This is a genomic window from Brachybacterium zhongshanense (genome assembly GCF_055385755.1).
On record NZ_AP043790.1, the window covers coordinates 1,467,726 to 1,525,241 of the forward strand.

The 57,516-nt window shown below is 70.3% G+C and carries 48 protein-coding genes, 2 tRNA genes and 2 pseudogenes (2 of these 52 running past the window's edge); 15 read left to right on the forward strand and 37 right to left on the reverse strand.

The window, feature by feature from the left end:
- The 4 genes in view from ACZ5AJ_RS06675 to ACZ5AJ_RS06690 are tightly spaced (at most 58 nt apart) and all read right to left on the reverse strand, a layout consistent with a single transcriptional unit that may run on beyond the window.
- A protein-coding gene (locus ACZ5AJ_RS06675; protein ID WP_464138218.1) for a DUF881 domain-containing protein crosses the window boundary here: on the reverse strand, positions 1 to 177 show its 5' end (the start). The gene continues 579 nt to the left of window position 1, outside the view; only the first 177 of its 756 coding nucleotides appear in the window; its start codon is at positions 175 to 177; its stop codon lies beyond the left edge, outside the window.
- Positions 174 to 506, reverse strand: coding sequence for a small basic family protein (locus tag ACZ5AJ_RS06680; RefSeq protein ID WP_464138220.1), 333 nt, complete (start codon positions 504 to 506; stop codon positions 174 to 176). The genes ACZ5AJ_RS06675 and ACZ5AJ_RS06680 overlap by 4 nt, the downstream gene beginning before the upstream one ends.
- Positions 503 to 1,606, reverse strand: coding sequence for a DUF881 domain-containing protein (locus tag ACZ5AJ_RS06685; RefSeq protein WP_464138221.1), 1,104 nt, complete (start codon positions 1,604 to 1,606; stop codon positions 503 to 505). The genes ACZ5AJ_RS06680 and ACZ5AJ_RS06685 overlap by 4 nt, the downstream gene beginning before the upstream one ends.
- Before the next feature lie 58 nt (positions 1,607 to 1,664).
- Entirely contained in the window at positions 1,665 to 2,750 is a 1,086-nt protein-coding gene (locus ACZ5AJ_RS06690) for an intradiol ring-cleavage dioxygenase (RefSeq protein WP_464138223.1), read from the reverse strand.
- Positions 2,751 to 3,022: 272 nt separating this feature from the next.
- Here ACZ5AJ_RS06690 and ACZ5AJ_RS06695 point away from each other — a divergent pair.
- Positions 3,023 to 3,096: transfer RNA gene (locus ACZ5AJ_RS06695), tRNA-Pro, on the forward strand.
- 152 nt (positions 3,097 to 3,248) lie between these two features.
- Positions 3,249 to 4,364: a helix-turn-helix domain-containing protein gene (locus tag ACZ5AJ_RS06700; protein ID WP_464138224.1), complete on the forward strand. Its 1,116-nt coding sequence runs from the start codon at positions 3,249 to 3,251 to the stop codon at positions 4,362 to 4,364.
- Here the strand turns inward: ACZ5AJ_RS06700 and ACZ5AJ_RS06705 are convergent.
- Entirely contained in the window at positions 4,358 to 4,960 is a 603-nt protein-coding gene (locus tag ACZ5AJ_RS06705; RefSeq protein WP_464138226.1) for a MarR family winged helix-turn-helix transcriptional regulator, read from the reverse strand. The genes ACZ5AJ_RS06700 and ACZ5AJ_RS06705 overlap by 7 nt on opposite strands.
- 169 nt (positions 4,961 to 5,129) lie before the next feature.
- Here ACZ5AJ_RS06705 and ACZ5AJ_RS06710 point away from each other — a divergent pair, with 169 nt between their 5' ends.
- Together ACZ5AJ_RS06710 and ACZ5AJ_RS06715 are read left to right on the forward strand one after the other, a co-directional pair.
- Positions 5,130 to 7,316, forward strand: coding sequence for an MMPL family transporter (locus ACZ5AJ_RS06710; RefSeq protein WP_464138227.1), 2,187 nt, complete (start codon positions 5,130 to 5,132; stop codon positions 7,314 to 7,316).
- A 20-nt stretch (positions 7,317 to 7,336) separates the two neighbouring features.
- Positions 7,337 to 8,230 carry a formyltetrahydrofolate deformylase gene (locus ACZ5AJ_RS06715; protein WP_464138228.1) on the forward strand — a complete coding sequence of 298 codons (894 nt, stop codon included), beginning with the start codon at positions 7,337 to 7,339 and terminating at the stop codon, positions 8,228 to 8,230.
- Between the two features lie 18 nt (positions 8,231 to 8,248).
- Here the strand turns inward: ACZ5AJ_RS06715 and ACZ5AJ_RS06720 are convergent, their stop codons facing one another.
- From ACZ5AJ_RS06720 to ACZ5AJ_RS06765, 10 genes are all read right to left on the reverse strand, one after another.
- Positions 8,249 to 8,875 (reverse strand): hypothetical protein, encoded by a 627-nt coding sequence (locus ACZ5AJ_RS06720; RefSeq protein ID WP_464138230.1) that lies wholly within the window; start codon positions 8,873 to 8,875, stop codon positions 8,249 to 8,251.
- Complete coding sequence (locus ACZ5AJ_RS06725) at positions 8,872 to 9,345, reverse strand: NUDIX domain-containing protein (RefSeq protein ID WP_464138231.1); 474 nt, start codon at positions 9,343 to 9,345, stop codon at positions 8,872 to 8,874. Before ACZ5AJ_RS06725 ends, ACZ5AJ_RS06720 begins: the two co-directional genes overlap by 4 nt.
- Positions 9,346 to 9,449: 104 nt before the next feature.
- Positions 9,450 to 9,746 (reverse strand): hypothetical protein, encoded by a 297-nt coding sequence (locus ACZ5AJ_RS06730; RefSeq protein ID WP_464138232.1) that lies wholly within the window; start codon positions 9,744 to 9,746, stop codon positions 9,450 to 9,452.
- A 27-nt stretch (positions 9,747 to 9,773) separates the two neighbouring features.
- Positions 9,774 to 10,487 (reverse strand): TM2 domain-containing protein, encoded by a 714-nt coding sequence (locus tag ACZ5AJ_RS06735; protein WP_464138234.1) that lies wholly within the window; start codon positions 10,485 to 10,487, stop codon positions 9,774 to 9,776.
- Between the two features lie 106 nt (positions 10,488 to 10,593).
- Positions 10,594 to 12,810, reverse strand: a complete 2,217-nt coding sequence (gene der, locus ACZ5AJ_RS06740; protein WP_464138235.1) for a bifunctional cytidylate kinase/GTPase Der — start codon at positions 12,808 to 12,810, stop codon at positions 10,594 to 10,596.
- Positions 12,811 to 12,830: 20 nt separating this feature from the next.
- Positions 12,831 to 13,925 (reverse strand): prephenate dehydrogenase, encoded by a 1,095-nt coding sequence (locus ACZ5AJ_RS06745; RefSeq protein ID WP_464138707.1) that lies wholly within the window; start codon positions 13,923 to 13,925, stop codon positions 12,831 to 12,833.
- A gap of 107 nt (positions 13,926 to 14,032) precedes the next feature.
- Complete coding sequence (locus ACZ5AJ_RS06750) at positions 14,033 to 14,911, reverse strand: pseudouridine synthase (protein WP_464138236.1); 879 nt, start codon at positions 14,909 to 14,911, stop codon at positions 14,033 to 14,035.
- Positions 14,911 to 15,783: a ParA family protein gene (locus ACZ5AJ_RS06755; protein WP_464138238.1), complete on the reverse strand. Its 873-nt coding sequence runs from the start codon at positions 15,781 to 15,783 to the stop codon at positions 14,911 to 14,913. The genes ACZ5AJ_RS06750 and ACZ5AJ_RS06755 overlap by 1 nt, the downstream gene beginning before the upstream one ends.
- A gap of 168 nt (positions 15,784 to 15,951) precedes the next feature.
- A complete protein-coding gene (locus ACZ5AJ_RS06760) occupies positions 15,952 to 16,908 on the reverse strand; it encodes a site-specific tyrosine recombinase XerD (RefSeq protein WP_464138239.1) in 957 nt (318 codons plus the stop codon).
- Positions 16,905 to 17,858, reverse strand: a complete 954-nt coding sequence (locus ACZ5AJ_RS06765) for a heme o synthase (RefSeq protein ID WP_464138241.1) — start codon at positions 17,856 to 17,858, stop codon at positions 16,905 to 16,907. Before ACZ5AJ_RS06765 ends, ACZ5AJ_RS06760 begins: the two co-directional genes overlap by 4 nt.
- Before the next feature lie 495 nt (positions 17,859 to 18,353).
- Here ACZ5AJ_RS06765 and tkt point away from each other — a divergent pair, with 495 nt between their 5' ends.
- The 4 genes from tkt to pgl all read left to right on the forward strand — a co-directional run bounded on the left by tkt (position 18,354) and on the right by pgl (position 25,033).
- Positions 18,354 to 20,453 (forward strand): transketolase, encoded by a 2,100-nt coding sequence (gene tkt / locus ACZ5AJ_RS06770; RefSeq protein WP_464138242.1) that lies wholly within the window; start codon positions 18,354 to 18,356, stop codon positions 20,451 to 20,453.
- A gap of 96 nt (positions 20,454 to 20,549) precedes the next feature.
- The gene (gene tal, locus ACZ5AJ_RS06775; protein ID WP_464138243.1) at positions 20,550 to 21,671 is read left to right on the forward strand and encodes a transaldolase; all 1,122 of its coding nucleotides are present in this window, start codon (positions 20,550 to 20,552) and stop codon (positions 21,669 to 21,671) included.
- A gap of 72 nt (positions 21,672 to 21,743) precedes the next feature.
- Positions 21,744 to 23,306 (forward strand): glucose-6-phosphate dehydrogenase, encoded by a 1,563-nt coding sequence (zwf, locus tag ACZ5AJ_RS06780; RefSeq protein ID WP_464138245.1) that lies wholly within the window; start codon positions 21,744 to 21,746, stop codon positions 23,304 to 23,306.
- Complete coding sequence (pgl, locus tag ACZ5AJ_RS06785) at positions 23,303 to 25,033, forward strand: 6-phosphogluconolactonase (protein WP_464138246.1); 1,731 nt, start codon at positions 23,303 to 23,305, stop codon at positions 25,031 to 25,033. The genes zwf and pgl overlap by 4 nt, the downstream gene beginning before the upstream one ends.
- Positions 25,034 to 25,731: 698 nt before the next feature.
- Here pgl and secG read toward each other — a convergent pair.
- From secG to uvrA, 9 genes are all read right to left on the reverse strand, one after another.
- The gene (secG, locus tag ACZ5AJ_RS06790) at positions 25,732 to 25,980 is read right to left on the reverse strand and encodes a preprotein translocase subunit SecG (protein WP_464138247.1); all 249 of its coding nucleotides are present in this window, start codon (positions 25,978 to 25,980) and stop codon (positions 25,732 to 25,734) included.
- A 138-nt stretch (positions 25,981 to 26,118) separates the two neighbouring features.
- On the reverse strand, positions 26,119 to 26,895 hold the full coding sequence (gene tpiA / locus ACZ5AJ_RS06795; protein WP_464138250.1) for a triose-phosphate isomerase: 777 nt from the start codon (positions 26,893 to 26,895) through the stop codon (positions 26,119 to 26,121).
- Positions 26,892 to 28,094: a phosphoglycerate kinase gene (locus ACZ5AJ_RS06800; protein WP_464138253.1), complete on the reverse strand. Its 1,203-nt coding sequence runs from the start codon at positions 28,092 to 28,094 to the stop codon at positions 26,892 to 26,894. Before ACZ5AJ_RS06800 ends, tpiA begins: the two co-directional genes overlap by 4 nt.
- A gap of 149 nt (positions 28,095 to 28,243) precedes the next feature.
- Positions 28,244 to 29,248, reverse strand: a complete 1,005-nt coding sequence (gene gap, locus ACZ5AJ_RS06805) for a type I glyceraldehyde-3-phosphate dehydrogenase (RefSeq protein WP_464138255.1) — start codon at positions 29,246 to 29,248, stop codon at positions 28,244 to 28,246.
- 242 nt (positions 29,249 to 29,490) lie between these two features.
- Complete coding sequence (gene whiA / locus ACZ5AJ_RS06810; RefSeq protein ID WP_464138256.1) at positions 29,491 to 30,462, reverse strand: DNA-binding protein WhiA; 972 nt, start codon at positions 30,460 to 30,462, stop codon at positions 29,491 to 29,493.
- Positions 30,446 to 31,567 (reverse strand): gluconeogenesis factor YvcK family protein, encoded by a 1,122-nt coding sequence (locus tag ACZ5AJ_RS06815; protein WP_464138257.1) that lies wholly within the window; start codon positions 31,565 to 31,567, stop codon positions 30,446 to 30,448. The genes whiA and ACZ5AJ_RS06815 overlap by 17 nt, the downstream gene beginning before the upstream one ends.
- Entirely contained in the window at positions 31,564 to 32,460 is an 897-nt protein-coding gene (gene rapZ, locus ACZ5AJ_RS06820) for an RNase adapter RapZ (protein ID WP_464138259.1), read from the reverse strand. Before rapZ ends, ACZ5AJ_RS06815 begins: the two co-directional genes overlap by 4 nt.
- A complete protein-coding gene (gene uvrC / locus ACZ5AJ_RS06825; RefSeq protein WP_464138260.1) occupies positions 32,457 to 34,421 on the reverse strand; it encodes an excinuclease ABC subunit UvrC in 1,965 nt (654 codons plus the stop codon). Before uvrC ends, rapZ begins: the two co-directional genes overlap by 4 nt.
- Positions 34,422 to 34,447: 26 nt before the next feature.
- Positions 34,448 to 37,327: an excinuclease ABC subunit UvrA gene (gene uvrA, locus ACZ5AJ_RS06830; protein WP_464138261.1), complete on the reverse strand. Its 2,880-nt coding sequence runs from the start codon at positions 37,325 to 37,327 to the stop codon at positions 34,448 to 34,450.
- A 96-nt stretch (positions 37,328 to 37,423) separates the two neighbouring features.
- Here uvrA and ACZ5AJ_RS06835 point away from each other — a divergent pair, with 96 nt between their 5' ends.
- Both ACZ5AJ_RS06835 and ACZ5AJ_RS06840 read left to right on the forward strand, forming a co-directional pair.
- Positions 37,424 to 38,146 (forward strand): MBL fold metallo-hydrolase, encoded by a 723-nt coding sequence (locus tag ACZ5AJ_RS06835; protein WP_464138263.1) that lies wholly within the window; start codon positions 37,424 to 37,426, stop codon positions 38,144 to 38,146.
- Positions 38,125 to 39,897, forward strand: coding sequence for a bifunctional 3'-5' exonuclease/DNA polymerase (locus tag ACZ5AJ_RS06840; protein ID WP_464138264.1), 1,773 nt, complete (start codon positions 38,125 to 38,127; stop codon positions 39,895 to 39,897). Before ACZ5AJ_RS06835 ends, ACZ5AJ_RS06840 begins: the two co-directional genes overlap by 22 nt.
- A gap of 74 nt (positions 39,898 to 39,971) precedes the next feature.
- On the opposite strand, the pseudogene ACZ5AJ_RS06845 reads toward ACZ5AJ_RS06840, so the two are convergent.
- Positions 39,972 to 40,118, reverse strand: a pseudogene (locus tag ACZ5AJ_RS06845) (IS256 family transposase); the annotation flags it as partial.
- Between ACZ5AJ_RS06845 and ACZ5AJ_RS06850 the strand changes: the two are divergent.
- Both ACZ5AJ_RS06850 and ACZ5AJ_RS06855 read left to right on the forward strand, forming a co-directional pair.
- Positions 40,089 to 40,313 (forward strand): helix-turn-helix domain-containing protein, encoded by a 225-nt coding sequence (locus tag ACZ5AJ_RS06850; RefSeq protein ID WP_464138265.1) that lies wholly within the window; start codon positions 40,089 to 40,091, stop codon positions 40,311 to 40,313. The pseudogene ACZ5AJ_RS06845 and the gene ACZ5AJ_RS06850 overlap by 30 nt on opposite strands.
- Positions 40,314 to 40,532: 219 nt before the next feature.
- Positions 40,533 to 40,631 (forward strand): annotated as a pseudogene (locus ACZ5AJ_RS06855) (hypothetical protein); the annotation flags it as partial.
- Positions 40,632 to 40,674: 43 nt separating this feature from the next.
- On the opposite strand, the gene uvrB reads toward ACZ5AJ_RS06855, so the two are convergent.
- Together uvrB and coaE are read right to left on the reverse strand one after the other, a co-directional pair.
- Positions 40,675 to 42,780, reverse strand: coding sequence for an excinuclease ABC subunit UvrB (gene uvrB, locus ACZ5AJ_RS06860; RefSeq protein ID WP_464138267.1), 2,106 nt, complete (start codon positions 42,778 to 42,780; stop codon positions 40,675 to 40,677).
- A 9-nt stretch (positions 42,781 to 42,789) separates the two neighbouring features.
- Complete coding sequence (gene coaE / locus ACZ5AJ_RS06865) at positions 42,790 to 43,434, reverse strand: dephospho-CoA kinase (RefSeq protein WP_464138268.1); 645 nt, start codon at positions 43,432 to 43,434, stop codon at positions 42,790 to 42,792.
- Positions 43,435 to 43,497: 63 nt separating this feature from the next.
- Here coaE and ACZ5AJ_RS06870 point away from each other — a divergent pair, with 63 nt between their 5' ends.
- A complete protein-coding gene (locus ACZ5AJ_RS06870) occupies positions 43,498 to 44,448 on the forward strand; it encodes a trimeric intracellular cation channel family protein (protein WP_464138270.1) in 951 nt (316 codons plus the stop codon).
- A 122-nt stretch (positions 44,449 to 44,570) separates the two neighbouring features.
- Here the strand turns inward: ACZ5AJ_RS06870 and aroD are convergent, their stop codons facing one another.
- From aroD to polA, 7 genes are all read right to left on the reverse strand, one after another.
- On the reverse strand, positions 44,571 to 45,395 hold the full coding sequence (gene aroD / locus ACZ5AJ_RS06875) for a type I 3-dehydroquinate dehydratase (protein ID WP_464138272.1): 825 nt from the start codon (positions 45,393 to 45,395) through the stop codon (positions 44,571 to 44,573).
- A 14-nt stretch (positions 45,396 to 45,409) separates the two neighbouring features.
- Complete coding sequence (aroB, locus tag ACZ5AJ_RS06880; protein WP_464138273.1) at positions 45,410 to 46,603, reverse strand: 3-dehydroquinate synthase; 1,194 nt, start codon at positions 46,601 to 46,603, stop codon at positions 45,410 to 45,412.
- The gene (locus ACZ5AJ_RS06885; RefSeq protein WP_464138275.1) at positions 46,600 to 47,136 is read right to left on the reverse strand and encodes a shikimate kinase; all 537 of its coding nucleotides are present in this window, start codon (positions 47,134 to 47,136) and stop codon (positions 46,600 to 46,602) included. The genes aroB and ACZ5AJ_RS06885 overlap by 4 nt, the downstream gene beginning before the upstream one ends.
- Entirely contained in the window at positions 47,133 to 48,365 is a 1,233-nt protein-coding gene (gene aroC, locus ACZ5AJ_RS06890) for a chorismate synthase (protein ID WP_464138276.1), read from the reverse strand. Before aroC ends, ACZ5AJ_RS06885 begins: the two co-directional genes overlap by 4 nt.
- A 95-nt stretch (positions 48,366 to 48,460) precedes the next feature.
- The gene (locus ACZ5AJ_RS06895; RefSeq protein WP_464138278.1) at positions 48,461 to 49,291 is read right to left on the reverse strand and encodes an HAD-IIA family hydrolase; all 831 of its coding nucleotides are present in this window, start codon (positions 49,289 to 49,291) and stop codon (positions 48,461 to 48,463) included.
- Positions 49,292 to 49,466: 175 nt separating this feature from the next.
- Positions 49,467 to 50,942, reverse strand: coding sequence for a 30S ribosomal protein S1 (gene rpsA, locus ACZ5AJ_RS06900; protein WP_464138279.1), 1,476 nt, complete (start codon positions 50,940 to 50,942; stop codon positions 49,467 to 49,469).
- Between the two features lie 176 nt (positions 50,943 to 51,118).
- Positions 51,119 to 53,812 (reverse strand): DNA polymerase I, encoded by a 2,694-nt coding sequence (polA, locus tag ACZ5AJ_RS06905; RefSeq protein ID WP_464138280.1) that lies wholly within the window; start codon positions 53,810 to 53,812, stop codon positions 51,119 to 51,121.
- A 54-nt stretch (positions 53,813 to 53,866) separates the two neighbouring features.
- Between polA and ACZ5AJ_RS06910 the strand changes: the two genes are divergently transcribed.
- Entirely contained in the window at positions 53,867 to 54,322 is a 456-nt protein-coding gene (locus tag ACZ5AJ_RS06910) for a hotdog fold thioesterase (RefSeq protein ID WP_464138282.1), read from the forward strand.
- A 53-nt stretch (positions 54,323 to 54,375) separates the two neighbouring features.
- Here ACZ5AJ_RS06910 and ACZ5AJ_RS06915 read toward each other — a convergent pair whose 3' ends face one another.
- Positions 54,376 to 55,743, reverse strand: a complete 1,368-nt coding sequence (locus ACZ5AJ_RS06915) for an ABC transporter substrate-binding protein (RefSeq protein WP_464138283.1) — start codon at positions 55,741 to 55,743, stop codon at positions 54,376 to 54,378.
- A 106-nt stretch (positions 55,744 to 55,849) separates the two neighbouring features.
- Positions 55,850 to 56,500: an ANTAR domain-containing response regulator gene (locus ACZ5AJ_RS06920; protein WP_464138284.1), complete on the reverse strand. Its 651-nt coding sequence runs from the start codon at positions 56,498 to 56,500 to the stop codon at positions 55,850 to 55,852.
- A gap of 121 nt (positions 56,501 to 56,621) precedes the next feature.
- On the opposite strand from ACZ5AJ_RS06920, the gene ACZ5AJ_RS06925 reads away from it, so the two are divergent.
- Positions 56,622 to 56,704 (forward strand) — tRNA-Leu (locus tag ACZ5AJ_RS06925).
- Positions 56,705 to 56,877: 173 nt separating this feature from the next.
- Here ACZ5AJ_RS06925 and pyk read toward each other — a convergent pair.
- Positions 56,878 to 57,516, reverse strand: the 3' portion of a protein-coding gene (gene pyk / locus ACZ5AJ_RS06930; RefSeq protein ID WP_464138286.1) for a pyruvate kinase. The gene runs 831 nt beyond the window's last position; the window shows 639 of its 1,470 coding nt (coding positions 832–1,470); the start codon falls outside the window, past its right edge; the stop codon is at positions 56,878 to 56,880.

Here is a 57,516-nt window from a genome sequence, read left to right on the forward strand (position 1 = left end):
GAGTGCGGACTCGTCATGCTGGCGCACCTGGGCGACGACGGAGACGCCCACCAGGAAGCAGAGCAGGCCGACGATCAGCTGCCGGCCGTTGGCCCGCGGGCGCAGCGACCGGCGCAGACGAGCCCAGACCTGCCGCTGCTGCTCGGGCGTCTCCGGGGTGCGGGTGCCGTCGATCATGAGCGCAGGAGGCTGCGGCGGATCGCAGCGGCGTTGGAGAAGATCCGGATGCCGAGCACGACGATCACGGCTGTGGAGAGCTGGGAGCCGACGCCCAGCTGATCGCCGAGGAACACGAGGAAGGCGGCGATCAGCACGTTGAAGAGGAAGGACGTGATGAACACATGGGCATCGAACTTCCCGTCGAGGGCGGCGCGCAGGCCGCCCGCGAGGGTGTCGAGCGCGGCCACCACAGCGATCGGGAGATAGGGCTGCAGGACGACGGGCACGTCGGGCTGGACGATCACTCCCACGACGATGCCGAGCATCAGTCCGATGATCGCGATCATGAGTCCTCCTCCTCGGCGGGCCCCGAGGGCGAGCCCTTCGCCTCCGCGGCGGGCGGAGTCGCCGACGCCTCCCGCAGGGTACCGGCACTGCGAGCGGGGACGTCGAGCCCGTCCGAGCTCTCCCAGGACAGGCGGATGCCGTACCGGGAGGAGATGTCCGCGAGGTACTCTCCCGCCGCTCCGTCCTCCAGGCCGGAGCGCACGGCATCGGGATCGCCCAGCGCAGTGATGCGATAGGGCGGGGAGAGAGCTCGGAAGTCGACCAGGACGGCGGACCCCGCGGTGCGGATCGCCGTGGTGGAGGTGATGCGCTGGCCGTTGATGGAGACCGCCTCGGCCCCGGCGGCCCAGAGGCCGTTCACGGCTATCTGGAGATCACCGTCGGTGACCCTGTTGATGGTGCCCTCCTCGACTCCCGGCGTCGCCGGCAGCGCGACGGAGTCGTCGAGGGTCAGGACCTGGCCGGGACCGGTGAGCGCGACCGCCCCGGCGGCGATCTCGCTGCTGGTCATCCTCTCCGCCGACCCGTCGTCGGCGCCGGAGAGGACGGTCTCCTGGAGCGCGGCGATCTCATCCTCGAGCTCCTGCTGCTGAGCGGTCAGCTCATCGGCCCGGGCGTCGGAGTCCTCCACCTGTGCACGCAGCAGGGCTCGCGGGCTGTCCTCGGCGACGGCGTCGGCACGCAGATCGATCGCCGAGACCGCGACCGCGAAGCCGAGGACGACCGCGGCGCACACCGTCAGGAGCCGGGTGAAGCGGGTGTCCGGCGGATGGGTCTCCTCGTGGCGGCCATCGGTGCCCCGCAGCTCCTCCACATCGAGGGGATCCGTGGTCAGAGCGCGCAGCATGGAGACCGGCGAGTAGGGCGTCTCGCCGTGCGGGGTGCTGTGCTCCTCGCGCAAGGGCGCCGGCCGCTTCTCACCCTGGCGGCTCCGCCTCTCCCGCTTCTCCTCCGTCCCTCTCGCGCGCTCGGCCCCCTCCCCTGCGCCACCGGCGATCTCCTCGCTCAGGGCGCGGCCGGCTCCCGTGCTCCCGTCGCCGCGCTCTGTCCGCGAGCGCGGCGACGGGTCCTCGGACGACCTGTGCGTGTGCTCGGGCATGGAGGCACCCTAGCGCGATGGAGGTGCACCGGCGCGAGGGCGCCCCCTGCCCCGTCGGTCAGCGGGAGCCGACGAGCTGATTGCCCACGAGGCTGCTCTCGCCATCGGGCATCGACGGGGGCTCGCCGCCGCCGTCCGAGGGGCCGCCGCCGCTCGGAGGCTCGCCCCCGCCGGGGCCGCCTCCTGCATCCGAGGCCCCGGATCCGCCGACGGCCGGGGCCGAGTCCGTGACCCCCGGCTCCGTGGTCGGATCGATCGCGACGTCGAGGGTGACCGTGTAGCCGCTGTCCGCATCGCCGTCGGCCGTGGCGAGCTGGAGCTCGCCGCCGTCGTCACCGAAGACGTTGTCCGAGTCCAGCGTGATGTTCGCCAGGTTCTGGGCGGAGCCGTCGTAGTCCTCGAGCGCATAGATCGTCTCGCACACGTCCTGCGGAAGCGCGACCTGCGAGGTCGCCAGCAGGTTGTCGGTGCTCGTGATGGAGTCGGCGTCGGGATAGACCTCGAAGTGGATGTGCGGCCAGCGACCGGCGTAGCAACCGGGCCAGATGCTGGTGAAGGTGACCTCGCCCTCGGCGTCGGCGACCTGGACGCCCCGAAGGAAGTTCTCCTCCTCCAGCCCCTCCGAGTAGAGCGAGTACAGGCCGTCGCCCGTGCAGTGCCAGACGTAGACGGCCACACCCTCGTAGGGTGCATTGTCCTCGTCGAGGTTGGTGATCGTCAGGGTCAGAGTCATCGGCACCCCGGGTGCGGTGGTGGTCGAGTCTCCGAAGCTGGAGGTGATGTCGCTGCGGACGATCCCGGATTCGGTCAGCACGTTCACTCCGTTGGTGCCGTCAGCCGGATACGGACCGTTGGTCTCCTCGGGGATCTCGCCGTCCGCGGTGGAGTCGGACCCTCCGTCCGAGGCGGCGGAGGTGCCCGTGTCCGTGCTGTCCGCGTCCTCGGAGGTGCTGCAGGCGGCGAGACCGGTCACCGCCGCCCCTGCGCCGAGCGCCGCCAGGGCGGTGCGTCGGCAGACGATGGTGCGCAGGTCGAAGCCGAGCCCCTGGTCCGCCAGCGGCTCATCCTGATGGGCGAGCTCCCTCCCCTGATAGCTGAGGGTGCCGTCGGGCGCCTCGTCGAGTCTCTTGTCGTGTGATTCCATGCTCTGCTCCTGCCGTCTCGTGACTTCTGCCCGGTGCCGACGACTTGGTGTCATCGGCTCGGGACGCGACCGACGCTAAGCGCCCCGATGCTGAGGAACCTTCGCGATCGCCTGTGCGCCGACTGTGCATCGGAGGGTCAGCGGTCGGAGCCGCAGCGGCGCGGCCGGGAGCGGCTCACGAGCGGAGCGTGCGGCAGGTCACGCACCCTCGATTTCCGCTCTGGGCCTGGTGGGGGTAGGGTTTAGCTCGTTGCTCCGGAGACGGAGCGTCTCGGGCTGTGGCGCAGCTTGGTAGCGCACTTGACTGGGGGTCAAGGGGTCGCAGGTTCAAATCCTGTCAGCCCGACCGAGAAGCAGGAGGGCCGATCCGGAGGGATCGGCCCTCCTGCTGTGCTGTCCGGCGATCGCACTGTCCGGCGATGAGCGATCCTCTCCTCGGTGCATTCCTGCGAGGCGGACCCGCAGCTGCCGAGCGTTTCTCGCGCCAGGCTGTTTCCCTTGCACGGAACCATTGCACATGACGCCTCCCCCGTGCTCGGCGAAGCCCTGCACAGCATCGAGCGGCTCCTCTCCTCCAGCTGGAGTCTGCTGCGAGAGGCTCCCCGTGCCGACGAACTGGGAGAGGCCGTGGTGTCCTTCGTCGCCTCGGGAGAGGCTCGGGCATCCTTCTGCATCGAGGCGCACCCCTCCGGGGCGGCCGTCGGTCGGCTCCTCCCTGCTCTCCGGGAGCTTCGACGGAGCGCAGGCCTCCCCGTCCTATACGCGTCCGACTACATCGGCGAAGCTCTGCGCTCGGCACTCGCGGAGGAGGGCATCAGCTATGCGGACTCCTCCGGATGGGTGCGGGTCGTCAGCGATGATCCGCTGCTGCTGCTCACCGGGCAGGGCGCACCGCGCTCACCTCGCGCCGGTCGCCCCTCGGCGGTGATCCGTCTCGACGGGGTGGCGGTCAGTCGCATCGTCCGAGCACTGTGCGAGCACGACGCACCGATGGGGGTGCGTCAGCTCGCGGCGCTCGCGAGGGTCTCCCCCGGCTCCGTCTCCAAGCTGCTGCCGACGCTCGCTCGCGAAGGAATCGTCGATCGCGCCGAGAACGGCGCAGTGCAGCGCGTGGACCGTCGGCGCCTGATCGGTCGCTGGACCGATGACTACTCCTGCCTCGGCACCAATCACGCCTCGGCTCATCTGGCCGCACCCCGCGGGATCGATGCCGCCCTCTCCGCAGCGGGGTCGAGCCCGGTGCGCATGACGCTGACCGGCTCCGAGGCCGCCCGCCGCCTCCTGGGGGACGAGGCCCTTCCCGGGCGCCGCCGTCGGCTCCTGGCGCTGTACGCGGAGTCGTCAGCTGCGGCTGCGGACCATCTGGGCCTGCTGCCCTGCGATGCCGCCGATGCGGACGTGGTCATCGCTGTCCCGCAGGACCCCTCGGTGCTGGACAGCCCCCTCGCGCCCGTCCCGCTCATCCTCGCCGACCTGATGACGCTGCCAGCCGGCGGCCGCGCCGACGCGGAGCGGCTGATCGACGCCCTCGCCGCGGACGATCCCGGCTGGCGGAACGGGGGGAGCGCCGGAGGAGCGGCTCCGGAACCGCATCGGAGCCCGACGGCTCACTGAGCGCCGGAGGGGGGCTGCGCCCACTCGACCCCGTCCACGGAGATCTGCGAGGCCATGTCCTCCAGGAAGCCGATGACGACCTCGCGCTCGTGCGGGCTGAGACGGGCGGCTGCACGGAAGCGCCCGGCATGCTGGGCTCCGACGGTGCGCATCGCCGCGGCGCGCGTCGCGGGCTCGATGGAGATGGCCAGCGCCCGACGGTCGTTCGGGTGGGACCTGCGTCGGACGTGCCCTCCTCGCTCGAGCCTGTCCAGCAGCTTGGTGGTCGACGCCGTCGAGATCTCCAGCTGCGAGGCGATCGCGCCGGGCGTGGCGACCTCTTCGCGGTTCTCGCAGACGATCAGGAAGTGCAGAGCCCGCATGTCGGTCTCGTTGAGCCTCATGTAGCGCAGACTCGCCTCGGAGAGCTCCTTCTCCGCCTGCCGCAGGCCCGCCAGAGCGCGCATGAGGTCGTCGATCTGGGCTACGTCCTGCTCTCCGAGCCCTTCCGTCGAGGTCAGCTCACTGCGCGGGTCGCTGGATCCGAGGGTGTAGATCTCCGAGCGCTCCCGGCCCCTTCGCGAACCGGTCCGACTGCTCTCCCCCGTTCGGTCCATGGATCGATGATAGTGCGCATCCATCTAGCGGGGCTACATATCTAGTTCAGCTAGCAATATGTGGGAGGATGGGCGGCACCACGCAGTCCGGCCCCGATGGCGGCTGCGGTCATGTCCTCGACGTTCCAGCACCCCCGCTCATCCCATCCCCGCCTCCCGGAGGAAACCCATGCCGCACCACCCCACGAGGCCCGGGCATGCCCACCGTGCCGACCGTCGTCCGCTCCCCGTCCTCCTGCGCATCCTCATCCCCAGCCTCCTCATCGTGGCCTGGGTCGCCGTCGCCGGGATCGGCGGACCTTACTTCGGCCGAGTCTCCGAGGTCTCCTCGAACGACTCGACCGCGTATCTGCCCGCCTCGGCGGAGGCGACGCAGGTGAGCGAGCTGTCCCCCGAGTTCTCCGGATCCGACGCGATCCCCGCGATCGTCGTCCTCAGCTCCGACCAGGAGCTGGACGATGATGCCCTCGAGGAGATCACCGACGCCGCCGAGGCGCTCACCGCCTCGGACGCCGTCGGAGACGAGGTCTCCCCCGCCATCCCCTCCGAGGACCGCCTGGCCGTGCAGATCATCGTGCCGATCGCAGCGGACGCGGACATCGGTGACGCCGTCGATGCGATCGATGCCGAGCTCGCGGCCTCCCTCCCGGAGGGCATCACCGCCCATGTCACGGGCCCTGCCGGGTTCACCGCCGACCTCACCGCCGCATTCGCCGGCATCGACGGGCTCCTGCTCGGTGTGGCCCTCGCTGCCGTGCTGATCATCCTGATCATCGTCTACCGCTCCTTCCTGCTCCCGCTGATCGTGCTGTCGACCAGCGTGTTCGCCCTCTGCGCAGCACTGCTGACGGTGTGGATGCTCGCGAAGCAGGGCGCGGTCATGCTCAACGGCCAGACCCAGGGCATCCTGTTCATCCTCGTCATCGGCGCGGCGACCGACTACTCCCTGCTGCTCGTCTCGCGATATCGCGACGAGCTGCACCACCAGGCCCATCGCGGGCCCGCGACGATGAACGCGCTGCGGGGATCCGTCGAACCGATCGTCGCCTCCGGGGGCACCGTCATCGCCGGGCTCCTGTGCCTGCTTCTGTCGGATCTGAAGTCGAACAGCTCACTGGGTCCGATCGCCGCGATCGGCATCGCCTTCGCGATGCTCGCAGCGCTGACATACCTCCCGGCCATGCTGTACGTCGCCGGCAGGATCGCCTTCTGGCCGCGCATCCCCCGGGTCGAACCAGCGCCCGCCGCGGAGCGTGAGAGCGCCGTCGGCCAGGGGCTCTGGGGCCGTATCGCCGTCGCCGTATCCCGGCGTCCGCGCAGGATCTGGATCGTCACGGCCCTGGTCCTGGTCGTCGGGTGCGTCGGTGCGACGCAGCTGAAGGCCGACGGCGTGCCGCAGTCCGAGCTGGTGCTGACCTCATCCTCCGCCCGCGACGGGCAGGCTGTGCTCGGAGAGCACTTCCCCGCCGGCCAGGGCGGCCCGGCCATGGTGATCCTCGCCGAGGAGGATCTCCAGGACGCGGCCGACCTCCTGCTGACGATGCAGAACGTCGACTCCGTGGCCGTGAGCGCCGAGGACTCGGTCACCGGCACGGCAAGCATCACCGAGGAGGGCATCCAGTCCGTCGGGGCACCCGGGGCCGCCGCGCCGGAACCGACCGTGGTCGACGGCCGGATCATGCTCCAGGCGACGCTGAGCGATGCCCCCGACTCCGACGCCGCGGAGCAGGCCGTCCGGCAGATGCGCGCAGAGCTCGCCGATGCCGGAATCGATGCTCTCGTGGGAGGGGTCACCGCCACCGCCATCGACACCGACGACGCCTCCGCGCACGACAGGTCGCTGATCATCCCGATCGTCCTGGTGGTGATCCTCCTGATCCTGATGGCCCTGCTGCGCGCCGTGCTCGCTCCGCTGCTGCTGATCGCGACCACCGTGCTGTCCTTCGGGGCCGCGCTGGGCGTCTCCGCCCTGGTGTTCGACCATGTGCTGGGCTTCCCCGGAGCAGATCCCGCGGTGCCGCTGTACGGGTTCGTCTTCCTCGTGGCACTGGGGATCGACTACAACATCTTCCTCATGACCCGCGTGCGCGAGGAGGCTCTCGCGCACGGACCTCGCGAGGGCGTGCTGCGGGGCCTCGCCGTCACCGGCGGGGTGATCACCTCCGCGGGTCTCGTGCTCGCCGCGACCTTCGCGGCCCTCGGCGTGATCCCCATCCTGTTCCTCGCGCAGATCTCGTTCATCGTCGCCTTCGGCGTGCTGCTGGACACCTTCGTGGTCAGGAGCCTGCTGGTCCCCGCGCTCGCACTGGACATCGGCCGGGCGATCTGGTGGCCGTCGAGACTCTCCCGGCGCTGACAGCGTCTAGAGTTCTGCCCATGAACAGCACGATCTCTCCCGCCCCCGACGTCTCCCCAGAGACGGACGAGCACACCTACGTGATCACCTTCGTCTGCGAGGACCGCCCCGGCATCGTCCACGCGATCAGCGGTGCGATCGTCGAGATCGACGGCAACATCGGGGAGAGCCGCCAGTTCGGGAGCGGCGCCACCCGGCGCTTCTACATGCGCGTGGAGATCACCACGACCGCCTCCCTCGACCAGGTCGAGCGGGCACTGGCCCCGGTGGTCGAGCGCTACCGCATGGAGCACCGCGTCGACGTGGTCGGCCGTCCGCTGCGCACCCTCGTGCTCGCCTCGAAGGCCAAGCACTGCGTGAACGACATCCTCTTCCAGATCGAGCAGGGCCACCTGCCGATCGATGTGCCGCTGATCCTCGCCAACCACGACACGATGGCGCCGCTCGCCGCTTACCACGGCGTCCCGTTCGAGCATCGACCGATCGCCTCGGCGCAGGACAAGGCCGCTTTCGAGGATCGCGTGCGCGAGGCGATCGCCGAGCACGACATCGAGCTGGTGGTCCTCGCGCGATACATGCAGATCCTCTCGCCGGAGCTGTGCGAGGAGCTGGCGGGGCGGTGCATCAACATCCACCATTCGTTCCTGCCCGGGTTCAAGGGAGCCAACCCCTACCGTCAGGCGTACGCCCGCGGTGTGAAGCAGATCGGTGCGACCGCCCACTTCGTCACCGGCGACCTCGACGAGGGACCGATCATCGAGCAGGACGTGATCCGCGTGGATCACAGCCGCTCGCCCCGTGAGCTCATGGCGCTGGGCCAGGACACCGAGGTGCGCACGCTCCGGAAGGCGATCACCTGGTTCGCGCAGTCCCGCGTCCTCCTGGACGGCCAGCGCACGATCGTCTTCCGCTGAGCGGCCGCTGAGCACGGATCAGCGGCGGCGCGCTCTTCCGACGCCCTGCGCCGCCTCCGCATCGGCGTAGCGCATGCCCGCAGGGACCTGGGCGATCTCGAACCACCAGGCGGCATGCGGCAGAAGCCGCACATCGTGCCAGGGCACCTCGAAGCCGGGATCCCGCCACATCGTCAGTCCCACCTCCTCCCGCCGGCCTGAGGCCACCAGGGCGAGGCGTCGCAGACGCGAGAGAGGATGCGGGGACAGGCGCGCGGAGGACGGGATCGCGAGCGCCGCGTCCAGACGGAGCGGCCACACGGTCTCCCCCCAGTGCATCGCGACCTCGGGGCCGTCGCCGACGATCACCGCCGGCGGCCGCAGATCCGCCGTCGTCACGGATCGCGGCGCGATCGGCTCTCCCCGCTCCATCACCTCCGGCTGGGCCCAGGCGCCGGGGATCACGGTGCGTCCGCCGACGGAGACATCCACCAGGAGGCTGTCCGCGATCGGCCGCAGGGGCGTGCTCAGCTGACCGCCGTTGCGCACGAGGTCACGGCGCGGCACCGCCACCACCCTCACCTCCGCGTGATCCACGGGATCGGAGGAGCCGGGGTGCAGTGGAATCCGCACCCTCGTACCGGGCAGCATGTCAGCGACCCTCATCGTCGGAACCTCGCCGCCTGCTCGTCGGCCAGTGCGACCTCGAGCACCTCCCGGAAGCGCGCGTTCATCGGGGGCGGATCCTCCACCGGGAACCAGCGCGCCTGGCTGTTCTCGCCGTCGGCCGGATGCGGCTCGCCCTCGATGTGCTCGCACACGAAGGCGATGTCGATGTACTGGGCCCGATCGCCGTTGGGGTAGGTCATGGGTGCGAGGGTGCGCACATCGATCAGCCGCCGCGCTCGGCAGACGGTCCCGGTCTCCTCCCGCACCTCGCGCTCGGCCGCCGCAGCCGGCTCCTCACCGGGGTCGATGATGCCGGTGACCGGGGTCCACTGACCGTCGTCGGCGCGCCGCACAGCGAGCAGCCGTCGTCGGTCCCGATCCAGGACGATCGCCGTCACCCCCGTCATCCACAGAAGGTCGTGGCCGACGTGCTCGCGCAGGCGAAGCACGAAATCCGGGGTGGGCATGAGAATGTCTCCTGGGACTGACGGCCGCGAGCGGCCGAGGACTGAAGGGACCCCGACCGCGTCTCGCCGCGATGGGGAGGCTCGGAGCCCGAGCAGCGCTGGAGTCAGCCTCCGACGAGGATCGGCATCGAGACCGCGCCGAGGATCACCACGAAGAACAGGATGTAGGCCAGCACGGCGAGCACCCCCAGGCCAAGGATGACCCAGAAGATGATCCATCCGACCTTGTTCATCTGCCGCGCCGACGAAGGGTTGGTCTCCATCTGCACGAGCGCGATGATCCCGAATATGCCGGGGACTCCTCCTCCGCAGAGGAAGCCGACGACGGTCAGAGCGATCGCGCTGGTCTGGATCGATCGGTGGTCATCCGGTGGCTGGGCGGCGCTGAGCGGCTGGTTCATCGTGAGTGCCTCCTCATTCGGCGAGGATCAGTCGGTCAGAGGGATCCCGTACGCATCCCGCTCGAAGGACTGCGCCCGAGCGAGGATCATGATGCCCTCGATGAATCCCCACAGCGCACCGACGCCGCAGGTCACAATGGTCACGATGATCTGGATGATACCGATCGTGGTGTACCCGAGCAGGAAGCGGTGGACTCCCCAGCCGCCGAGGAAGATGCCCAGCAGGCCCACCAGCATGCGGCTCTGGGGCTGGCGCCCGCTCGCACCCGCCTGGGCACCCGCCGGCATCTGGGACGCGCCACCAGCAGGCTGCTGACCGTAGGCCTGCTGCTCAGAGGACTGGCCATAAGGCTGCTGACCGGCCTGCTCGAAGCCCTGCTGCGCCCCGGGCTGCCCGTACGGATCAGCAGCAGCACCGGACCCCTGGGTGGCGAACGGATCCGCCGGTGACCAGGCCTGCTGTCCCTGGCCGTACGGATCCGCGGCCGACGGGGCCGACTGACCGTACGGATCCGCGGCCGACGGGGCCGACTGACCGTACGGATCCGCGGCGGAGGCCGACGGCGCCGACGGGGCCGACGAATGGCCGTACGGGTCCGCCGCCGACGGAGCAGGATCCCCATAGGGGCTCGGTGGGACGGCTCCGTAGGGGTTCTGCTGACCGTACTGCTGCTCCGCGGGCTGCTGCGCGTCATCCCTCGGCTGGTCGTTCCAGGACTCGTTGCCACCTGTAGTGCTCATGGACGACAGCCTAGCCGGTAGCTGATCTCCACCATCGCGGGCACGCCACGGATCGGAGCCCTCTCCCCCGCGATCCGTTGGGGAGAGGGCTCCGATGACGAACGGGTCAGCGGCGGCGCTTCTCGCGGATCCGCACTCCGATGACGATGGGGGACCCGGTGAACTCGAACTCCTCGCGCAGACGTCGCTCGATGAAGCGGCGGTAGCCGTGCTCGAGGAAGCCGGAGGCGAAGATGACGAACCGCGGGGGGCGCGTGCGCGCCTGCGTCGCGAAGAGGATCCGCGACTGCTTGCCGCCTCGCAGCGGGTGCGGGTGCGCGGCGACCAATGTGCCGAGGAACGCGTTCAGCCGCCCGGTGGGGATGCGCTGATCCCAGGACTCCAGCGCCGTCTCGATCGCCGGCACCAGCTTCTCCGCATGGCGACCGGTCTTCGCCGAGAGGTTCACGCGGGGCGCCCACGCCACATGCGCGAGGTCCCGCTGGATCTCGCCCTCGAGCTGGAGCCGGCGCTCCTCGTCCAGCAGATCCCACTTGTTGAAGGCGAGCACGAGGGCACGGCCGGACTCCAGCACCATGTCGATGATCTTGAGGTCCTGCGTGGAGATCGTCTCCGAGGCCTCCAGCAGCACGACGGCGACCTCTGCGCGATCGAGCGCCGCACGGGTGCGCAGTGAGGCGTAGTAGTCCGCGCCCTGGGACTGGAGCACGCGGCGGCGGATGCCGGCGGTGTCCACGAAGGTCCACAGCCTGCCGCCCAGGGTGATCTTCTCGTCGACGGGATCGCGGGTGGTGCCGGCGATGTCGTCGACCACCACGCGGTTCTCCCCCGCCAGGCGGTTGAGCAGCGAGGACTTGCCGACGTTGGGGCGACCGACCAAGGCGATGCGGCGCGGACCGTGGTCGACGGCGCTTCCCCTGCCCTCGAGGGGGAGCACTGCGAGCACCGCGTCCAGCAGGTCGCCCGAGCCGCGGCCATGCAGGGCCGAGACCGGATGCGGCTCCCCCAGACCGAGGTTCCACAGCGCCGCGGCCTCCAGCTCGCCGCGCTGGTCGTCCACCTTGTTGGCGACCAGCACCACAGGATGGGTGGTGCGGCGCAGGACCTTGAGCATCTGCTCGTCGGTCTGCGTGATGCCGACGTTCGCGTCGACGACGAACATGATCACGTCGGCGAGCTCGGCGGCGATCTCCGCCTGCTCGGCGACCCGATAGGCGATGCCCTGGACCTTGTCCTCCCAGCCGCCGGTGTCCACCAGCCAGAAGTCTCGTCCGGACCATTCCGCCTCGTAGAACACCCTGTCCCGGGTGACGCCCGGAGTGTCCTCGACGACGGCCTCCCGACGACCGAGGATACGGTTGACCAGGGTGGACTTGCCGACGTTGGGGCGGCCGACGACCGCCACGACGGGGAGATTCCGGACCGGCTCGCCGTAGAGGCCCTCGGCCTCCTCGTCGGCCAGCAGCGCGAGGTCGTCCTCGTCGAGCTCGAAGTCCGACAGGCCCGCCCTCAGCGCGGCCTCGATGGCCTCATCGCTGGGGCCGCCGTCAGCATCCTCCGCGACGGCGCGGACGACCTCGACGACCGGCTGGGCGGAGACGTCGTCGGCCTCCCGTGCGGAGTCGACGAGCTCCTGCACACGAGCCACGACCTCGTCGATGCCCAGATCCGTGGTGTCCACCGCGGTGACGCCCGCACCCGCCGTGAGGAACTCCGAGACCGTCGAGTCATCGCGGTCGCGGCGCAGCACCTGGTCCCGCATGCGCTCCCTGGTCTCCTCGGAGTCGTCGAGCGCGAGCTCCCGGGCGCGGCGAGCCATGCGCGCCTCATCGCTCGCGGTCAGCAGCACGCGCACATCGGCGTCAGGTGCCACGACCGTGGTGATGTCCCGACCCTCGGCGGCGCACAGCCCGCGCGCATCGGCGACCTGCCGCAGCAGATCGCGCTGGCGCCGCTGAAGGATCGGGCGGACCAGGGTGTTGGTGGCGACGGCGCTGACGACCGTGCTGATCCGCTCGGTGCGGATCTCGCCGGTGATGTCCTCACCCTCGACCACGACGCGCGCACCCGACGGATCGGTGCCGAGGTCCAGATCGATGCCGTCGGCGACGGCCGCCACCGCATCGCGATCATCGAGGTCGACGCCACGTTCGAGGCACAGCCAGGTCACGGCGCGGTACATCGCTCCGGTGTCGAGGACGCCGCCGCCGTTGAGCTCGGCGATGCGGCGTGCGACGGTGGACTTCCCCGAGCCGGCCGGGCCGTCGATCGCGACGGAGACGCCGCGGCGGGCAGGGGCGGGGACGGTGACAGGGGAATCCATCCCTCAAGGATAGAGGGCGCTCATGCCTCGGCGACGGTCCATCCGCGCTCGCGCAGCTCCCGGGTGAGCAGGGCCTCATGGGTGCCGTCGATCGCGATGTGCGCGAGGCCCACCGGCTGCCCGAGGGAGTGCTCCAGGTGAAGATCCTCGAGGTTCACGCCGATCTCCCCGATCTCGCCCAGCAGGCGCGCCAGCTCGCCGGGACGGTCGGGCACCAGGACGGTGAGGGTGGCGAAGGCGTCCGTGCCGTGGCCGTGCTTGCCGGGGATGCGGCCGACGCCGCGGTTGCCGTCGGCGATGAGGCTCGCCACCGCCCGTCGCGACCCGAGCTCGGGTGCCGGGTCGCCGGTCAGGGCGCCGAGCGCCGCCACGACCTCGTCGAGGCGGTCGGACAGCCCTCGGAGCACGGGCAGCAGCGCGCGGGCATTCGCGCTCAGGATCTCCACCCACAGCCGCGGGTCGGAGGCGGCGATGCGCGTGGAGTCCCGCAGCCCCTGGCCGGCGAGCTCGAGCGCCCCTTCCTCGGCGTCCAGCAGCTGGGTCGCCAGCAGGCTCGCCATCACCTGGGGGGCATGGGACACGTGGGCCACCGCGGCGTCGTGGCGCTCCGCGTCCAGCACCACGGGCAGCGCGCCGAGCTCGACCGCCAGCTGCTTGAGCATCGACACGCCCCGGACCTGGGAGGCCTCGTGCGGGCAGATCACGAACGGTCGGCCGAGGAACAGGTCCGCCTGCGCGGCGATCACGCCGGACACCTCCCGGCCGGCCATCGGATGGGACCCGATGTAGCGCGCGAGGTCGGCGTCGCCGAGCACACCCTGGGCCCGGCGGATCCGCAGCCCCTGCAGCACCGTCTCCTTCACGCTCGCGACGTCGGTGACGATCGCCGCCGGGTGCGCACGAAGCGCCTGCGCGACGAGCTCCGCGGCGACGTCCGGGGGCGCGGCCACGACGACCAGGTCAGGGGCCGAGTCCTCGGGGCCCGCCTGCCGGCCCACGCCCAGCTCGACCGCCAGCGCCACAGTTCCCGGGGACACGTCCTGGACCTGGACGTCCGCGCCGGCGGCCCGGAGGGCGAGCCCCAGCGATCCGCCGATCAGCCCGACGCCGATGATCCGGACCGTCGCCGGGAGCCCACCGCCGCCGGATGGTGCCGACGGGGCAGCGGACTGCCCCGAGCGGGACTCCGCAGCGCCGGGCTCCCGAGCACCGGTCCCCTCGCTCACAGACCGACCTCCGCCATCAGGGTTCCCAGCTCCTTGGAGGTCAGCTCCCGGGTCTGGCCAGGGGCGAGATCACCCAGCAGCACCGGACCGATGCGGGTGCGCATCAGACGCGTGAGCTCGAAGCCCTGCGAGGCGAACATCCGGCGGACGATCCGGTTGCGGCCCTCATGCAGCGTCACCTCGACCACGGCCTCGCGACCGTCCTGAGCCAGCACCCGTGCACGGTCGGCCCGCGCGGGACCGTCATCGAGCTCGACGCCCTCCCGCAGCGTCCTGACCAGCCCTCTGGGGGGACCTCCGGGCGCGTCGAAGCGGCATACGTAGGTCTTGTCGACCTCGAAGCTCGGATGGGTGAGACGGTGGGCGAGCTCGCCGTCGTTCGTCAGCAGCAGCAGCCCTTCCGTCTCGAAGTCCAGGCGTCCCACGTGGTACAGCCGCTGCGGGTAGCGCGCGGCGAACTCCGTGAGGTCGCGCCTCCCCTCGGGATCGGACATGGCGCTGACGACGTGCCGCGGCTTGTTCAGGACGATCGTCAGCTTCTGCTCGTCCAGCTGCAGCCGACGTCCGTCGACGTGCACGACCTGCACCGCGGGATCGATCCGCACGCCCTGCTCGACGACGACCTCGCCGTCGACGCTCACCCGCCCCTGCGCGATGATCGCCTCGCACGCTCGACGAGAGCCGAAGCCAGCCCTGGCCAGGACCTTCTGAAGGCGCTCGCCCTCCTCACGATGGACATCGGCCTCGCCGTCCTGGTCAGCACCCGCCGTCGGCCGCGCGGTCGCTCCGTCCCTCGTGCGCAGACGCACCTCCTTCGGCGGGGTGAAGGCGCTGCGTCGACGTCGGCGGCCGCCCTGCCCGCGCCCGCCCGCCATCAGGCGGCGCCGCCGCGATGGATCAGCTCGCGGGCGAGCTGGCGGTAGGCATCAGCACCCTTTGTGCTGGAGGCGAAGGAGATGATCGGCTCGGCGGCCACAGAGGCGTCGGGGAACTTCACCGTGCGGTTGATCGTCGTGTGGAAGACCTTGTCGGGGAAGGCCTCCACGACGCGCTGGCAGACCTCGCGGGCGTGCAGCGTGCGCGGGTCGAACATCGTGATCAGGATGCCGTCCATCTCGAGCTTGGGATTGATGCGGTCCTGGACCTTCTCGATCGTCTCCACCAGGAGCGCGACGCCGCGCAGCGCGAAGTACTCCGCCTCCAGGGGGATGATCACCCCGTGGCTCGCAGCCAGCGCGTTCACCGTCAGCAGGCCCAGAGAGGGCTGGCAGTCGATGATGATGACGTCGTAGTCGTCGGCCACGGGCTTGAGCACCCGTGCGAGGGCCATCTCGCGGGCGACCTCGTTGACGAGGGTCACCTCCGCAGCGGAGAGGTCGATGTTCGCCGGCAGCACGTCCAGTCCCTCGGTCGACGTCTCCTGGATGACGTCCCGGACATCGTGATGGCGCTCCATCAGCAGGTTGTAGACCGTCACATCGAGGTCGTACGGGTTCACGCCGGTCCCGGCGCTCAGCGCGCCCTGCGGGTCGAGATCCACCAGCAGAACACGGCGCCCCAGCTCGGCGAGGGCGGCGCCGAGGTTGATCACGCTGGTCGTCTTCCCGACCCCGCCCTTCTGGTTCACCATCGAGATGATCCGGGCCGGCCCGTGGCCGTCCAGCGGTGCGGGCTCCGGCAGCTCGGGCATCGGACGCCCGGTGGGTCCCAGGTCGATGTCCAGCTGCTGGTTGGCGGTCGAGCTCACGTCGGTGTCCTGTCGTCGGCGTCGTGGTCGGAGGGTTCGAGGGCGATGTCCGTCGCGCCCTCGGGCAGCGCGATCCGACCCGGAGCGGGTCGTGCGCGGATGCCGTCGGCGGCGGAGGGACGGGGCGCCGGGCCCTCCGTGGAGAGTCCGGCCGCTCGCCGTGCAAGTCTAAGCCCCCGAGACGGCGCGGGGGTGTGCCCCCGCGTGGATCTCCCGCAGCGAGTCCACGGTGACCTGGGTATACAGCTGGGTGGTGGTGACCGAGGCATGCCCGAGGAGCTCCTGGACGCTGCGCACGTCCGCCCCTCCCTGCAGGAGGTGGGTGGCATAGGAATGCCGGAGCGTATGCGGGCTGATGGGCTCGGGGAGGTCGTCGAGCCCGGCCGCGGAGGCCGCGCCCCGGACCACCGCCCACGCCGCCTGGCGGGTCAGACGGGTGCCCCGCACTCCGAGGAGGAGAGCGGCACCGCCGTCGCCGCGGGCCGCGAGCGCAGGCCGGGCACGCGTGAGATAGGCGTCCAGGGCCTCGAGGGCGAAGCGCCCGACGGGGACCGCGCGGTGCTTGTCCCCCTTGCCCCGCAGCACGGCGGATCTCTGCTCCCGGTCGATGTCATCGACGTCGAGGCCGACGACCTCGGAGATCCGGGCCCCCAGCCCGTACAGCAGCTCCACGAGCGCGCGGTCCCTCAGCGCGCGCTCTGTGGCGAGAGCACCTGTGCCCGGGAGGCTCGCGGCCTCCAGCAGGGCCACCACCTGATCGACGTCCAGAGGGTGGGGCAGACGGCGAGGGAGCGCGGGTGACGGAACGGAGCGAGCAGGATCTCCTGCGGGCGAGGCCTGCTCGGCGTCGAGGAACGCATGGAGCCCGCGCACTGCGGCGAGCGACCGGGCCGCCGACGACGCCGCGAGCGGACGCCCTCCGTCACCGCCCGTCCGCAGCGCCAGCAACCAGTCCGAGAGGTCCTGCGGGACGACGTCGGCGAGCTGCGCATCCGTCGCCGCGAGATGCGAGAGATAGCGGGTGAGATCGCGGCGATAGGCAGCGATGGTGTTGGCGGACAGGCCGCGCTCGACGCGCAGATGCGCGAGGTACTGGTCGAGCAGACGGCCGTCGCCGGTTCTCACAGCTGCACGAAGGGATCGATCGCGAGGGCGACGAACAGGATCGTGAGGTAGGTGATCGACCCGTGGAACACGGTCATCGGACCGAGCTTCCGACCGGTCAGCCCCCTGCGGGTGCGGATCGCGTAGCGCACGACGAGGAACCCGAACCAGGCTCCCGAGGCCACCGCGCCGATGCCGTACACCCACCCGGTGTGGCCCAGCGGGATGATCGCGAGGCTGCAGGCGATCATGAGCGCGGTGTGCATCAGCATCTGGCCTGCAACCTTGCTGCGGCTCGCGACGACGGGGAGCATGGGAACTCCCGCCTCGGCATAGTCCTTCGTGAACTTCTCGGCCAAGGGCCAGTAGTGCGGCGGCGTCCAGAAGAAGATCACCAGGAACAGCAGCACGGCAGTCCACGAGACGGTCCCCGTCACGGAGGACCATCCGATGAGCACGGGCATGCAGCCGGCGACCCCGCCCCAGACGATGTTCTGGCTGGTGCGCCGCTTGAGGATCATCGTGTAGAAGACGACGTACAGCAGGATCGCGCCGACAGCGAGCGCGGCGGATGCCCAGTTGACGAGGAGGCCGAGCCAGAGGGCCGAGACGATCGACAGGACGATGCCGAAGATCAGGGCGGCGCGGGGCGAGACCTCGCCTGTCACGATCGGACGGTTCCGGGTCCGCTTCATCTTCGCGTCGATGTCGCGGTCGAGGTACATGTTGAGCGTGTTCGCGCCGCCAGCGGCGAGGTATCCGCCGACCATGGTCGCGACGATCCGCCACCAGGACGGGAACCCGCCCGCGGCGAGGAACATGGTGGGGATGGTGGTGATGAGCAGCAGCTCGATGATGCGCGGCTTGGTCAGCGCCACGTAGGCGCGCAGCACGCTCCGGACGCTGCGCGGAGCGGATCCGTCCTCTCCATGGTCGGTCCTGCGGGTCGACGCTCCCTGGGTGGCGGTCACCGCCCACCATCCTTCCTCGTGATCGCGGCTCGGCACCGCGTGCAACCGCTCCATACTAGGCCGTGACCCTGCCCGCAGGGACCTGGGACCCGGGTGAGTCGGAGCACCCGGAGTCTGACCGCTCACGCCCCTCGCCCGTCGCTCCGTCCCTCACCGCGGTCTGTCCCATCACATCCCTGATCCCCCAGGACGTTCGCCCGCGGACTCCCCCGTCGACCGGCGACGCTGCGTTCCTCCTGCTCCTGCAGGCATGAGCCGGGCGGACGAGCGCCCTGGTCGGAGACGACGACGCCCCGACCGCCTGTTCGCTGTCGGCGAAGACACGGGACGGCAACGGAGTGGACGCGATGCGGTCGCTGAAGCCCAGGAGATTAAGGTAGGACGCGTTGCTCCGATCCCGCGGTCAGCCGCCCGGCCCGCCGGGAGCCCCGGGATGCACGGAGCCCAGAGTCCGTCGGCCGCCGTGCCGTCATCCGGAGAGAGGAATCATCCCCCGTGACCGATTCGTTCAAGGCCCCTGAAGGCTGGACCGAGCTCGACAAGCGCGCCGTGGACACCGTGCGCGTCCTCGCCGCCGATGCGGTGGAGAAGGTCGGCAACGGCCACCCTGGCACCGCGGTCAGCCTCGCTCCCGCCGCGTACCTGCTCTACCAGGACGTGATGCGCCACGATCCGAAGGATCCGTCGTGGCTGGGCCGCGACCGCTTCGTGCTGTCCGCCGGCCATTCGAGCCTGACGCAGTACATCCAGCTCTTCCTCGGCGGCTTCGGCCTCGAGAAGAAGGACATCGAGGAGCTGCGCACCTGGGGCTCGAAGACCCCGGGCCACCCCGAGAACTTCCACACCGAGGGCGTCGAGATCACCACCGGCCCGCTCGGCCAGGGCATCTCCTCGGCCGTCGGCTTCGCCATGGCGCAGCGTCGCGAGCGCGGCCTGCTCGACCCGGAGGCCGCCGAGGGCACCAGCCCGTTCGACCACTTCACCTACGTGATCGTCTCCGACGGTGACCTCGAGGAGGGCGTCAGCTCGGAGGCCAGCTCGATCGCGGGCACCCAGCAGCTCGGCAACCTCATCGTCATCTGGGACGACAACGAGATCTCCATCGAGGGCGACACCTCGATCGCCTTCACCGAGGACACCGCCGCCCGCTACGAGGCCTACGGCTGGGACGTCCGGACGGTGGACTGGACCAACGGCGGGACCGAGTACGTCGAGGACGTCGCAGCGCTCAAGGACGCGATCCTCGAGGGCCAGAAGGTCACGGACAAGCCGACCTTCATCCGCCTGCGCACCGTCATCGGCTGGCCGATCCCCGGGCTGGCCGGCAGCCATTCCGTCCACGGCGCCAAGCTCGGCCCGGAGGGCGTCGCCGGTCTGAAGAAGGCCGTCGGCTTCGACCCCGAGCAGACCTTCCAGGTCGACGACGACGTCCTCGCGCACACTCGCGCGCTGGCCGACCGGGCCGCTGCGGCGAAGGCCGAGTGGGACAAGGGCTACCAGGCCTGGCGCTCCGCCAATGCCGACAAGGCCGCCCTGCTCGACCGTCTGGCCGCCCGCGAGCTGCCCGAGGGCTTCGCCGAGGCGTTCCCGACCTTCGAGGCCTCCGAGAAGGGCGTCGCCACCCGCGCCGCCTCGGGACAGGTCCTCAACGCCCTCGCCGGTGTCATGCCCGAGCTGTGGGGCGGCTCCGCCGACCTCGCCGGGTCCAACAACACCACCATGAAGGGCGAGCCGTCCTTCATCCCGTCCGAACACTCCTCCGCCGAGTTCGCGGGCGACCGGTACGGCCGCACCCTGCACTTCGGCATCCGCGAGCACGGCATGGGTGCGATCCTCTCCGGCATCTCCCTGCACGGGCTGACTCGTCCTTACGGCGGCACGTTCTTCCAGTTCGCCGACTACATGCGCGGAGCGGTGCGCCTCGCCTCGCTGATGAAGACCCCGGCCACCTACGTGTGGACCCACGACTCCATCGGCCTCGGCGAGGACGGCCCGACCCACCAGCCGGTCGAGCACCTCGCCGCCTACCGCGCGATCCCGAACCTCTCGATCGTGCGCCCCGCGGACGCCAACGAGACGGCCCAGGCCTGGAAGGCGCTGCTCGAGCGCGACAACGGACCCGTCGGTCTGATCCTCTCGCGCCAGGCGCTGCCGACCTTCGATCGCACCGAGTACGCGGGCGCCGAGGGCCTCGCCCGCGGCGGCTACGTCATGAAGGACGCCTCCACCGGAGATCCGCAGGTCATCCTCATCGCCACCGGCTCCGAGGTGCAGTACGCCGCCGAGGCGCAGAAGCAGCTCGAGGCCGATGGCATCCCCGCCCGGCTGGTCTCCATGCCCTCCGTCGAGTGGTTCGACGAGCAGGACGACGAGTACAAGGAGTCCGTGCTGCCCTCCTCCGTCACCGCCCGCGTGACCGTCGAGGCCGGCATCGCGATGCCCTGGTACCGCTTCCTGGGAACCCACGGCCGCGCCGTGTCCCTCGAGCACTACGGCGCCTCCGCCGACGCGAAGACCCTGTTCCGCGAGTTCGGCTTCACCCCCGAGGCCGTCGTGGCCGCGGCCAAGGAGTCCCTCGCCGCAGCAGGCGCCTGATCCGCCACGGGGCGGGGCCATCCCGGCCCCGCCCCTCCTGCTCTCCCCCATCGATCGCCAAGGATGCGCACCGCATCCGGAAGGAACGAACCAAGCATGTCGTCCGCGACCCGCAACCCCCGCACGCAGGCCCTCTCCGAGGCCGGCGTCTCCATCTGGCTCGACGACCTCTCCCGCGCCCGCCTGACCTCCGGCAACCTCGCCGAGCTCATCGCCTCCCGCGACGTCGTCGGCGTGACCACCAACCCCTCGATCTTCCAGGCCGCGATCTCCGGCTCCACCGAGTACTCCGATGACATCGCGCGGCTCGCCGGCGAGGGCAAGGACGTCGACGGCGTCATCGAGGTCCTCACCACCGACGACGTCCGCAGCGCCTCGGATCTGTTCGCCGACATCCACCGCGACACCAAGGGCTTCGACGGCCGCGTGAGCATCGAGGTCGACCCGCGTCTCGCCCATGAGACCGAGAAGACGATCGAGCAGGCCGAGCACCTCTTCGAGGTCGTCGGTCGCGAGAACGTCATGATCAAGATCCCTGCGACTCTCGAGGGCCTGCCCGCGATCACCGAGGTCATCTCCAAGGGGATCAGCGTCAATGTGACCCTGATCTTCTCGGTCGAGCGCTACCTCGCCGTCATCGACGCCTACCTCGCAGGCCTCGAGAAGGCCGCCGAGGCCGGCCTCGACCTCTCGTCGATCCACTCGGTGGCCTCCTTCTTCGTCTCCCGCGTGGACGCTGAGATCGACAAGCGCCTCGAGGCGCTCGGCGGCGAGGCGGAGACCCTGCGCGGCTCCGCGGGCGTCGCGAACGCCCGCTCCGCCTTCGGCGCATACCTCACCGCCTTCTCCTCCGAGCGCTTCGCCGCGCTCGAGGCGAAGGGCGCCAACGTGCAGCGCCCGCTCTGGGCCTCCACCGGCGTCAAGAACCCCGAGTACTCCGACACCCTCTATGTCGACAACCTCGTGACCTCTCCGAGCGTGAACACCATGCCCGAGAAGACTCTCGAGGCCGTGGCCGACCACTCCGAGCTCGCTCCCGCCGTCGACGCCGCGGCCGCCGAGGCCGCCGACGGCGTCCTCGCCCGCGTGGCTGAGGCCGGCGTCGACCTCGCCGATGTGTTCGAGAAGCTCGAGCGCGAAGGCGTCCAGAAGTTCGAGCAGGCCTGGGAGGAGCTGCTCAGCACGGTGTCCGCCTCCATCGAGACGGCCCGCGCCTGATCTCCCCCGCGGGCACGGTCCGTCCTCGCGGCGGACCGTGCCCGCCCTGTCCGTGTCCAGGAAGGGACCACAGTGACTGAAAACAGCGCCCCCACGGCCGGGGCCGCCGAGGAGAGCGCAGGCAATCCCCTGCGCGACTCCCGCGATCGCCGTCTGCCGCTCATCGCCGGTCCGAGCTCCATGGTGATGTTCGGCGTCACCGGCGACCTCGCGCGCAAGAAGCTCCTGCCCGCGATCTACGACCTCACCCATCGAGGCCTGCTCCCGCCGAGCTTCGGCCTGGTCGGATACGGTCGCCGCGACTGGTCTGACGACGACTTCGCCGAGTACGTGCGCAAGAGCGTCTCCGAGCACTCCCGCACCGGATTCGACGAGAGCGTCTTCGAGCAGCTGCGCGGCGGCCTGCGCTTCGTGACCGGCACCTTCGACGACACGGCCGCCTTCGAGCGGCTGACCGAGGTCGTCGGCGAGCTGGATCGCACGCGCGGCACCGGCGGCAACCACGCCTTCTACCTCTCGATCCCGCCGGACGCCTTCCCCAAGGTGTGCGCCCAGCTCGCGAACTCCGGTCTGAACACCCCGCGGGACGGCTCCTGGCGCCGCGTCGTCATCGAGAAGCCCTTCGGCCATGACCTCGAGTCCGCCCGTGCGCTCAACGATGTGGTCGAGAAGGTGTTCCGTCCGGAGGACGTCTTCCGCATCGACCACTACCTGGGCAAGGAGACCGTCCAGAACATCATGGCGCTCCGCTTCGCCAACCAGATGTTCGAGCCGGTCTGGAACTCCGGCTACGTCGACCATGTGCAGATCACGATGGCCGAGGACATCGGCATCGGTTCGCGTGCCGGCTACTACGACGGCATCGGCACCGCTCGCGACGTCATCCAGAACCATCTCCTCCAGCTGCTCGCACTGACCGCGATGGAGGAGCCCGTCTCCTTCCGCGCCGCGGACCTGCGCGCCGAGAAGGAGAAGGTGCTGGCCGCCATCGAGCTGCCTGAGGACCTGGGGGCGCACACCGCGCGCGGCCAGTACGTCGGCGGCTGGCAGGGCGGCGAGCAGGTGCGGCCGTACCTCGAGGAGGACGGCATCCCTGCCGACTCCGTCACCGAGACCTTCGCGGCCTTCCGGGTGGACATCGCCACCCGTCGCTGGGCGGGCGTGCCCTTCTACCTGCGAGCCGGCAAGCGCCTGGGTCGTCGGGTCACGGAGATCGCCGTGGTCTTCAAGCGGGCTCCGTTCCTGCCCTTCCGCTCCACGGACACCGCGGACCTGGGACAGAACGCCATCGTCATCCGTGTTCAGCCGGACGAGGGCGTGACCATGCGCTTCGGCTCCAAGGTCCCCGGCACCCAGATGGAGGTGCGCGATGTGACCATGGACTTCGCCTACGGCATGAACTTCACCGAGGAGTCCCCCGAAGCCTACGAACGTCTGATCCTGGACATGCTGCTGGGCGATCCGCCGCTGTTCCCGCGCCAGAAGGAGGTCGAGCTCTCCTGGAAGGTGCTCGACCCGATCACCCAGTACTGGGCCGAGCACATGCCGCCCGCCCCCTACCGCCCTGGCTCCTGGGGGCCGGACACCGCTCACGAGATGCTCGCCCGCGACGGGCGTACCTGGAGGCGACCGTGATCACCACCCTGACCGACACCACTGCATCGGCGATCGACAAGAAGATGATCGAGATGCGGGAGACTTTCGGTGCGACCACCATCGGACGAGTCCTCACGCTCATCATCGTCGCCACCGGCGAGGACATCGACGAGCCTCTCGAGGCGGCGGTCCGCGCCAGCCACGAGCATCCCGCACGGGTGATCGTGGTGGACGCCGACCCGCAGGCGGAGACCCCCGGTCTGGATGCCGAGATCCGGGTGGGCCGCGACGCCGGCGCCGGCGAGATCGTCATCCTGCGTGCACGAGGCGAGATCATGTCCTCGCTGGACACGCTGATCATGCCGATGCTGCTGCCGGACGCCCCGATCGTCACCTGGTGGCCCGAGGACGCCCCGTCCTCGCCCGTCCATGACGTGCTGGGCTCCATGTCCCAGCGCCGCATCACGGACGCGGCCTCCGCCGACGACTCCCTCGCCGTGCTCAAGCGCCTGCGCCGCGGGTACGTCAGCGGCGACTCGGATCTCGCCTGGTCGCGCCTGACCAACTGGCGCGGCCTGATCGCCAGCACCTACGAGGTCACCCCGGTGTCCCGTCCCGATGCCGTCCAGGTCACCGGATCGGCCACCGACCCCTCGGTCGTGCTCATGAAGGCCTGGCTGGAGAACGCGCTGGACGTCGAGGTCGAGCTCCTCGACCCGCCCGTGGACCACACCGACGCCCCTGGCGTGCTCGGTGTCCGACTCCACCGACCCGATGGCGTCATCTCGCTCCTGCGCAACAGCGAGGACACGGTGCTGCTGACGCTGCCCGGGGACGAGCACGGCCAGCACGTGACCATGCCGCGCCGATCCCTGTACGAGCTGCTCGCCGAGGAGCTGCGCCGTCTGGATCCCGATGAGGTCTACGGCGAGGTCCTCGCCCACGCCTTCAGCGGGATCGACGACGCCGCGACCTTCGCGACCGGGAAGCCGGTGCCTGTCGACCAGGTGGTCGCCGACGCCGACGAGGTCGCGCGAACCGCCGCCCGAGAGGCCGCATCAGCTCTCGCGGTCGCGGTCTCCGAGCGCTCCATCGCACACATGGTGGTCACCGGCGGCACCGTCGGCACGAAGGCCGCCGCCGCGCTGCCCGTCGCTCTCGAGGCCGCCGGCGTCGACCTGTCGGCTGTGCACCTGTGGTGGGGCGACGAGCGCTTCGTCGGCCCCGACGACGCCGACCGGAACGAGGTCGCTGTCCGCAGCAGCCTGCTCGAGCCTCTCGCCGCGGCGGGTCTGCCGGCTCGCAACGTCCACGTCATGCCGTCGACCGCCGACGGCATGTCGCTCACCGAGGCCGCCGCATGGTACGGGCAGCAGCTCGACAGCGCGGGCGGCGACCAGCCGTTCCGCACCAGGGGCCAGGCGTTCTTCGACGTGCTGTGGCTGGGCGTCGGCCCCGATGCCCATGTCGCCTCGCTGTTCCCCCAGCACCCGGATCAGCGGCAGACCGGGGCGAGCGCCGTCGCTGTGGAGGACTCCCCCAAGCCTCCGCCGCAGCGCGTCTCGCTGACCTGGCCCGTGCTGAACTCCGCACGCCATGTCGGTCTGCTGGTCGCCGGCGCGGACAAGGCCGACGCGGTTGCGCTCGCCCACGGCGAGCTCGACCCGTGGAAGGCCCCTGCCTCCGCCGTGCGCGGGCTGGAGTCGACCACCTGGTACCTCGACGAGGCGGCGGCTTCGCGCCTCGGCGTGGCGGCCACCGCGTGACGGATCGGCGGAGGACTGCCGGCAGAGTCTGACCGACAGCGTTCATCGCACAGTGCGGCGCCGGGTCGAGGAGACCTTCTCCTCGACCCGGCGCCGTCGTCTTCGGCGCCGTCGTCGTGGCCGTGGCCGTGGCCGTGGCCGTGGCCGTGGCCGTGGCCGTGGCCGTGGCCGTGGCTGTGGCCGTGGCCGTGGCCGTGGCTGTGGCCGTGGCTGTGGCCGTGGCCGTGGCCGTGGCCGTGGCCGTGGCCGTGGCCGTGGCCGTGGAGCAGTGTCCGTCTGCCGCCGCTCGAACGCCGTTCATACGGCGGTAGACGGACACTGCCCGCTGGCGGAGTCGACGGACACTCCTCTCGTGCAGCTCGGAGCAGCGCGCAGACCCGCAGACCCCGCAGCCGCCCCGCCGCACCGCCACACCGCCGCACAGACATGCAGACATACAGACGCACACAGAGCCCCACGCGGACGAGTGCACGAGTCTCGGCGGGTGCTGCCGGATGGTGCTCGACAGTGCCCCGGTAGGCGGGCTCGGCCGACGAGGGCTGCGATGACGAACGCTGACCAGCGGTGACGAGCGCTGACGAACGAGGACGCACCGCCACTGCGGCAGCGGAACGGGCGGAGGGCCGGTCACCGTGATGGTGACCGGCCCTCCGCTCACGGGACTGACCGTGCCGGCATGCGGCACGGGTCCCGAGATGTCAGATGAAGCGCTCGATGATCCCCAGGCCGACGCAGCACGCGGCCCACAGCACTGCGATGGTCACCGTCAGGCGGTTCAGGTTCCGCTCGGCGACACCCGAGGCGCTGGCTGATGAGGAGACTCCGCCGCCGAACATGTCCGACAGGCCGCCGCCGCGTCCCTTGTGCAGCAGGACCAGCAGCACCAGCAGCAGGCTGGTGGCAGCCAGCAGCACCTGCAGGATGATCTTCAGGAGATTCAGATCCACGAAAAGGGTCACCTTCCACGGCGTCGGACGGACCGGTCCAGCATACGCGACGGGCCGGGCCCTCGCGGGTCCGGCCCGTCACAGCGGAGCGATCGCCGAGGAGCGCGGGTGATCGCGATCCTCGGCGGGCGCTGAGGCTCAGGCCTGCTGGTAGCCGACGATCTTCGCGAACTCGTCAGCCTTCAGCGAAGCACCGCCGACGAGGGCGCCGTCGACGTCGGGCCGCTCCATCAGCTCAGCGACGTTGGAGGACTTCACGGAGCCCCCGTACAGCACGCGCAGCGCGTCTGCTGCCGCGTCACCGTGCTTGCCGCGGACCCACTCGCGGATGGCCGCGCAGACCTCCTGCGCGTCATCCGGGGTGGCGACCTCGCCGGTACCGATGGCCCAGACGGGCTCATAGGCGATGACCGTCTGCGCGACCTGCTCGGCGCTGAGCCCCTCGAGGCCGCCCTCGACCTGAGCGAGGGAGTACTCGACCTGCTTGCCGGCCTTGCGCTCCTCGAGCGGCTCACCGACGCACAGGATCGGCACCAGGCCCGCAGCGAAGGCCGCCTTGACCTTGGCGTTGGTGATCTCCTCGGTCTCGCCGTGGTACTGGCGGCGCTCGGAGTGCCCGACAGCGGCATAGGTCGCGCCGAGGGCCTTGAGCATCGAGCCCGAGGTCTCACCGGTGTAGGCGCCCGACTCGTGCGCCGAGATGTCCTGGCCGCCGTAGGCGATCGGGAGCTTGCCCGCATCGACCGCGGTCTGCACGGTGCGGATGTCCACGAACGGAGGCAGCACGGCGGCCTCGACCGCATCGGTGTCGATGTCCTTGAGCAGGTCGCCCAGCTCCTCGACGAGGGCGAGGCCCTGCTTCCAGTCGAGGTTCATCTTCCAGTTGCCCGCCATGAGCGGGGTGCGGGTGGTCACTTGGAGCCCTCCTCGAGGATCGCGATGCCCGGCAGCTCTTTGCCCTCGATCAGCTCGAGGCTCGCACCGCCGCCGGTGGAGATGTGCGAGAACGCGCCCTCGTCGAAGCCGAGGAGGCGCACGGCCGCGGCGGAGTCGCCGCCGCCGACCACGGTGTAGCCCGGCGCGTCGGCCAGAGCCTGGGCGACGGCCTTGGTTCCGGTGGCGAAGGCCTCGAACTCGAACACGCCCATGGGGCCGTTCCAGAACACGGTCGCCGCATCGGCGATCTTCGAGGCGAACAGTTCGGCGGTCGCCGGACCGATGTCGAGGCCCTCCTGGTCGGCCGGGATCGAGTCCGCCGCAACCACCGTGGAGGGCGCGTCGGGACCGAACTCGGGGGCGACCGTCGAGTCGACCGGGAGCACGAGCTCGACGCCCTGCTTCTCGGCGCGTTCGATGTACTCCCGCACGACGTCGATCTTCTCCTCGTCCAGCAGGGAGTTGCCGACCTCGTAGCCCTTGGCCTTCTGGAAGGTGTATGCCATCCCGCCGCCGATGAGGATGCGGTCGGCCTTGCCCAGCAGGTTGTCGATCACGGCGAGCTTGTCCGCCACCTTCGCACCGCCCAGGACGACGACGAAGGGACGGGCAGGATCATCGGTGACCTTGCGCAGGGACTCGACCTCGCCGAGCACCAGCTGACCCGCCGCGGACGGCAGCAGGGTCGCGAGCTCGTAGACCGACGCCTGCTTGCGGTGGACGACGCCGAAGCCGTCGGAGACGAAGGCGTCGCCGAGAGCGGCCAGGGCCTGCGCGAAGACGAGGCGCTCGGCCTCGGCCTTGGCGGTCTCCCCCGGGTTGAAGCGCAGGTTCTCGAGCAGGGCCACGCGGCCGTCCTCGAGCGCTGCGACGACCTCGCGGGCGGAATCGCCGACGGTGTCGGTCGCGAAGGCGATCTCCTGGCCCAGCAGCTCGCCGAGGCGGGCGACGACGGGCTTGAGCGAGTACTTGTCCTCAGGAGCGCCCTTCGGGCGACCGAGGTGGGAGATCACGACGACCTTCGCACCGGCCTCGACCAGACGGGTCAGGGTCGGGAGGGCTGCACGGATGCGGCCGTCGTCGGTGATGGTGGTGCCGTCCAGCGGCACGTTGAGGTCTGCTCGGACGATGACGCGCTTCCCGCGCAGCTCGCCGAGGGACTCGATGGTCTTCAGCACGGTGGTTCCTTCAGGTCAGGGCCCGGCGCGGCGCGATGCGTCCGCACTCGGAGACCGGGGACGAGCGGAGCCCGCCGGCCGCCTGCCCCTCGGGGCGGTGGCCGGCGGGCTCCGGGATGGTCCGAGTCGTCAGGACGACGACGAGCGGATCAGAGGGACTTGCCGACGAGCTGCGAGAGCTCGACGAGGCGGTTGGAGAAGCCCCACTCGTTGTCGTACCAGGCGAAGATCTTCACCAGGTTGCCGTTGACCTTCGTCAGCTGCGAGTCGAAGATCGAGGAGTGCGGGTCGCCCTCGATGTCCTTGGAGACGATCGGGTCCTCGGTGTAGCGCAGGACGCCCTTGAGCGGACCCTCCGCGGCCTTCTTCACCGCGGCGTTGATCTCCTCGACGGTGACCTCGCGGGAGGCCTCGAAGGTGAGGTCGGTGATGGAGCCCGTGGGCACCGGCACGCGCAGCGAGTAGCCGTCCAGCTTGCCCTTCAGCTCGGGCAGCACCAGCGCCACGGCCTTCGCCGCACCGGTGGTGGTGGGAACGATGTTCAGGGCGGCGGCGCGGGCACGACGCGGGTCGCGGTGCGGGCCGTCCTGGAGCACCTGGTCCGAGGTGTAGGCGTGGATGGTGGTCATCAGGCCCTTGACGATGCCGAACTCGTCGTTCAGCACCTTGGCCACCGGCGCGAGGCTGTTGGTGGTGCAGGAGGCGTTGGAGACGATGTGATGGTTCGCCGGGTCGTAGTCGCCCTCGTTGACGCCGATCACGAAGGTGGCGTCCTCGTTCTTCGCCGGAGCGGAGATGATGACCTTCTTGGCGCCGGCCTCGATGTGGGCCTTGGCCTTCTCGGCGTCGGTGAAGATGCCGGTGGACTCGATGACGACGTCAGCGCCGATCTCGCCCCAGGGGATGTTCTTCGGGTCGCGCTCGGCGTACGCCTTGATGACCTTGTCGCCGACCGTGATGGTGTTCTCGTCGTGCGAGACCTCGAGGGGGAGCACCCCGCCGATGGAGTCGTACTTGATGAGGTTCGCGAGAGTGGCGTTGTCGGTCAGGTCGTTGACGCCGACGATCTCGATGTCAGCGTTCTGAGCCAGAGCGGCGCGCAGGAAGTTGCGCCCGATTCGACCGAATCCGTTGATGCCGACCTTAATGGTCACGGTTCCTCCTAGTTTCACAGACCGTCTGCGAAGGGTGGACAGGGGGTGGCGCGCACGCCCTCGTACGCTCGGACGGTGCCGGCGTTGACCGACGACCGCGATGATCCTATCAATGGTGTGAGGCGTGCGACGCGGGTATTCAGTCCTTGAGCAGTGCTCGACCGTCAGCGCTCGTTGCCGCGCGGGCTGCGAGGGCCTCAGCCCGCCTCCGCGCACAGGCCGTGGAGGTGCCGGTGCGGAGCTCACTCGCCCCCGTCATCGGCCTCCTCGGTCCCGGGGATGCCGAGCTCCTCCGCGCGCTTGTCGGCCATCGCCAGCAGACGGCGGATCCGACCGGCGACGGCGTCCTTGGTCATGGGCGGGTCCGCGAGTCGTCCGAGCTCCTCGAGGCTCGCCTGACGGTGCGCGAGACGCAGGTCGCCGGCCGCCCGAAGATGCTCCGGCACGTCATCCCCGAGGATCTCCAGCGCCCTCTGGACCCGCTGCCCCGCGGCGACCGCGGCTCGCGCGGAGCGCCGGAGGTTCGCGTCGTCGAAGTTGGCCAGACGATGTGCGGTCGCCCGCACCTCACGGCGCGTGCGCCGCTCCTCCCAGGCCAGCACGGTCTGATGTGCGCCCATGCGCGTCAGGAGCGCCGAGATCGCGTCTCCGTCGCGCAGGACCACGCGGTCGGCGCCGCGCGCCTCCCGGGCCTTCGAGGCGACGCCCAGCCGCCGAGCCGCTCCGACCATCGCCAGCGCGACCTCGGGGCCCGGACAGGACAGCTCCAGCGCCGACGAGCGCCCGGGCTCGGTGAGGGTTCCGCGTGCCAGGAAGGCACCCCGCCATGCGGCCTCAGCATCGACCGCGGCGCCGCCGACGACCGCCGGCGGCATGCCTCTCACGGGACGACCCCTCGCGTCGAGCAGACCCGTCTGGCGGGCGAGCATGCCGCCCTCTCGCTCGACGCGGACGATGTAGCGGGTGCTGCGGCGGATCCCCGACGGAGCGAGCACGGCGATATCCGCCCGATGCCCGTACATCTCGGCGATGGTGGCGTGGAGCCTCCTCGCGACGGCGGCGGAGTCCAGCTCCGCCTCCACCACGACATGGCCGGCGACCAGATGCAGTCCGCCGGCGAACCGGAGCATGGCCGCGGCCTCCGCCTTGCGCGCCGAGGGCCGTGTCACCTCCAGATGGCTCAGCTCCTCCTTGGCGTCAGCGGTCAGCGCCATTGGGGTCCTCCTCAGAGTTCGGTGCGGCGTGCGGCGCCGCGGCAGCGCCCGCTGGGGCCGGATCGGCATCGCCGTAGACATCGCTGTAGACGTCGTCGAACACGTCGCGGTAGGCAGCGGCGAGCCGCACGGGATCGTGGGTCGGGGTTCCGTCGCCGACGCTGACCTGACGCAGCAGGGTGCGGATGCCCTTGGCCTCCGCCGCCTCGGACAGGGCGAGCGCGTCGTCGAGCGCCGTGGGGTCGGCCACCAGCGCGTCGAAGCGTGTGCCCGGAGCATGCTCGAGCAGCACCTCGAGCAGGTCGAGGCTGCTCATCCCCTCGGCCTCCTGATGACCGACGGAGAGGTTGGTCGTGATGCAGCGCCGAGCGGGACTGGTGCGGATCGCCTCGGCGATCTCCGGGACCATCAGATGAGGAAGGACCGATGTGTACCAGGAGCCGGGGCCGACGATGATCCAGTCGGCGCGTCCGATCGCGTCGAGGACGTCCTGCGCCACCTGCGGGCGCGGCGGGTCGAGCCGCACCTGCTCGATCCGGCCGTCGGCTGTCGCCACCTGCCACTGACCGCGCACGGTGCGGAGGGAGCCGTCGCGGCTGAGGACGTCCGCCTCGATGTCCAGCGGCTCGAGCGCCATAGGCAGCACGCGACCGCGGGCGCCCAGCAGCTCGCCCATCTGGTCGAGGCCCTCGATCGGGTCCTCGAGGATCTGCCAGAGCGAGACGATCAGGAGGTTTCCGAGGGCGTGCCCGGCGAGCTCGCCGGTGGTGTCGAACCGGTGCTGGATGACGTCGCCCCAGACCGATCCCCATTCGGAGTCCTCGCACAGCGCTGCGAGCGCCATGCGCAGGTCGCCCGGCGGGAGCACGGGCATCTCGGTGCGGATGCGTCCCGAGGAGCCCCCGTTGTCGGCGACGGTGACGACTGCGGTGATGTCGTCCGCCAGCAGGCGGAGCGCGCGCAGCGTCGAGGCGAGCCCATGACCGCCGCCGAGCGCCACCACCCGGAGACGGCCCAGCCCGGGGCGACGACGGGAGCGTTGCGAGCGGGCGGACAGGCCGTCGAAGACCGGACGCCGGCCGCCGGATCGTGGTGCGATGCTCATTCGCGCCCCAGGTCGCGGTGACGGATCCGCACGGCGTGGCCGGCGCGGCGCAGCTCCTCGCCGATGCGCTCCACGATGGCCACGGAACGATGCTTGCCGCCGGTGCAGCCGATCGCGAGCGTCGTGAAGTGCTTGTTCTCGGCGCTGTAGCCGCGCAGGACGGGGCGGATCATCTCGAGATAGCGGTCCACGAACTCGGTGGCGTTCGCGTCGCCGAGCACGAAGTCGGCGACCTCGGGATCCGTCCCCCGCTTCGGCTTGAGCTCGGGGATCCAGTAGGGGTTGGGGATGAAGCGCACATCGGAGACGTGGTCGGCCTCGAGCGGGATCCCGTACTTGAAGCCGAAGGACAGCACGGTCACGGTCAGGCGCTGCTCGGCGCTCGTGCCGAACACCGTGCGCATCTTCATCGTGAGCTGGTGCACGTTCAGCGGGGAGGTGTCGATGACGAGATCCGCCATCCGGCGATAGGGCGCGAGCATCTCCCGCTCCCTGCGCATCCCTTCGAGGACGCCCTCGTCGCCCTGCAGCGGATGCGGGCGGCGCACGGAGTCGAAGCGTCTGACCAGCGTGGACTCGTCAGCGGTGAGGAACACCAGCCGCAGCCGGAGGTCCATCGTGCGCATCTGGGCTACGACGTCGGACAGGGACGCGAAGAATGGTCCGGAGCGCGGGTCGACGACGACGGCGAACCGGTTGTCGCGCCCCTGGGCCGTGGCCTGGAGCTCATAGAGCGTGGGGATCAGCTGCGGAGCGATGTTGTAGACGACGTACCAGCCCATGTCCTCGAGCGCATGGGCGGCGGTCTCGCGCCCGGCGCCTGCCAGGCCCGTGATGATGACGACGTCGCCGGTCGTCTCCGAGCGGGTGCCCGTCGGCTCCTGAGCTGTCACGGTCGCTCTCCTTCCGGCGCGGGTTCGGGATCGGCGGCCGCCTCCTCGGACTCGAGGATCTCCCCCGTCGCCATGTCCACGACGACGTCGAGGGCCTCGGCATCGGTCGGCGCGCCATCCCCGGATCGTAGCGCGACCTGGATCTGCGTCGCGAGCGCGGGGCCGATCCCTGTCACCTCCTGCAGCTGGTCGAGGTCCGCCTCGCGCACGGCGGAGACCGTGACGAAGCGGTCCAGGAGCGCGCGCCGTCGTGCGGGTCCGAGACCGGGGATCCCGTCCAGGGCGCTCGCGTGCATCGCGCGACCGCGCTTGGAGCGGTGGTAGGTGATCGCGAAGCGATGGGCCTCGTCCCGCAGGCGCTGGACGAGGAAGAGCGCCTCGCTCGTGCGCGGAAGGATCACCGGGTACTCCTCCCCCGGCAGCCAGATCTCCTCGAGGCGCTTGGCGATCCCCGCGAGCGCGATGTCGCTCACACCGAGCTCGTCGAAGGCGCGCTGGGCGGCGGCGACCTGCGGGGGGCCGCCGTCGACGAGGATCAGCGACGGCGGGTAGGCGAAGCGCCTGGCCTCCTCCTCGGTCTTCTCCGGCGGATCCAGGTGATGCTTCAGACGCCGGGTGATCACGTCGTGCATCGAGGCCGTGTCATCCCGCGCGGCGGCACCGGAGATGGAGTAGCGGCGGTACTCGCTCTTCTTCGGAAGTCCGTCCTCGAAGACCACCTGGGAGGCGACGACGTTGGTGCCCTGGGAGTGAGAGATGTCGAAGCACTCGATGCGCAGCGGCGGCTCGGCGAGATCGAGGGCCTCGCCGAGATCCTCGAGGGCCTTGGTGCGGGCCGTGAGATCACCGGTGCGCTTGAGCCGGTGCAGCCGCAGCGCGTCCTCGGCGTTGGCGGTGACGGTGGCCAGAAGATCCTTCTTCTCCCCCCGCTGGGGGACGCGCAGGGAGACGGGGTGCCCGATGAGCTCCCGGACCTGCTCGACGTTGCTCGGCAGCACCGGCACGAGCACCTCGCGAGGAGCCGCACCCTCGGTGTACAGCGTGGTCAGGGCGCGCTCTATGAGGTCGGCGGGGCTCGACTCGTCGAGGATCTCTGCGGTCCATCCTCGCTGGCCGCGGATCCGCCCGCCGCGCACGTGGAAGACCTGGACGGAGGCCTCGAGCTCGTCCTGCGCGAGCGCGATCAGGTCGGCGTCGGTCGCGTCGGAGAGCACGACGGAGTTCTTCTCCATCACCTTCTCGAGGCTCCGCAGATCGTCGCGCAGGCTCGCTGCGGCCTCGTAGTCCATGGCTGCGGCCGCAGCCTTCATGCGCCGCTCGATGTCGCGCGTGTAGGTGGCGGTGTTCCCGGCCATGAAGTCGGCGAACTGCTCGGCCAGGCGACGATGGTCCTCGATGGAGATGTCGCCGACGCACGGTGCGGCGCACTTGCCGATGAATCCGAGCAGGCAGGGCCTCCCGGACCGCTCGGCGCGCCGGAGGACCCCCGCCGTGCAGCTGCGCACGGGGAAGACGCGCAGCATCAGATCGAGGGTCTCCCGGATGGCGCCGACCTGGGGATAGGGCCCGAAGACCCGATCGCCCTTGGCGCGGGGCCGGCGGGTGATGTGGACCCTCGGGATTCTCTCCCCCATCGTCAGCACGAGGTACGGATAGGACTTGTCGTCGCGGAGCTTGACGTTGAACCGCGGGTCGTACTCCTTGATCCAGGTGTACTCGAGGGTGAGGGCCTCGACCTCGGTGCCGACGACGGTCCACTCGACGCGCACAGCGGTGGTGACCATCCGTCGGGTGCGCTCGTGCAGGGCGGTGATGTCCTGGAAGTAGCTGGACAGCCTCTGACGGAGGTTCTTCGCCTTGCCCACGTAGATGACGCGGTCATGCTCGTCGCGGAATCGGTACACCCCCGGGGATGTGGGGATGGTGCCGGGTGCCGGACGGTACGTCGCCGGATCGGCCATGCTGCTCGCGCCTCCTGTCCGGTCTCTCAGCCCGCCGCTGCGGCGGCTCCGCTGCGCCCGCTCTCGAGCAGGGGCTTCAGGAACCGGGCGGTGTAGGAGCCCTCGGCCCCCGCAACCTCCTCGGGGGTGCCGGAGGCGACCACGCGGCCTCCCCCGTCTCCCCCCTCGGGGCCCATGTCGATGATGTGGTCGGCGCTCTTGATCACGTCGAGGTTGTGCTCGATCACGACGACGGTGTTGCCCTTGTCGACGAGCCCGCCGAGGACCTCGAGCAGCTTGTGCACATCGGCGAAGTGCAGGCCGGTCGTCGGCTCGTCGAGCACGTAGATGGTCCGGCCGTTGGAGCGCTTGTGCAGCTCGGAGGCGAGCTTCACGCGCTGCGCCTCGCCGCCGGAGAGCGTGGTGGCGCTCTGCCCGAGTCGCACGTACCCCAGCCCCACGTCCACCAGCGTCTGCAGCTGGCGGCGGATGGCGGGGACGGCATCGAAGAACTCGAGCGCCTCCTCGATCGGCATCGCCAGGACCTCGGCGACGTTCTTCCCCTTGAAGTGCACCTCGAGCGTCTCGCGGTTGTAGCGATTCCCGTGGCAGACCTCGCACTGCACGTAGACGTCCGGCAGGAAGTTCATCTCGATCTTGATGGTGCCGTCGCCCGAGCAGGCCTCGCAGCGCCCGCCCTTGACGTTGAAGGAGAAGCGCCCGGCCGTGTATCCGCGCACCTTCGCCTCGGTGGTCTGCGCGAACAGCGTGCGCACGCGGTCCCAGACGCCGGTGTAGGTCGCCGGGTTCGATCGCGGGGTGCGGCCGATGGGCGACTGGTCCACGTGCACGACCTTGTCGAGATGCTCGAGGCCGGTGACGCGCTTGTGCCGGCCCGGGACGATCCTGGCCCGATTGAGCTCCTTGGCGAGCACCGAGTACAGGATGTCGTTGACCAGGGTCGACTTCCCTGAGCCGGAGACGCCGGTGACGGCGGTGAACACGCCCAGCGGGACGCTCACATCCATCCCCTGGAGGTTGTTGGCCCGCGGGCCGATGACCTTGAGCATGCGGGAGCGGTCCACCGGGCGGCGCACCGGAGGCACGGGGATCGCCAGCTCGCCGCTGAGATAGCGCCCGGTGAGGCTGTCCCGATTGGTCTTGAGGTCCTCGACGGTCCCGGAGTGGACCACATGCCCTCCGTGCTCTCCGGCGAGCGGGCCGATGTCGACCACCCAGTCCGCGGAGTTCAGCGTGTCCTCGTCGTGCTCGACGACGATCAGCGTGTTCCCGAGGTCCCTCAGCCGGGTGAGGGTGGAGATCAGGCGCTCGTTGTCACGCTGGTGCAGTCCGATGGAGGGCTCGTCGAGCACGTAGAGCACCCCGACCAGTCCCGAGCCGATCTGGGTGGCCAGGCGGATGCGCTGCGCCTCCCCGCCGGAGAGCGTCGCCGCGGCCCGGGAGAGCGTCAGGTAGTCGAGGCCGACGTCGAGCAGGAATCCGAGGCGGGCGCGGATCTCCCGCAGGACCTCGTCGGCGATCGCGGCTTCGCGGACGCCGAGCTGCAGACCCTGCGCATAGGCGAGGGCATCTCGGATCGACATGTCGCAGACCTCGGCGATGGAGCGTCCGCCGACGGTGACCGCGAGCACCTCGGGACGCAGGCGCGCACCGCGGCATGCCGGGCAGGGGACCTCGCGCATGAACTGCTCATAGCGCTCCTTGGCCCAGTCGGACTCGGTGTCGGAGTGCCGCCGCTCGAGGAAGTTCATCACGCCCTCGAAGCCTGTGGAGTAGGTGCGCTCGCGTCCGAAGCGGTTGCGGTACTTCACATGGACCTTGTAGTCCTTGCCGTGGAGCAGGGCCTCGCGGGCCCGCGAGGGAAGCGCCCGCCATGGCGTGTCCATGGAGAAGGACAGTTCCTCGGCGAGCGCGGTCATGATCTCCTGATGGTGATCCGAGGAGCCCATGGTCCAGGGGGCGATGGCTCCCTCGGAGAGGCTCAGGTCCTCGTCGGGGATCACGAGCTCGGGATCGACCTCCAGACGCATGCCGATGCCGGTGCATTCGGGGCAGGCGCCGTAGGGGGCGTTGAAGGAGAAGGTGCGCGGTTCGATGTCGTCGATCGCGATGGGGTGCCCGTTGGGGCAGGCGCGCTTCTCGGAGAAGCGACGGCTGCGGTGCGGATCGTCGTCGTCGAGGTCGACGAAGTCCACCAGCAGGATGCCCTCGGCCAGGCGCAGCGCGGTCTCGACGGAGTCCGTCAGCCGGCGTCGGGAGTCCGGCTTCGCGGCGAGGCGGTCGACGACGACCTCGATGGTGTGCTTGAACTTCTTGTCGAGGGTGATCTCCTCGTCCAGGCGCCGGACCGTCCCGTCGACGCGGGCGCGCGCGTATCCCTGGGAGCGCAGCGAGCTCAGCAGGTCGGCGTGCTCTCCCTTGCGCCCCTGCACGACCGGTGCCAGCAGCTGGAAGCGGGTGCCCGTCGGATGGTGCTCCTCGTCCAGCAGCTCGTCGACGATCTGCTCGGCCGACGACGAGCTGACCCGCTCGCCGCACACAGGGCAGTGCTGCACGCCGGTGCGGGAGAACAGCAGGCGGAGGTAGTCGTAGACCTCGGTGATGGTGCCGACGGTCGATCGCGGATTGCGGTTGGTCGACTTCTGGTCGATGGACACCGCCGGGGAGAGGCCCTCGATGAGATCGACGGACGGCTTGTCCATCTGCCCCAGGAACTGGCGCGCATACGCCGAGAGGGACTCCACGTAGCGTCGCTGCCCCTCGGCGAAGATCGTGTCGAAGGCGAGCGAGCTCTTCCCGGAGCCCGACAGACCGGAGAACACCACCAGCCTGTTCCGGGGGATCTCGATGTCGATGTTCTTGAGGTTGTGCTCCCGCGCTCCGCGGACCACCAGCGTTTCAGTCACCGGCCCATCCTAGGCACGTCGGACGCCGTTCGAACAGACGTTCGGGGAGAGATGAAGTCGACATGAGTGTGCGGCATGCTGTCCCATACTGTCCCCATGGCTGATCACGAGTACACCGGGCACGTCGAGCCCGGCGGCGAGGCCGCGGTGCGCACCCTCCAGGGTCTGCAGATCCGCAAGCTCTCCGTCGGGCCGATGGACAACAACGCCTATCTGCTGACCTGCCGGTCGACGGGAGCACAGCTGCTGGTGGACGCCGCTGCGGATCCGGATGCGCTGCTGCAGCTGATCGCGGCAGGCGCGACCGCGGCGCCGGGAGCGACAGGGGCGACGGGAACGGCAGGCGCGGCAGGCGCTCGGCTGGACCTCATCGTCACCACCCACTCCCATCACGACCACGTCGGCGCGCTCGCGGAGATCGTCGGGGCGACCGGCGCCCGCACCGCAGCGGGCGCGGAGGATGCCGCGGCGCTCCCCGTCCCCGTGGACCTCCCTCTCGGCGACGGCGACGTGCTCGAGGTCGGGACGCAGACCGTGGAGATCATCCATCTGCGCGGCCACACCCCCGGCTCCGTCGCGCTGCTCTGGCGCGGCGGGACGGACGGCGATCATCTCTTCACCGGCGACTCGCTGTTCCCCGGAGGGGTGGGGAACACGGACCGCGACCCGCGGCGCTTCGCACAGCTGATCGACGACGTCCAGCGGCGTATCTTCGACCGTCTCGCCGACGGGACCTGGGTCTATCCGGGACATGGTGACGACACCACCCTCGGCGCGGAGCGGGCCTCGCTGCCTGCATGGCGGGCACGCGGCTGGTGACCTCTCCTCCGGCCCCGGCCTGGTGCGTCCTCGGACGGGCCGACGGCGGGCGCATCGCGCTCGTCGGTCTCGATCCCGCGGGGCGGCCCCTGTCCATCGAGGAGCTCCCTGCCCGGGACCTGCCGACCGCGGTCGCGCTGAAGGAGGCGGCGTCGGAAGCGGCATCGCCGGTGCGCTGGGTCTGGAGCGATGCGGCCACCTGGTACCCGCGTCTGCTCGCAGCCGGGGTGACGGTCCAGCGCTGCCATGATCTGCGTCTGATCCACCGGATCCTGCGCGATTCGGAGCTGGTGCGCGACCAGGCGGCGCTGCGCGACGCATCCGCGTGGGACACGCCTCTGGACCCGCACGAGCCCCAGCGCGTCGTCGGAGCGACTCTCTTCGATCTCGATGCCGCCCCGACAGGATCCGTCGACGTCCCCGACGCCCTGGACGAGACGCTCGCGGAGTTCGAGCGCCAGCGCATCGCGCTCGACGGTGCGAGGGACATGCCTCGCCTGCGCCTGCTGATCGCCGCGGAGTCCGCAGGCGCCCTGATCGCCGCCGAGCTGCACGCCGCCGGGATCCCCTGGGACGCGGTCGAGCACGACCGGATCCTCGCCGCCGCCCTCGGACCGCGTCCTTCTCCCGGCGGGGTGCCTGCTCGGATGGCGGAGGCGGGGGCGGAGGCGCGCACCGCGCTGGGGGACCCGCTGGTGCCGCTGGACTCGCCGCCCAAGCTGCTGCGCGCCCTGCACCGCGCGGGGATCGACGTCGCCTCCACCTCGCAGTGGGAGCTGCGGGAGCTGGACCATCCCTCCATCCAGCCGCTGCTGAGGTACAAGAAGATGTCCCGGCTGCTCACCGCCAACGGCTGGGCATGGTTGGAGGAGTGGGTGCACGACGGACGCTATCGGCCCCACTACGTCCCGGGCGGCGTGGTGACCGGTCGCTGGGCCAGCAGCGGCGGCGGCGCGCTGCAGATCCCGCGGCAGCTGCGCCCTGCGCTGCGGGCCGATCCGGGGTGGCGCCTGGTGAGCGCCGACGTGTCGCAGCTGGAGCCGCGGGTGCTCGCCGCCATGTCCGACGATCGCGCGATGATCGCGGCGGGAGAGGGGAAGGACCTCTACTCGGGCATCGTCGAGGCACGGGTCGTCGCGACGCGCCAGGAGGCGAAGGTCGGCGTGCTCGGAGCCCTGTACGGCGGAACCACCGGGGACAGCGGCCGGGTGGTGCCGCGGCTGCGGCGGACCTTCCCCGACGCGATGCGCCTGGTCGATGAGGCGGCGGCGACCGGCGAGCGCGGCGGGACCGTGACCACCTGGCTGGGGCGCTCCTCCCCCGCGCCTGAGCCGGCGTGGACGCAGGCGCAGCGCAGCGCGAACCAGGTCGATGCCCCGACGGCGGCTCAGGAGCGAGCGCGCCGCGCGGCCCGTGACCGCGGGCGCTTCACCCGGAACTTCGTCGTGCAGGGCACGGCCGCGGAGTGGGCGCTGTCCTGGATGGCGGCGCTGCGGCTGCGACTCGCGAGCTTCCCGGAGGTGGCGTCGGACAGGGCGGCCGGTCCCTCGGGCCCGGTGTTCTCCCGTCGCGCGCACCTGGCCTTCTTCCTCCACGACGAGGTGATCGTGCATGCTCCGGCGGAGCAGGCCGACGCGGCGGCGACGGCGGTCCGCGAGTCGGCGGATGCCGCTGGGCGACTGCTGTTCCCGGGCAGCCCGATCGACTTCCCTCTGGACCTGGCGATCTCGGAGCGCTCGGCGGAGAAGTGAGCGCTGTCCGGACCTCGCGCTCCTCCCGACGGCGGTGGCGCTCGGTCGAGTCCCGTTGTGTGGTGGCTTCTGGGTCAGGCGGTCATGTGGAGTCGGCTGGTGGTCTCGGAGGTGTCGCTGGTGAGCATGTCGGCGAGGCGGCGTAGGGAGATGTCGCTGATGCAGCGGCGTTCGCCGTACTGCCATTCCTCGTGCTGGTCCTGGAGGACGGCGCCGATGAGCTCGTGACGGAGATCGACACGACGATCCGTCGCGCCCGGAAGGAGGCCGGGCTCTCGCAGCAGCAGCTGGGCGAGCTGGCCGGACTCTCCGATCGCACGATCCGGGAGATCGAGATCGGCTCCGGCAGCCCCGGGCTGCGATCCGTGCTCGCGGTGCTCACGGTGCTCGGGCTGAATCTGACGGTGGCTCAGTGAGCGTCCTCCCGGAGCTGGGCTCGCTGCGTCTCGTCGGGCGGGCTGACGTGCACAAGGCGGGGACGCTCGCAGGAACTCTCGTGCGGGCGCAGTCCGGCGAGATGGCCTTCCGCTATCGCGAGGGATATGCGGGAGAGCCTGTCGCCACGACCCTGCCGATCACGGATCGCCCCGTGACACGGATGGCTCACCGGCAACGGCGACCTGCACGCCAAGAACGTGTCGATCCTGCGCGATCGGAACGGTCGCTGGCAGGTGGCGCCGCTCTACGACATCCCCTCTGCACGGGGCGGTGCGGGAGCTGTCCCGACGCCGATCGGAGATCGCGGTCTGAGAGTCGCCGAGACCACCGGGATCCGGTTCAGCTCGAGCGCTGAACGCGCCGCAGCTCCTTCTTCAGCTCGGAGACCTCGTCGCGCAGTCGGGCCGCGACCTCGAAGTTCAGCGACTCGGCCGCCTGGTGCATCTGAGCGGTCATCTCCTCGATCATGCCGGTGAGAGCACCGACGGGGTCGTCGCCGAGGTCGACCTGGCGACCGGAGACCGCGTCGACGGCGTTCGCGCGGGCTCGCTCGCGAGCGACCCTCTCCTTGCCGGACCGGTAGTCGGTGGCCATGAGGGTGTCGGTGTCGATGTCCTCGCGGGCGAGCATGTCGGTGACGTCGGCGATGCGCTTGCGCAGGGGTGTCGGGTCGATGCCATGCGCCTCGTTGTAGGCGATCTGCTTCGCGCGGCGCCGGTTCGTCTCGTCGATCGCTTCCTGCATGGAGTCGGTGACCCTATCGGCGTACATGTGCACCTGACCTGAGACGTTGCGGGCGGCACGCCCGATGGTCTGGATCAGGGAGGTGCGCGAGCGCAGGAAGCCCTCCTTGTCGGCGTCGAGGATCGACACGAGCGACACCTCGGGCAGGTCCAGACCCTCGCGCAGGAGGTTGATGCCGACCAGCACGTCGTACTCCCCCAGGCGCAGCGAGCGCAGCAGCTCCACGCGGCGCAGCGTGTCGACGTCGGAATGGAGGTACTGCACGCGCACGCCGTTCTCGAGGAGATAGTCCGTGAGATCCTCGGCCATGCGCTTGGTGAGCGTCGTGACCAGGACGCGCTCGTCGCGCTGGACGCGCTTGTCGATCTCCTCGCGCAGATCATCGATCTGCCCCTTGACGGGCTTCACGATGACCTCGGGGTCCACGAGGCCCGTCGGGCGGATGATCTGCTCGACCACGCCGTCGGCCCGACCGAGCTCATAATCTGCGGGCGTGGCGGAGAGGTAGACCGTCTGCCCGGTGCGCTCGGTGAACTCGGCGAAGGTCAGCGGACGGTTGTCCAGGGCCGACGGCAGACGGAAGCCGAAGTCGACGAGCGTGCGCTTGCGGGAGCGGTCGCCCTCGTACATCGCGCCGATCTGCGGCACGGTCACATGGGACTCGTCGATGACCAGGAGGAAGTCCTCGGGGAAGTAGTCCATGAGGGTGTTCGGCGGGGTGCCCGGCCCGCGCCCGTCGAGGTGCCGGGAGTAGTTCTCGACGCCGTTGGTGGAGCCGGTCTGACGGAGCATCTCGAGATCATGGGTGGTGCGCATGCGCAGACGCTGCGCCTCCAGGAGCTTGTTCTGCCCCTCGAGCTCCTCCAGCCGCTCGCCGAGCTCGACCTCGATGGAGTCCAGCGCCTTGGCGAGCCGCTCAGGGCCGGCGACGTAGTGGGAGGCGGGGAAGATGTGGATGTGGTCCTCCTCACGGATCACCTCCCCGGTCATCGGATGGAGCGTGTACAGCGCGTCGATCTCGTCCCCGAAGAGCTCGATGCGCAGGGCGAGCTCCTCGTACATGGGGATGATCTCCACGGTGTCCCCTCGAACGCGGAAGGTGCCGCGCTCGAAGGCGACGTCGTTGCGGTCGTACTGCATGTCCACGAAGCGCCTCAGGAGCTCGTCGCGGTCCACCTGGTCGCCGCGGGAGAGCTGCACCATGCGGTCGACGTACTCCTGCGGAGTGCCCAGGCCGTAGATGCAGGAGACGGAGGAGACCACTACGACGTCGCGCCGGGTCAGCAGAGAGTTGGTCGCGCTGTGGCGCAGCCGCTCGACCTCTGCGTTGATCGACGAGTCCTTCTCGATGTAGGTGTCCGACTGCGGGACGTACGCCTCGGGCTGGTAGTAGTCGTAGTAGGAGACGAAGTACTCGACAGCGTTGTTCGGCAGCAGATCGCGGAACTCGCTGGCCAGCTGCGCTGCGAGGGTCTTGTTGTGCGCCATCACCAGCGTAGGGCGCTGCAGCTTCTCGATCAGCCAGGCGGTGGTGGCGCTCTTGCCCGTGCCTGTGGCCCCCAGCAGGACCACATCCTGCTCGCCCGACTCGATGCGCCGTGCGAGCTCGTCGATCGCCTGCGGCTGATCGCCCGAGGGCTTGTACTCGGAGACGACCTCGAAGGGATGCTCGGCGCGGACCAGATCGGTGACAGGACGCATGGTACGAGCCTACGGCGCGAAGCCGACGCGCGGAACATCGCCTGCCGCCCGCGCGTCCTCGACCGCGCGAGCGAGCGCATGGAGCGCGCGAGCGCCCAGGACCTCACGGCCCCCGGTGTTCAGCACGAGCCGGTCCGCCCGGCGGATCCGCTCGAGGTCGCTCGTCTGCGCCGCCATCACCGATTCGACGTAGGCACGGTCCCTGCCGCGAGACGAGACGACACGGGAGATGCGGTCCTCTCGCCGGGCGAGGACCGCGACGATCGCCGCGTAGTCCCCGTCCCTGCGCTTCTCGAGCAGCAGCGGACTGTCATGCACCACCATCTCCTCCCCGGCGAGCACGGCCTCACGCTCCTCCGCGGCGACAGCGCCGTCCACCCGCGCCAGCACGATCGCCTCCAGGTCCGCCCTCGCCGCGGCGTCGGAGAACACCAGGCGCGCCATCGCGGCCCGGTCGATCGTCCCGGACGCCGCGCGGAAGGACTCGCCGAAGCGAGCCACCGCCTCCTCCACGCCGTCCCCGGGGACGTCCAGCACCGCACGCGAGTGCGCGTCCAGATCGATCACCCGGTGACCTGCGTCGCGCCAGATCTGCGCGACAGCGGACTTCCCGGCTCCGATCCCGCCGGTCAGGCCGATGCGCATCAGGGTCATGCACCGATCGTACGGTCCTGCACCCGTTCGCTCCGCACCGTGCCGTCCGGCTACCGTCGTGCCGTGGACCCCCTGGAACTGCTCGTCACCAACGATCTGCTGCGCGTCCTGGACCTCATCGGCGTCTTCGTGATGGGTCTCGCCTCCGGCGCGCTCGCAGCGCGGCTCCGCTTCGATGCCGTGGGCTTCGCCATCATCGGCATCGCCGCCGGACTCGGCGGCGGCCTGGTCCGCGATCTCATCCTGAACTACGGCACACCCGCCGCCTTCGACGGCCCCTGGTACCTCGCCTGCGCGCTCGCAGGTTCCCTCGTCGCCTTCCTCATCTCTCCCGACGGTCCCTGGTGGCGCCGCGCCGTCACCGCCCTGGACATCGCCGCCATGGCGCTGTGGGCCGCGACCGGAACAGCCAAGTCGATCGGCTACGGACTGGACCCCCTGCCGGCGATCCTGCTGGGCGTCATGAGTGCCGTCGGAGGCGGAGTCATCCGCGACGTCCTGGTGGGGAGGATCCCCGCGATCTTCGGCGGCGGCCCGCTCTACGCGACCGGCGCGCTCGTGACCGCGATCTGCACCTGGGGAGTGATCGCCCTGAAGATCCCCTCCCCGCTGGTCCTCGTCGCCGTCGCCCTCGGCGCGCTGCTGGCAGGCATGGCCGCGTGGCGGCGCTGGCAGCTGCCGGCGCATGGCGAGTGGCAGGTGACCATGTCGGCCGCCCAGCTGAAGGCGCTGGTGCGTCGCACCCGCCGGTCCGAACGCCAGCGGGTCGCCTACGAGACGGGGGCGATCCCGGTCGTCGATGCGGACGTCGACGACCTCGCCGACGACATCAGCTTCCTGGATGCCGACGCCGGACAGTACGCCGAGCGGGCCTTCGGCTCTCCCGAGGAGCATCCCTCGGCCGACGTCGCCGCAGAGCCCGCCGAACCTGCAGACCCCACGGACCCTGACGACCCGGTCGACCCGGTCGACCCTGGCGATGCTGCGGAAGCGGACGACCCCAACCCTCGATGAGAGCTTTAGACTTCACGTCAGCTTCTATATAACCCTCTAGTTGAGGTTGAGGGTACTGGCACATCAATGCAGGTCACGGCGATGAGAAGTGGAGCAGTCCTGCTCAGGTCGACGACGGTCTATCAGGGACGCAGCAGCTCGAGCATCCGAGCGACGTCGTCGGCATCCAGCTGTCCCGGTGCGGAGGTGCCGCCGACCGCTGCGAAGGTCGCGGCGCTGCCGAAGACCTCCGACGCGACCCTGCTCACCGCGCCGAGGGATCCCATCGAGATCGCGATGTGCGGGCCCTCGCCGTCCTCGGCGACCGCTGTGCTCGCCGCCAGGAGGTCGAGCACATCCGAGACGCCGCGCGGCGTGACGGCCACCTTGGGGATGTCGGCTCCCAGGCGGCGCTGGGAGCGCAGGATCTCCTCGAGCTCAGCCTGTCCGGGAGTTCCGGAGAAGTCGTGGAACGATCCGACGACGAGCGCACCGACCTGATGGGCGGTCTCGATGACCTCCGCGACGAGCTGGGACGCACGGCTCGTCTCGATGTCCACGAGGTCGACGGACCGGCTCCGATCACGCAGCAGCGCGAGCAGCAGCGACCCGAGCTCCTCGTCCGAGATCTCCCGCGCCCCGCCCTCGGCAGAGGTGCGGAACGTCGCCAGCAGAGCCCGCTCCTCCCCGATCCGCTCCCGCAGCCGGGGCAGCGTCGCCAGGACCGCATCCTGATGATCCGCGGGCTCCGCGAGGTCGGGGCGGAAGAGGTCGATGCGCCATTCGAGCACCCGGGCGCTGCTCGAGCATGCGGCCTCCGCCTGGGTGAGCAGCGCCTGCTCATCGGTGCCGATGAGAGGGACGATGACCTCCGGGCGACCCCGCCCCAGTTCGATGCCCTGCCTCCGCACGACAGCAGCGGACTCGCCCGGCCGGACAGGATCGCCGATGCGTCCGAGGTCAGACATGTCGATCCCCGTGGTCAGTCGTCGGCCGCGATGGCGGCGTAGGCGGACAGCAGCAGCGCAGGATCCGGGCCCTCGAGGCGAGAGGTCCTCCCGATCCGATCCAGCACGACGAAGCGCAGCAGGCCCGCCCGAGTCTTCTTGTCGCGCTTCATGGCGTCCTCGAGCTTGGGCCACTGCCGCCCCCGGTAGGAGGTCGGCAGCCCCAGGGACGTCAGGATCGATCGATGCCGGTCCACCTCCGCCTCCGAGAGCTTGCCCGCGAGATGGGAGAGCTCCGCGGCGAACACCATGCCGACCGAGACCGCGGCACCATGCCGCCACTGGTAGCGCTCGTTGCGCTCGATCGCATGGCCGAGGGTGTGCCCGTAGTTGAGGATCTCCCGCTCCCCCGCCTCCGTGAGATCGGCGGAGACCACGCGGGCCTTGATCCGGATCTTGCGCTCGACGACCTCGCGGAACTGCGGCGACGCGATGTCCAGGACGGCCTCCGGGTCCTCCTCGATGATCTCGAGGATCCGCTCGTCGGCGATGAACCCGCCCTTGACGACCTCGGCGAGGCCCGCGGCCACGTCGTTGCGCCCCAGGCCCGCCAGCACGTCGAGATCCTCGATCACCGCGATCGGGGTGTGGAAGGCGCCGACGAGGTTCTTGCCCTCAGCCGTGTTGATCCCGGTCTTCCCGCCGACGGCGGCATCGACCATCGCCGCTACGGTGGTCGGCACCTGCAGCACATCGATGCCCCGCAGCCAGCTCGCGGCCACGAAGCCGGCCAGGTCGGTGGCGGCGCCGCCGCCCAGGCCGATCACGAGGTCGGTGCGGGAGATCTCCGCCTGCCCGCACACCTGCCAGAGGAACCCCGCGACCTGGGCGGTCTTCGCCTCCTCGCCATCGGGGACCTCCGCGAGGAAGGTCTGACGGCCGCTCGCCGCGATCGACTCCCGAACCTGCTCCGCGATCTCGCGCAGAGTCGGCTGGTGGACGACCACCACCCGCCGGGCCCGCTCGGGGATATGGGCAGGGATGTCTCCGAGCAGACTGCGGCCCACGAGGACGTCGTAGCCTCCTGTCGGCGTCGCGACGGGGATCACGGTCGTGCCCCCGGTCTCGGTTCCTGCCTGCGTCCCGACGCCAGCACTCGAATCGGCGTGAGCCCCAGCGTCGTCCGAGGAGTCGGCGACGGGCCGAGGTGCGGACTCAGAGATGTTCATGCGCTCTCCTCCTGGGACGGGTGCTCCCGCTCCACGGTCTCGATGATGGTGCGGGCTACCGCGGTGGCGCTGCCTCGAGCGGAATCCACCCGCCAGCGCGCCGCCGCTCGGTACAGCGGCTCGCGCTCGGCGCTCAGCGCACGCCAGCGCTCCATAGGATCATCACCGGCGAGCAGAGGGCGGCCATGGCCACGTCCGATCCTCCGGGTTGCAGTCTGCTCGTCGACCTCGAGCAGGACCACCGGCCTGCCCTCGAGCAGGCGACGGGATCGCTCGTGGGTGACGGTCCCCCCGCCGAGCGCGAGGACCCCCGAATGCTCTGCCAGCGCCCGCTCGAGCACGCTCGCCTCCAGCTCGCGGAAGGTGGCCTCGCCGTCGGACTCGAAGATCTGCGGAATCGATCGTCCGTCGGCGGACGCGATCAGCGCGTCGAGATCGGCGAACTCGACCCCGAGGCAGGAGGCGAGCTCGCGACCGACACTCGTCTTGCCGGCGCCCATGGGGCCCAGCAGGATCACGCGTGGACCGGTCACGACGCCGAGCCGGGGACCAGACGGGACTGCAGACGAGCGCTCTCGTCGAGGTGGGCTCGGATCTCCGCGACGCTGTCGCCGCCGGCCTTCTCCAGAAGAGCATCCGCGAGCGCGAGTGCGACCATCGCCTCGGCGATCACCGCCGCCGGGGCAACAGCGCACACGTCCGAGCGCTGGTGGTTGGCGACGGCCTCCCCTCCCGTGGCGACATCGACCGTGCGCAGGGCCCGAGGCACGGTCGAGATCGGCTTCAGAGCACCGCGAACGCGGATGATCTGCCCGTTGCTCATCCCGCCTTCGAGCCCGCCGGCACGGTTGGTGGCGCGAGGATACGTCGAGCCGTCCCCTGCGACGAGGATCTCGTCATGGGCCTCGGAGCCCCTGCGGGCGGCGGTGGCGAATCCGTCGCCGATCTCCACGCCCTTCATCGCCTGGATCGACATGATCGCCTGCGCGAGGCGACCGTCTAGCTTGCGGTCCCACTGCGTATGGGAGCCGAGCCCCACCGGCACCCCGTAGGCGAGCACCTCCACGACGCCGCCGAGGGTGTCGCCGTCCTCCTTGGCCGCGTCGACCTCGGCGACCATAGCCGTCGAAGTCGAGGCATGGAAGCAGCGCAGCGGATCCGCATCCAGCGCCTCGGAGTCCTCAGGAGTGGGCAGCGGCGCATCCTCGGGCACCCGGACGGTGCCGACGGAGAGGGTATGGGAGACCAGTCGGACACCCGCGGCCTGCTCCAGCAGCGCCGCGGCGACCCGCCCCGCGACCACGCGAGCGGCTGTCTCGCGGGCACTCGCGCGCTCGAGGATGGGACGGGCCTCCTCGAAGCCGTACTTCAGCATGCCGGCCAGATCCGCATGGCCGGGTCGAGGGCGCGTGAGCGGGCGGTTGCGCGCGATCTCCCGCTCGTCACCGGTTCCCGCATCCACCAGCAGGTCCTCACGAGCGACCGGGTCGGCGCTCATGACCTTCTCCCACTTCGGCCACTCGGAGTTGGCGACCTCGATCGCCAGCGGCGAGCCGATCGTGCGGCCATGGCGCAGACCGCCGTGGATGGTCAGGACGTCCTGCTCGAACTTCTGGCGGCTGCCTCGACCGTGGCCGAGACGCCGACGAGCCAGCGCCGACCGCAGGTCGTCGCTGCTCAGCTCGATCCCGGCGGGAACGCCGTCGAGCAGGGAGATGAGAGATGGGCCGTGGGACTCCCCGGCCGTGAACCAGCGCAGCATGGCGCCGATTCTCTCACGGCGATGCCTGTCGGCGTCGACGCGTCCCAGCCCTGAGGCGCGGCGCAGCGACCTCTGCGACCATTCCGGTCACCGCATCAGTCCTCGCCGAGCTCGACCTCCGGGGAAGGGCTCATCTCCTCGACCAGAGGCACGATGTCCGCGATGCCGTCGAGCACCTCGGTGGGCCGATACGGATACGAGGCGAGGTCCTCGGCACGCGTCGATCCCGACAGCACGAGGATCGAGCGCATGCCCGCCTCGAGCCCGCTCTTCACATCGGTGTCCATGCGATCGCCGATCATCACCGACGTCTCCGAATGAGCCCCGATGCGGTTCAGCGCAGTACGCATCATCAGCGGGTTCGGCTTGCCGACGTAGTAGGGGGAGATGCCCGTCGCGGCAGTGATCATCGCCGCGACCGCTCCGGTCGCGGGGAGCGGACCCTCGGTGCTGGGGCCGGTGACGTCGGGGTTCGTGGCGATGAACTTCGCACCCTGGCCCACCAGGCGGATCGCTCGGGTGATCGCCTCGAACGAGTACGTGCGGGTCTCCCCCAGAACGACGAACTCCGCGTCGCTGTCCGAGAGGATGAACCCGGCCTCGTGCATGGCACTGGTCAGCCCTGCCTCGCCGATCACATAGGCGCTGGCACCGGGCGTCTGCTCGGAGAGGAACTGCGCGGTTGCGAGTGCACTGGTCCAGATCGCCTCCTCCGGCAGCTCGATGCCGGCGCGGGCGAGCCGTGCGCGCAGATCCCGGGGCGTGAAGATCGAGTTGTTGGTCAGCACCAGGAAGCGTCGTCCGCAGCGCTGCAGCTCGGCGATGAACTCCGCTGCACCGGGCAGCGCGGCATGCTCGTGGACGAGCACTCCGTCCATGTCGGTGAGCCAGGAGTGGATCGGTGAATGATCGAGGGCGGTGGTCATGGCCCCAGTCTCGCATCCGACCGCCCGGTCGTGTCCATTGCGCCGGACGCCCGATGGGATGCCGCGCGGGCAGCCCCGATGCGGCGCAGCGGTCCCCCGGAACGCCGGACGGCCCGGCTCCCCGTGAGGGGAGCCGGGCCGTCGCTGCTGCGGAAGCGGTCGGAACCGCGCCCGATCAGTTGCCGGTGAGCTTGGCGCGCAGGGCGGCCAGCGCCTCGTCGGAGGCGAGGGTGCCCTCGTCCGAGGAGGCCGACTGGTAGGAGGCCTGAGCCGGCGCGGCCGGCTGCGAGGACGAGGAGGACGCGCCCGCGGAGGCGGACTCCTCGTCGGCCTTGATGGCCTCGGCGACCTGAGCCTTGTGGGCGGTCCAGCGCTCGTAGGCGGCCGCGTACTGGGCCTCCCACTCCTCGCGCTGGGCGTCGTAGCCCTCGAGCCACTCGTTGGTCTCCGGGTCGAAGCCCTCGGGGTACTTGTACTCGCCGTTCTCGTCGTACTCGGCGGCCATGCCGTAGAGAGCCGGATCGAAGGTCGAGTCGTCGCCCTCCGGGTCCACGCCCTCGTTGGCCTGCTTGAGGGACAGCGAGATGCGGCGGCGCTCGAGATCGATGTCGATGACCTTGACGAAGACATCCTGGTCGACGGTGACGACCTGCTCAGGCAGATCCACGTGGCGCTGCGCGAGCTCGGAGATGTGCACGAGGCCCTCGATGCCGTCCTCGACGCGGACGAACGCGCCGAACGGGACGAGCTTGGTGACCTTGCCCGGCACGACCTCGCCGATGGCGTGGGTGCGGGCGAACAGCTGCCACGGGTCCTCCTGGGTCGCCTTCAGCGACAGGGAGACGCGCTCGCGGTCCATGTCGACGTCCAGGACCTCGACCTTGACCTTCTGGCCCACCTCGACGACCTCCGACGGGTGGTCGATGTGCTTCCAGGACAGCTCCGAGACGTGCACCAGGCCGTCGACGCCGCCGAGATCGACGAACGCGCCGAAGTTGACGATCGAGGACACGGCGCCCTCGCGGACCTGCCCCTTCTGCAGGGTCTGCAGGAAGTCGGAGCGGACCGCGGACTGGGTCTCCTCGAGGTAGGCGCGACGCGAGAGGACCACGTTGTTGCGGTTCTTGTCGAGCTCGATGATCTTCGCCTCGATCTCCTGGCCGACGTAGGGCTGCAGGTCGCGGACGCGACGCATCTCGACGAGGGAGGCGGGCAGGAAGCCGCGCAGGCCGATGTCGACGATGAGGCCGCCCTTGACGACCTCGATGACGCGGCCGGTGACGACGCCCTCGTCCTCCTTGATCTGCTCGATCGTGCCCCAGGCGCGCTCGTACTGGGCGCGCTTCTTGGACAGGATCAGGCGACCCTCCTTGTCCTCCTTCTGGAGGACGAGGGCCTCGATCTCGTCGCCGACCTCGACGACCTCACCGGGGTCGACGTCGTGCTTGATGGACAGCTCGCGCGAGGGGATGACGCCCTCGGTCTTGTAGCCGATGTCCAGGAGGACCTCGTCGTGATCGACCTTCACCACGGTGCCCTCGACGATGTCGCCATCGTTGAAGTACTTGATGGTCGCATCGATGGCAGCCATGAGGTCGTCGGCGCCGCCGATGTCGTTGATGGCGATCTGGGGGGTCGTGGTCTCGGTCATGTAGGTAAGGACTCCGTCGGGACAGGTACGAGTAGGAATGATGGACATGCACTCCGTGCGCGGAGCCGCCGGGGCATAGGCCGCGCACAGACCTGGTAGAGCCTACCAGCCGCAGCGATCGAGCGCGAGGGCATATGTCCGTCCCGGCAGGTGCCCCCGGTCTCAGCGCGAGGACCTCAGTGGGCGGCCTCGAGCCAGGTCTCCCCCACGCCGATGCCGACCTCCAGCGGGACCGAGAGCTCGTAGGCGCCGTCCATGCCCTCGGACACGAGCTCGCGCAGCATCTCCTCCTCGCCCTCGGCGACGTCCAGCACGAGCTCGTCGTGCACCTGCAGCAGCACCCTCGAACGCAGCTCCCGCTCGCGCAGCAGGTCGTCGACGCGCAGCATCGCGAGCTTGATGATGTCCGCGGCGCTCCCCTGGATCGGCGAGTTCAGCGCGACGCGCTCGGCGTTCTCGCGACGCTGGCGGTTGTCGCTGGTCAGGTCCGGCAGATAGCGGCGACGGCCGAGGATCGTCTCGGTGTAGCCCGTGGAGCGAGCCCTCTCGACGCTCTCGCGCAGATAGTCGCGCACGCCGCCGAAGCGCTCGAAGTAGCCGTCCCGCAGCGCGGCGGCCTCGCTCTGCGGGATCCGCAGCTGCCGGGCGAGGCCGAAGGCGCTCAGCCCATAGGCCAGGCCGTAGCTGACCGCCTTGGTCTTGGAGCGCATGGCTCCATCGACCTGGTCGGGCTCGACATCGAAGACGCGCGAGGCGACGAAGCGATGCAGGTCCTCTCCGGAGCGGAACGCCTCGATCAGGCCCTCGTCCTCGGACAGGTGCGCCATGATGCGCATCTCGATCTGCGAGTAGTCGGCGGTCATCAGCGCGACGTACCCGTCGCTGCGGCGGAAGGCGGAGCGGATTCGCCGCCCCTCCTCGGTGCGGGTGGGGATGTTCTGGAGATTGGGGTTGTTCGAGGACAGGCGCCCCGTGGCGGCGATGTTCTGGTGGAAGGTGGTGTGGATCCGGCCCTCCGGCGAGATGAACCGCCGCAGCGTATCGATGATCTGGCGCATCTTCGTCACATCGCGATGCGTCAGCAGGTCGGAGAGGAACGGGTGCCCGGTCTTCTCGAAGAGGTCCACCAGGGTCCCGGCGTTGGTGCTGTAGCCGGTCTTCGTGCGACGCCCCTTGGGCAGGCCGAGGCGCTCGTAGAGGACCTCCTGCAGCTGCTTGGGGGATCCCAGGTTGATCCGGTCCCCGCCGATGCGGGAGTAGGCGGACTCCGCGACGCGCTCCTGCTCCCGAGCATGCTGGGCGTCCAGGTCCTCCAGCACGGAGTCCTCGACGGCGATCCCGGTCTCCTCCATCGCCGCGATCACGTGGGCGAGAGGCAGCTCGAGCTCGTCGTGGAGGGCCAGCGCCGCACGCTCCTCGAGCTCGGCCCGGAGGATCGTCTCGATGCGCAGCACTGCGTCGGCCGCCCGTCCGAGCCGCTCGGCGCCGGAGTCGTCGTCCTCGCCGAGATCGAGCTCCTGCTGGGCCGAGGCGCTCTCGACCTGGAGATCCTCCTGCAGATGGCGCATGGCCAGGCCGGCGAGATCAGTGGGCCTCTGGTCGGGTCGGCACAGGAACTCGGCGATCGCCAGATCGGTCCGCCATCCGCGCACCGTGAGCGCGCGCCCCGAGAGCCTGTGGGCCAGCGCCTTGGTGTCCTGTGCGGTCTTGGGAACCGATGAGTCCGACAGCCAGTCGGCGAGAGCACGTTCCGCCTTCTCGTCCAGACCCGTCAGATCGACCACCGCGATCGCGGCGTCCGTCGCGAGCGCCAGCGCGGTGGCATCGCCCTGGCCGAGCTCCCATCGTCCCTCGCCGGCCAGCGCCGCCCCGTCGGCGAACTCATCCTTCAGAAGTGCCGGGAGCTCATCCGCAGAGGCACGCCGGATCTCCGGCATCTCGCGCTCGGGCACGGAGGAGTGCGCGGCATCCTCGCCCAGGAACGATGCAGGGACGTCACGCCGGATCGTCGGTCCGAAGGCCAGCTCATCGAAGACCGCGGCGAGAGCGACGGCATCGCCCCGCCCGAGGGTGCATCGCTCCTCTCCCCCGGGCAGCTCCAGATCGCGGACCGCCTCGTTCATGCGCCGGTTGCGCTCCACGTCGTCACGATGATCGCGCAGGGACTGCCCGGCCTTCCCCTTGATCTCGTCGGCATGCGCGATGATCCCCTGCAGGTCGCCGTAGGAGAGGATCCACTTGGCTGCGGTCTTGGGCCCGACTCCGGGCACCCCTGGGAGGTTGTCGGCCGACTCGCCCACCAGGGCCGCCATGTCCGGGTAGCGCTCGGGCGGGATGCCGTACTTCTCCTCGACGGCGGACGGGGTCATCCGACGCATCTCCGTGACGCCCTTGACCGGCTGGAGGAGGGTCACGTTGTCCGTGACCAGCTGGATCGCATCGCGATCGCTCGAGACGATCAGCGCCTCCCGCCCGTCGGCCTCGGCGCGTGCCGCGAAGGTGGCGATGATGTCGTCGGCCTCGTAGTCCTCCACGGTGAACCACGCGACCCCCAGGGCATCGAGCACCTGCTGGATGAGAGCGATCTGGCCGACGAACTCCGGCGGCGTCACCTCGCGACCGGCCTTGTACTGGTCGTAGATGCGGTCGCGGAAGGTCCCGCCCGGCAGGTCGAAGGCCACCGCCACATGCGTGGGCTCCTCGGAGGCGACGACGTTGATGATCATCCTGGTGAACCCGTACACCGCGTTGGTGGCCTGCCCACGGCCATCGCTGAAGCCGTCAGCGGGCAGGGCGAAGAACGCCCGGAACGCCATCGCGTGGCCGTCGATGAGGAGGATCCGCTGTCCGCTGCCGTCGCTCGCACTCATGCGGAGCAGTCTCCCACGTCGCCCCGACCAGCGGCCATGTGGCACCCTGCGGGCATGGATCAGCTCTCACCTCCACCTCCTCCCTCCTCCCCCGATCCCGAGCTGCGCGCCCAGCTCGAGCGCATGTGCGAAGGCACGCTCGTCGAACGTCTGGGGATGCGCATCGAGACGCTCTCGTCGGCCGGAGGCACCATGACGATGCCGGTCGCGGGGAACACCCAGCCGGCGGGTCTGCTGCACGGCGGCGCGACGATCGCCCTCGCGGAGACCATCGCATCCTTCGCGGCGATCCTGCGCGCTCGCGAGGTCCACGGAGACGGAGCACAGGCCGTGGGGACCTCGGTCTCGGCGATCCACCATCGCTCGGGCCGTGCGGGGACCGTGCGGGCGACCTGCACGGTCCGCCACGCCGGCCGCCAGGTGGCGACCTATCTCATCGACGTGCACGACGAGGCCGGCACGCTGCTGAGCACCGTCACCGTCTCGACGATGCTGCTGCCGCCCCGCTGATCACCGCGACCTGCTGCTGGTCCCGGTCTCCCCCGGGTCGCCGCACGCGTCGCTCAGACTTCGTCCTCGTAGTCCACGGTCTGGTCGAGAGCGAGGGCACCGTCGTCGCCGTACCGGTAGGTGCGGAGACGACCGGTGGCCGGGTCGCCGTCGGCGCCGAGCGTCAGCGCACCCATGGACCCGACATAGGTGATCGACGGGCTCTCCCCAGCTCGGCGCCGGGCGGTGATCTCGTCCGCGCAGGCGCCGGGGTCGACGCATTCGACGGTTCCGGTGAGCACCTGGGGGATGGAGGCGGCGATGTCGGAGCCCTGGACCGAGAGGGCATGCTGCGCGGCGAGGCACGCGATCATGACGGCGTCGTACCCCAGCTGCGAGTAGGGGAACGCCGAGCGTGCCAGCGCAGGGTCCTCGTTGAGCATCATGCGCGCGTGCGCCTCGGGGATCTCCCCACCGGGCATCCACCCGACCACCTGGCCGAGGGCGCCCTCTGGGAGGCCCGCCCCGCGCTGGTCGACCGTCGCCGCCGGAGAGATGCTCACCGGGATCTGCGGCTCGATGCGGCCGTCCGCATCGCTGGTGGCATCGTGGACCGCCGCGGACAGCGCGGCGCTGGCCGCGGCCGAGCCGTGGATCACCAGCAGGGCCGGACGGGCCTCGGCGATGCGGCCGGCCAGGCCCGAGGCGTCCTCGTCGGCCGCCGGCAGGGACTCCTCCAGCACGATCTGCCCGCCCTGGGGGGCGAGGATCGTGGCGAGCCGGGACAGGAGATCCGAGCCCAGCTCCGAGCCGTCATGGACCATGGCGACGGAGCCCGGTTCACCGGTGCGGTCGGAGGCGGAGGCACCGAGAGCCTCCTCGGCCAGCCGGGCTGCGATCGCTCGAGTGCTCGGGGAGAGCCTCGCGAGCATTCCCGCGGTCCGCAGCGCCGGGTCCCGCAGCGCGAGGGAGGACGTGGTCACGTCGATCATGGCTATGCCCGCGGACGCCATCACGGGGGCCGCGCTCAGCATCGCCTCGTCGGGGAGGGAGCAGATGACGGCACCCGCGCCAGCATCGGCCATCTCCTCGACTATGCCCGTGAGGTCCTCGTCCAGCGACGAGATGACATGGCGCGTCCCCGCAGTCGCGACCTCCCGGTCGAAGACGCCGCCGTAGGCGGCGTTCACATCGATCAGGGCCTGCGACACGGCGAGGGCGATCGTGTCCTCTACCGCTGCGGTCCAGCCGACGGACGCGCCGATCTGCCCCAGCACGAGCGGTCCGTCGGGCACCACCGGAGTCCCCGACGTCGGCGAGCCGGTGGTTCCCGGCGACCCGGCACCGGACAGTCCCTCGCACCCTGCGAGCATCGGAACCGCAGCAGAGCCCAGCACCCCGGCGGCGAGCGAGCGCACCGCCGCACGTCGTGACAGCACCATCAGCTCATCCCCCTCGGTCGGCGCCCCTCCCCCAGGGCGACGCGACAGCGCCTTCACCGGTCGGTCGGCCCCGCACCGCGGGGCCCACGCCGGCGACGCCCTGCGCTCAGTCCTTGCCCTGACCGCCCAGCTGGTCGACGACCGCATCGGCGACCTCGCGCATCGTCAGACGACGGTCCATCGACGTCTTCTGGATCCAGCGGAAGGCCTCGGGCTCCGACAGGCCCATGTTCGTCTGCAGCAGCCCCTTGGCCCGATCGACGCGCTTGCGGGTCTCGAAGCGCTCACCCAGATCCGCGATCTCCGCCTCGAGCTGAGTGATCTGCTGGTACCGGGAGATCGCGATCTCGACCGCCGGCAGCAGGTCCGCCGGGGTGAAGGGCTTGACGACGTACGCCATGGCTCCGGCGTCGCGCGCGCGCTCGACGAGCTCGGCCTGCGAGAAGGCGGTGAGCATGACGACCGGCGCCAGGTTCTCCTCGCCGATGCGCTCGGCAGCGGTGACCCCGTCGACCTGAGGCATCTTCACGTCCATGACGACGACGTCAGGGCGCAGCTCGCGCGCCTTCGCCACAGCGCTCTCACCGTCCCCGACGGCCGCCAGCACCTCGAAGCCGGCCTCCGTCAGGGTCTCGACGATGTCCATGCGGATGAGGCTCTCGTCCTCCGCGACCACCGCCGTGCGGCGCGGGCCCTCGCTCTCGCCGGCGGCGAGGTCCTCGGTGTCAGCGGGAAGGGAAGCGATGTCGTCGTTCATGTCACCCTGTGTCTTCGGTCGGCACGTCTTCTGAGGGGACCGCGCCGTCGCCCTGCGGCAGTGCGCGGATCCTGCGGTCTTCAGCGGTATCCTAATCCAGCCCTCGGCACCGGGGGCGCGAGCCGGATTGGCGGAATGGCAGACGCGGCGCACTCAAAATGCGCTGTCCGCGAGGGCGTGCGGGTTCGAATCCCGCATCCGGCACTGTCGCCGCTCTCAGCGGCAGCCGCCCGAAGGCGGTGAAGGCTCGACCCGGCGTAGGAGATATCGCACGCCGGCGCCGACCGGTCGGCGTGGCCGAGCACACCTGCACGGAGAAGGAGCGGGGCACCCGTCGTGCGACGGGTGCCCCGCTCCTTCTCCGTGCAGGCCCTGGATCAGGACTGGGTGCCGGCGTTGATGTGGTCGACCTCGATGCGTGCGGACTCGGTGCCGTCCAGGTCGCCGATGCGGTGCACGCGGAGCGAGTTGGTCGAGCCGTGGACACCGGGGGGCGAACCCGCCGCGACGATGACCAGGTCGTTCTTCTGGAGCCCCTTCTGCTCGCGCAGGAGCTCGTCGACCTTCGCGATCATCTGGTCCGTGTCCTGCTGCATGGGCACCAGGTGCGCCTCGATGCCCCAGGACAGGGACAGCTGACGGGCGACCTCGGGATACGGGGTCAGTGCCAGCAGGGGGATGGACGGACGCAGGCGAGCCAGACGACGCGCGGTGTCGCCGGACTCGGTGAACGTCACCAGGTACTGCGCGGAGAGCTGGTCGCCGATCTCGGCGGCCGCGCGAGTGATCGCACCGCCGCGGGTGTGCGGGATGGTGCCCAGCGGGAGGATGCGGTCGGCCCCGTTCTCCTCGGTGTTGGTGACGATCCGCGCCATCGTGCGCACCGCCTCGAAGGGATACGCCCCGACGCTGGTCTCGCCCGAGAGCATGACCGCGTCAGCGCCGTCGAGGATCGCGTTGGCGCAGTCGGAGGCCTCCGCACGGGTCGGCCGCGGACTCGTGATCATCGACTCGAG

Coding starts and splice junctions, on each gene's coding strand:
- ACZ5AJ_RS06680 (WP_464138220.1), bottom strand. CDS start 506: ATGATCGCGATCATCGGACTGATGCTCGGCATCGTCGTGGGAGTGATC.
- ACZ5AJ_RS06685 (WP_464138221.1), bottom strand. CDS start 1,606: ATGCCCGAGCACACGCACAGGTCGTCCGAGGACCCGTCGCCGCGCTCG.
- ACZ5AJ_RS06690 (WP_464138223.1), bottom strand. CDS start 2,750: ATGGAATCACACGACAAGAGACTCGACGAGGCGCCCGACGGCACCCTC.
- ACZ5AJ_RS06705 (WP_464138226.1), bottom strand. CDS start 4,960: ATGGACCGAACGGGGGAGAGCAGTCGGACCGGTTCGCGAAGGGGCCGG.
- ACZ5AJ_RS06710 (WP_464138227.1), top strand. CDS start 5,130: ATGCCGCACCACCCCACGAGGCCCGGGCATGCCCACCGTGCCGACCGT.
- ACZ5AJ_RS06715 (WP_464138228.1), top strand. CDS start 7,337: ATGAACAGCACGATCTCTCCCGCCCCCGACGTCTCCCCAGAGACGGAC.
- ACZ5AJ_RS06720 (WP_464138230.1), bottom strand. CDS start 8,875: ATGAGGGTCGCTGACATGCTGCCCGGTACGAGGGTGCGGATTCCACTG.
- ACZ5AJ_RS06725 (WP_464138231.1), bottom strand. CDS start 9,345: ATGCCCACCCCGGATTTCGTGCTTCGCCTGCGCGAGCACGTCGGCCAC.
- ACZ5AJ_RS06730 (WP_464138232.1), bottom strand. CDS start 9,746: ATGAACCAGCCGCTCAGCGCCGCCCAGCCACCGGATGACCACCGATCG.
- ACZ5AJ_RS06735 (WP_464138234.1), bottom strand. CDS start 10,487: ATGAGCACTACAGGTGGCAACGAGTCCTGGAACGACCAGCCGAGGGAT.
- der (WP_464138235.1), bottom strand. CDS start 12,810: ATGGATTCCCCTGTCACCGTCCCCGCCCCTGCCCGCCGCGGCGTCTCC.
- ACZ5AJ_RS06750 (WP_464138236.1), bottom strand. CDS start 14,911: ATGGCGGGCGGGCGCGGGCAGGGCGGCCGCCGACGTCGACGCAGCGCC.
- tal (WP_464138243.1), top strand. CDS start 20,550: ATGTCGTCCGCGACCCGCAACCCCCGCACGCAGGCCCTCTCCGAGGCC.
- whiA (WP_464138256.1), bottom strand. CDS start 30,462: ATGGCGCTGACCGCTGACGCCAAGGAGGAGCTGAGCCATCTGGAGGTG.
- ACZ5AJ_RS06815 (WP_464138257.1), bottom strand. CDS start 31,567: ATGAGCATCGCACCACGATCCGGCGGCCGGCGTCCGGTCTTCGACGGC.
- uvrC (WP_464138260.1), bottom strand. CDS start 34,421: ATGGCCGATCCGGCGACGTACCGTCCGGCACCCGGCACCATCCCCACA.
- ACZ5AJ_RS06835 (WP_464138263.1), top strand. CDS start 37,424: ATGGCTGATCACGAGTACACCGGGCACGTCGAGCCCGGCGGCGAGGCC.
- ACZ5AJ_RS06840 (WP_464138264.1), top strand. CDS start 38,125: ATGGCGGGCACGCGGCTGGTGACCTCTCCTCCGGCCCCGGCCTGGTGC.
- uvrB (WP_464138267.1), bottom strand. CDS start 42,780: ATGCGTCCTGTCACCGATCTGGTCCGCGCCGAGCATCCCTTCGAGGTC.
- coaE (WP_464138268.1), bottom strand. CDS start 43,434: ATGACCCTGATGCGCATCGGCCTGACCGGCGGGATCGGAGCCGGGAAG.
- aroD (WP_464138272.1), bottom strand. CDS start 45,395: ATGTCTGACCTCGGACGCATCGGCGATCCTGTCCGGCCGGGCGAGTCC.
- aroB (WP_464138273.1), bottom strand. CDS start 46,603: ATGAACATCTCTGAGTCCGCACCTCGGCCCGTCGCCGACTCCTCGGAC.
- aroC (WP_464138276.1), bottom strand. CDS start 48,365: ATGCTGCGCTGGTTCACGGCCGGGGAGTCCCACGGCCCATCTCTCATC.
- ACZ5AJ_RS06895 (WP_464138278.1), bottom strand. CDS start 49,291: ATGACCACCGCCCTCGATCATTCACCGATCCACTCCTGGCTCACCGAC.
- rpsA (WP_464138279.1), bottom strand. CDS start 50,942: ATGACCGAGACCACGACCCCCCAGATCGCCATCAACGACATCGGCGGC.
- polA (WP_464138280.1), bottom strand. CDS start 53,812: ATGAGTGCGAGCGACGGCAGCGGACAGCGGATCCTCCTCATCGACGGC.
- ACZ5AJ_RS06910 (WP_464138282.1), top strand. CDS start 53,867: ATGGATCAGCTCTCACCTCCACCTCCTCCCTCCTCCCCCGATCCCGAG.
- ACZ5AJ_RS06915 (WP_464138283.1), bottom strand. CDS start 55,743: ATGGTGCTGTCACGACGTGCGGCGGTGCGCTCGCTCGCCGCCGGGGTG.
- ACZ5AJ_RS06920 (WP_464138284.1), bottom strand. CDS start 56,500: ATGAACGACGACATCGCTTCCCTTCCCGCTGACACCGAGGACCTCGCC.